A 47,622-nucleotide genomic window follows, 5' to 3' on the forward strand; every position below is an offset into this window, starting at 1 on the left:
GCCCTGGACGGGGCGGCCGCTCCGGCCGGTTCCGGTGCGTTCGCGGGCCGTTAACGGCCCGTTACGGGCCGCTGCGGGCCGCCGTAGGCCCCGGCAGGCCTTTGCGGGGCCGCGTCCCCCGTGTGAGGTCGGCCGTCGCGCCCCTCGCCGGTAGGGTCGGCCGATGGTCCGACTGATCGACGACAGTGAGCTCACCGCCTCCCCGGTGGTGGCCAACAGCACGATGAACCGCGAGCGCGGGCTCACCGGGGTGAACAGCTACGCCCGCGAGCTCGGCTTCGACCCGCTCGCCTGGCTGGCGGAGCACGGGGGCGCGACGCCGGGGTGGCTGGACCTGTGCAGCGGCGAGGGCCGGGCGCTGCTGGCGGCGGCCCGGAGCCGGACCCCGGGGGCGGTCGTGGAGCTGACCGGTGTGGACCTGGTCGGCCCGCCGGCCCCGCCGCCGGACCTGGCGGAGCTGCCGCACCTGCGCCTGGTCACGGCGGCGGTGGCGGACTGGGAGCCGGAGCGGTCCTACGACCTGATCACCTGTGTGCACGGGCTGCACTACCTCGGCGACCAGCTCGGCGCGATCGCCCGCGCCGCCTCCTGGCTGACCCCGGACGGCCGGTTCGCCGCGCACTTCGACCCGGAGTCGGTGCGCCGCCCGGACGGCTCCGGCGCGGCCCGCGCGGTGGTGGCGGCGCTGCGGTCGGCCGGCTTCGATTACCGGGCGCGCCGGCACCTGCTGGTCCTGGACGGCGGGCGGAAGGTCGCGCTGCCCTTCGCCTACGCCGGAGCCGACCCGGCGGCCGGACCCAACTGGACGGGTCAGCCGGCGGTCGGGTCGTACTACCACTAGTGGGTGTGCGCCGGGGTGCGGGGGCGCCGCACGGCATTGTTGAACGTTGAACGCAACGTCCGAATACCGCCGGAGGTTTGAAGCCCGCCGGACCAGGATCGAGTCATGTCCGAGATCGGAACGAGGAGTTCTGGAGATATGACGATGAACGGTGCGATGGTGCTCGACGGCAAGGTGGCCCTGGTGACCGGCGGCAGCCGGGGGATCGGGGCGGCGGTCGCCCTGCGGCTGGCCGAGGACGGCGCCGACGTGGTGGTGACCTACCAGGGCGGTGCGGAGCGGGCCGAGGAGATCGCCGCGAAGATCACCGCGATGGGGCGGACCGGATGGGCCGTACGGGCGGACAGCGCCGACCCGCAGGCGGTGGAGGGCGTGGTCGAGGCCGTCGTCGAGCGGTTCGGGAAGCTGGACGTCCTGGTGAACAACGCTGGGGTCGGCGTCCTCGGCCCGATCGGCGACCTCACCCTGGCGGACGTCGACCGGGTGCTGGAGGTGAACGTCCGGGCACCCTTCCTCTACGCCCGGGCGGCCTCCGCGCACCTGGCCGAGGGCGGACGGATCGTCACCGTCGGCAGCTGCATCGCCCAGCGCGTCGCCTTCCCCGGCGCCACGCTGTACGCGACCAGCAAGGCCGCGCTGATCGGCCTGACCAAGGCGCTGGCCCGGGAGCTCGGGCCGCGCGGGATCACCGCCAACCTGGTCCACCCGGGGCCGATCGACACCGACATGAACCCGGTCGACGGCCCGTCGGCGGAGTTCCAGAGCGGGCTCACCGCGCTCGGCCGCTTCGGCACCGGCGCGGACGTCGCCGCCGCCGTCGCCTACCTGGTGGGCGAGGACGGCCGGTACGTCACCGGCGCCGAGCTGGCCGTGGACGGCGGCTTCGCCGCCTGACGCGCGGGGCCCGGCGGGCACGGTGTCGTGCCGGGCGGTTGTCGGCGCCCGCGCTTACGATCGCCCGGCACGACCCGTGCTCCCGTACCGGGACCCCGTACCGAGAGGTGTGCCATGACCGCAGCGGAAGACCCGATCGGGCTGCTCGCCCGGGCCCTCGCGCAGACCGCCGGGCTGATCGACGGCACCGGCGTCGAGCTGGCCGGCCACCCGACGCCCTGCCGCTCCTGGGACGTCGGCGACCTGATCAGCCACCTCCTGCACGACCTGCGGCAGTTCACCGTACGGGCGAAGGGCGGGCAGCCGGACTGGTCGCAGCCCTTCAAACGGGTCGAGGAGGACTGGCTGCACGCCTTCGAGGCCGGGGCGGAGGAACTGGTCGACGCCTGGCGCGCGGCCGGCGACCTCGGCGGCACCCTGGAGATCCCCGGCTTCGGCGTCCTGCCGGCCCGCTTCCCGGTCGACCAGCAGACCGCCGAATTCGCCGTCCACGGCTGGGACCTGGCCCACGCCACCGGCCAGTCCACCGAGGGCCTGGACCACGAGGTCGCGCTCGCCGCGCTCGCCTGGGCCGGTGGTGCGCTCAAGCCCGAGTACCGCGGCGCGGAGGAGGAGCGGCACGCCTTCGGCCCCGCCGTCGCCGTCCCCGACGACGCCCCGGCGTACGACCGGCTCGCCGCCTTCTTCGGCCGCGACCCGGCGGCGGGCCTGACGAGTTAGGCAGGGCCTGCCTCCGGACCCCCGGCCGCGGGGAGGCGCGCACCCCGGCGCCGCTCCCCGGCGCCGCACCCCGGCGCCGCTCCCCGGGGCCGGCGGTTCCTACGGGTGGCTCCAGCGGAACTCGATCTCCGGGTGGCGCGGCGACGGGCCGTCGAGGAGCGGGGAGGGGCGGTCGCGCAGGAAGCGGTCGGCGAAGGCCCGGACGTAGGTGCGGGTGAGCGCGGTGGCGCGGGCCGGGGGCAGGGTGCCGAGCAGGGCGGTGACGACCTCGGCGGGGAGGTGGTCCGGGAGGTTGCCCGGGGCGGCGGCGTGCGGCAGGTCGGTGAAGCCGAGGTGGCCTGCGCCCAGGGTGCGCAGCTGGCGGCCCCAGGCACGGTGGTGCTCGCGCCAGCGCTGCCAGGTGTCGTGGTCGTCGAGCGAGGTGAGCAGCAGGAACGGGCGGTCCAGCCCGAGCTCCGGGACGGGCGAGCCGAACAGGCCGCCGTCGAGGTCGAGGCCGATCCGCAGGCGCCGGTCCTGACGGAGCGCCTCGGCGGCCGCGGCTCCGCCCATGGAGTGGCCGAGCACGCCGATCCGCTCCTCGTCGATCCGGAACGGCAGCCGGCGGCCGGTCAGTTCACCGATGACGAAGCGCAGGTCGCCGACCCGCGCGGCGATCTCCTTGCGCTCGGCGGCGTCCCAGTCCGGCGGGTCCTCCGGCAGGACGCTGAGCACCAGTCGGCCGTCCGGGAACTCGACGGCGGCCGCGTCGTAGGTGTGGTCGACAGCCGCGACGAGGTAGCCGTGCGCGGCCAACTCCTCGGCCAGCGCGGTGCAGTTGCTGCGCCCGCCCTTGCGGCCGTGGCCGAGCAGCAGCAGGGGGAGCGGGCCGGGGTGGGCGGGTGCGCCGGCGCGGGCGGTGGGGCGGACCAGGGCGAGGGTGCCCGGGTCCAGCGGCAGGCTCCGCTCGATCACGGCCGCGACCCGGGGGGTGGTGTAGGGCGCGCGGTGCCGGCCGGCGGTGCCGCGCGCCGGGTACCAGAACTGCACCATCAGCTCGCGCGGGCCGGGGGCGGGTGCGAACGGGTCGGGTCGGTCGTGGTCCACCAGGTGCAGGCTCGTGGTGCCGACCGGCCGGCCGACGGTGGGCGCGGGCAGGTCGATGGTGCGGCGCGGTGCGGGCAGGTCGACGGTGCGCGGCGGGGCGGCCAGGGCGGGTCCGGCGGGCAGCAGGGCGGTGGACCCGCCCAGGCCCGCGAGGGCGAGCAAGGAACGGCGCCTGATCATGCGTCATCCTTGCCGGCTCGGCGACTGGGTCCGGCAAGCCTAGGTGGTCCGGACCGGCCGGGCCAGGGGCCGCGGAGTGCCGATCCGCCCAGGGCGGCCCAGGTCGTTCAGCGAGGGCGGCTCAGGGCTTGGCGGCCTGCCGCGCGGCGGCCTGCTTGATCGCCTCGCGGATGCGCGGGTAGGTGCCGCAGCGGCAGACGTTCTGGATCCGGTCGATGTCCGCGTCCGTCGGGTTCGGGGTGCGGCGCAGCAGGGCGACGGCGGTCATGATCTGGCCGGGCTGGCAGAAGCCGCACTGGGCGACGTCGCAGGCGAGCCAGGCCTCCTGGACGGGGTGGAGGACCTCGCCGTCGGCCAGGCCCTCGATGGTGGTGACGGTGTGGCCCCCGCAGTCCTTGACGGACCGGGTGCAGGGCTGGAACTCCTCGCCGTCCAGGTGGCTGGTGCAGGCGCGGCAGACGCCCACCCCGCAGCCGTACTTGGGGCCGGTGACGCCGAGCTTGTCGCGCAGGACCCAGAGCAGCGGCATGTCGTCCGGGGCCTCGACGCTGACGGGCCGCCCGTTGAGGACGAAGGTGTGGGTGGGCATGGGGAGTCGGGATTCCTCAGCAGGTGGTCGGATGGTGCCGGTGGTCAGAAGGCGATCGGGAAGGAGCGGGGGCTGGTGCCGGTCGCGCGGGCGTAGGCGTTGGCGACGGCGGCGGAGGCGGCCGGGACGCCCAGCTCGCCCGCGCCGCCGGGCGGTCCGCTCGGCGGCATCAGGTGGACCTCGACCACCGGCGGGGTGTGCCGCTGCCGGGCGTAGTGGAAGTCGCTATAACTGCCTTCCCGGAAGGCCCCGTTGTCCAGGTGGTTGCCGGCCTGGAGGATCACCGAGATGCCGTCGACCAGCGCGCCGGTCAGCTGGGCCTCCAGGCCCCTGGGGTTGATCACCCGGCCGACGTCGGCGACGACGACGGCCTTGGTCACCCGGGGGTTGGCGCGGTCGGTGGCGTCCAGCTCGACCAGGTACCCGGCGCTGGCGCTGTGCTCGTCGTGGTAGCCGATGCCCTGGGCCTGGCCGGGAGGCATCGGGCGGCCCCAGTTGCCGCGCTTGGCGAGCTCGTCCAGCACCGCCCGCCCGGCGGCGCTGCGCATCCGGTCGCGGCGGAAGCCCAGCTCGTCCTGGCCCATCCGGCGGGCGAGTTCGTCCATCATGATCTCGTCGGTGACCCGGACGGTGCCCGAGTAGACCGAGCGCCAGCTTCCGGTGTTCAGCTCCAGCGGCACCTCGGCGAGCAGCTGGGTGGGCACTCCGACGTCGTACGGGATCTTCTCGGTGAGCAGGAAGAACAGTTCGGAGGCGGTGAGCCCGGCCAGCGGGAGGTTGTAGCCGGCGGCGGTGAGCATGTCGCCGAGGCCGTGCCCGAGGTCGGTCCGGACGCCGGCCACGTGGTGCTCCCAGCTGAACACCTGGCCGAGGCCGTAGGTGGCCCGGATGACGTGGTGGCTGGCCGGGCGCACCCGGCCGTGGCGCATGTCGTCGTTGCGCGTCCACATCAGCTTGACCGGGCGGCCGGCGGCCTTGGAGACCTGGGCGGCCTCCAGGGCGGCGTCGAAGAACAGCCGGCGGCCGAACGAGCCGCCGCCGCGCACCACGTGGACGGTGACGGCGTTCTCCGGCAGGCCGAGTTCGGCGGCGATGGTGCCCTGGGCGAGGATCGGGCTCTGCGAGGCGAACCAGAGCTCGGCGCGGTTCGGCCGGACGTCGGCGACGGCGGTGAGCACCTCCATCGGGGCGTGGTTGACGAAGGCGAAGTCGAACTCCGCCTGCACCCGGTGGGAGAGCAGCGGCGGCGGGAGCGAGGGCAGGTGGGCGGCGCGCAGCCGGGACCGGACGTCGGCGTCGGACAGGCCCGCGACCGGGCCCGGGTTCCAGGTGGTGCGCAGCGCGTCGCGGGCCTTGAGCGCCTGGTCGAAGGTCTCGGCGAGGACTGCGACGCCGGTCGGGATCCGCACCACGCCGAGCACCCCGGGCATGGCGCGGGCGGCGGAGGCGTCCAGGGACTTGAGGGTGCCGTTGACGGTGGTCGGCCGGGCGACCACGGTGGGCACGGCGCCCGGGATCTGGAGGTCCCCGGCGTACTTGGCGCGGCCGGTGACGATGTCGCGGGCGTCGATCCGGCCGGTCGGCCTGCCCACCAGGCGCAGCTGGTCGGCGGTCTTGGGGACGGCCGGGACGGCGGGTACGGCGACTTTGGCCGCCTCGGCGGCGAGGTCGCCGTAGCCGAGGCGGCGGCCGTCGGGGGCGAGGACGGCGGAGTCGGCGGTGCGCAGGGTGGTCGCCGGAACGTTCCAGCGCTTGGCGGCGGCGGTCACCAGCCGGGCGCGGGCGGCGGCGGCCGCGGCGCGCACCGGGTCGTAGAGCGAGCGGATCGAGTTGGAGCCGCCGGTCAGCTGGTTGAAGAGCAGCTCGGGGCGGGAGTCGCTGAGCGGGACGTCGACGTCGGAGAGGCGGGCGTCGAGCTCCTCGGCGACGATCATGGCGATCGAGGTGGTGAGGCCCTGGCCGACCTCCAGTCGGGGCAGGTGCAGCGCGGCCCGGCCGGCGGGGGTGACTTCGAGGACCAGCAGGTGCGCGGTCGGCAGACCGGCGATGATCATCGCGTCGCCGAGGTCGACGATGTCGGGGATGCCGGGCAGGCCGATCAGCTGATGGGGGAGGGCGGTCTCCCGGACGGGTACGGCGGCCGAGGCGGGCCGCGGGACGGGGGTCGGGGCGGCGGCCCGTGCGGGGGCGGGCGCGGCGGCGTCGAGGCCGGGACCGGCGGCGATGGTGAGGGTGGGCGCGGCCAGCAGGTAGGTGAGGAAGCGCCGGCGGCGGGTGGCCCCGTTCGGTGCCGCGGTGTCAGAGGCTGTAGGGGTGTCCGGGGCGGTCGGGGCGGCGGCGGTGTCCGGGCCGCCGGGGAGGGCGCGGGTGTGCGGGTGGTCGGTGCCGCCGGGTCGGCTGGGGGAGTCCGAGGGGGCGGTGGAGGTGCTGATGGGGGGGCCACCCTTCGAGCCGGGGACGGCGACGGGAACGGGGCGGGCGGCGTGGCCCCGGCCCGGTGCCGGATCGCGAACGCCGTTGAGCATAAAAGGGCGCTACTGACGGGTCAACACGGTCAAAGTTGGCCCCTGGTCTGCCCGATCGCGGTTTCGCGGCGGGCGGCCGGAGTGGATTCGGAGCGGGTACGGACGGCGCTTCGGAGGCGCGGGCGAGGCCGGGGCGAGCTCGCCCGGAAGGGCTCGGAGGCGCCAACTGGCGCCTCTCGCACGCGGGTTCAGGGGTCGGTCGGCGGTGCGGCGGCGCGAGGGATTGGCCCAGGGAATTCCTTGATCACTGGACCGTTCCACTGGGCCGGTTTTTCCCTAGAGTGGGGGGCGTGCCGGCACCGGCGGTCGCGGAGATCGGCTCCGCGCGCCGCCCGTCCGGCGGTCGCGGACGGGGGTGACGGTCCGTGAAGACGTTTACGCAGGTGGACGCGTGTGGGTGACCGCCCGGATGCGTTCGGCGGGTGACACCCGCACACCAGAGAAGGAGGAGCATGCCGACCGACCGAGCCGCCCGTTGGGACGCCCTGCCGCCCGCCGGGCCCCAGCGGACCCTCGCGGCCGCCCAGTTGGCCGCCGCCGTGGGCGACGGCGCCTACTACACCTGCTCCGCGCTCTACTTCACCCGGGTCGTCGGGATGTCGCCGACCGCCCTCGGGCTCGGCCTCACCCTCGCCTGGGCACTCGGCTCCGTCGCTGGCGTCCCGCTCGGCCACCTCGCCGACCGGCGCGGCCCGCGCCGCACCTCGGTGGTGCTCGCACTCGGCACGGCGGCCGTGGTCGCCGCCTTCCTGGTGATCCGCTCCTACCCGCTGTTCCTGCTCGCGGTCTGCCTCTACGCCACCGCGCAGTCCGGCCTGACCGCCGCCCGCCAGGCGCTGGTCGCCGCCCTGGTGCCGCCCGCGCAGCGCACCGCCCTGCTCGCCCACATCCAGTCGACCCTCAACGGCGGACTGGCCGTTGGCGCGGCGATCGGCGGCATCGCGCTCAGCGTCGGCACCCGCGCCGCCTACCTTTCGGCCTTCGCCGTCACCGCGTTCGGCTTCCTGCTCAGCGCGCTGGTCCTGCGGCGGCTGCCCGAGGCCCCGGCCCCGGCGGGGCCGTCGGACGCCGGGCCGCGGCTCGCCGTGCTGCGCGACCGCCGGTACGCCGCCGTCACCGCGGTCAACGCCGTCCTGCTGCTGCGGATGCCACTGCTCAGCCTGATCATCCCGCTCTGGATCGCCGCGCGCGCCCCCGGGATCGGCTGGCTCGGCTCGGCGCTGTTCGTACTCAACACCCTCGCGGTGCTGGCCTTCCAGGTCCGGGCGGCACGCGGCATCACCGGACTGGACCCGGCCGCCCGGGCGGTCCGCTCCGCCGGGCTGCTGCTGCTCGGCTCCTGCGCCGTCTTCGGGCTGTCCGCGCTGGACGTGCCGGTCTGGGCGGTCGGCGCGCTGCTGGTCGCCGCCTCCGTCCTGCAGGTGGCCGGGGAGATGAAGCAGTCGGCCGGCAGCTGGCAGATCGCGTTCGACCTCGCCCCGGCCGGGCGGATCGGCCAGTACCAGGGCTTCTTCGGCACCGGCGTCGCCGTCGCCCGCACCCTCGGGCCGCTGCTGCTCACCACGCTGCTGCTGGACGGGGGCCTGGCCGGCTGGCTGGTCCTCGGCGGGGTGTTCCTCGCGGCGGGGTACGCGATGGGGCCGGTCGCCCGCTGGGCGGCGCGGGACCGCGGCCCCGCGGTGCCACCGCCGTCGCCGGTGGCCGCGGGTGCGTCGCCGGGGGCCTGAGCGCGAACGCCGCGGTGGCGGGCCACGACGGCGGGCCCGGGGGAGCGGGCCGGAAACCCGGTGGCCCCGGCCCGCCGCCCGCTGGCATGCTGGCCGCGTGGACCGACCTCAGATCCGGCTCGACTTCGCCCCCGAGCTGCACCTCTTCGTCTCCGCGCCCCGGCGGGCCGGCCGCACCTCGCTGCGCACCGACGGCAGCTCCACCCTCGGCCACGTCGTCGAGTCGCTGGGCGTCCCGCTCACCGAGGTCGGCGGCCTGCGGGTGGACGGCCGGGCCGTGCCCGACACCCACGTGCCGGCCGACGGCGAGGAGATCGCCGTCCTGGCCGTGGCCAGGCCGCAGCCCGTGCCCGGCCCGGCGCGCTTCCTGCTGGACGTCCACCTCGGCACCCTCGCCCGGCGGCTGCGCCTGCTCGGCGTCGACGCCGCGTACGAGAACCCCGACATCGGCGACGCCGCCCTGGCCGCCCGCTCGGCCGCCGAACAGCGAATCATGCTCTCCCGCGACCGCGGACTGCTGCGCCGGCGCGAACTGTGGGCCGGCGCCTACGTCTACAGCCACCGCCCCGCCGAGCAACTGCGCGACGTGCTCTCCCGCTTCGCGCCGCCGCTCGCCCCCTGGAGCCGCTGCACCACCTGCAACGGCACCCTGCACCCGGCCACCAAGACCTCGGTGCGCGAGCAGCTGCGGGACGGCACCGAGCGCTCCTACGACGCCTTCGCCCAGTGCGCCGACTGCGGCCAGGCCTACTGGCGCGGCGCCCACCACGCCCGGCTGGAGGCGATCGTCACCGAGGCGGTGCGCGACTTCGGCGACGGCCGGGCCGGCGGACACGTCCAGGGCTCCGGACAGGCCCAGGACTCCGGACACGTCCAGGACTCCGGGGAGGGTCAGGGCCGCATCGGGGTCGTCTCAGGGTAGGGCGCTCTGGTGGACGACCGGGCGCGCGTGGTCCCATCGACGGTGGGGGACGGGACCACGCTACTCGCTCGTACGAGAGAGGCCAGGTCGTCGCAATGAGCAATCAGGCAGGTCGGCAGCCCTTCCACAGCGCGGACGTCGGGGACGCCGCCGTGGTGACGGTCCCGGACGGCGCCGAGGTACGCCCGGAGGAAGGCCCCCGGAAGGCGACCGTCCGATGAGGCGGGGGATACCGCGCCGCCCGCTGGCGGCGCTGGTCGCGGCTGCCGCCGCACTCGGACTCTCGGTCGTCCCGGCGGCCGCCGCCGGGCCCGATACGGGGGCCGGCGGGCCCGCCGAGCCCCATCTGCGGTCGCGCTACGTGACCATGCCGGACGGGGTCCGCCTCGCCGTCGACGTCTACCTGCCCGAGGGCACCCGGGCCGGCGCCCACCTGCCCACCGTCCTGGTCACCCAGCGCTACTGGCGGGCCCGGGTCCGGGCCGGCCAACCCGGCGGTGCCGGCGGCGAGGCCGACCGGTGGACCGCCCGCGGCTACGCCTTCGTGACCGCCGACCTGCGCGGCACCGGAGCCTCCTTCGGCACCCTCACCTCCGAACTCGGCGCCGACGTGACCGCCGACAGCGGCCCGCTCAGCGACTGGATCGCCGCCCAGCCCTGGTCCAACGGCCGGGTCGGCACCACCGGCATCTCCTACGGCGGCGACACCGCGATGCTCGCCACCTCCCTCGGCAACCACCACATCACCGCCGCCGCCCCCATCTCCTACGACTTCGACCCGTACGAGGACCTGGTGCGCCCCGGCGGCGTGCTCATCGAACCGCGGATCGCCCAGTACGCGCTGCTGCTGCGCATCCTCGACGGGGCCGGCGGCACCACCTGCGAGACCGACGAGCAGACCCGCAGGCTCTGCGCGGACGTCGGCCTCACCGGCTTCCAGCCCCGGCCGGTCGACGGGCCCGACGGCCCGGCCCTGCTCGCCGCCGCGCGCGCCGAGCACACGGACAACGCCAACCTCGTCGAGATGGCGCACGCCGGCGTCCACCGCGACTACCGGGACGGCCCGAAGAGCTGGACGGTCGGCAGCGTCGGCGAGCGGACCGACGCCGTCGAGGCCGGCCGGGTGCCCGTCCTCACCCGCGCCGGCTGGCTCGACGCGGGCACCGCCAACGGGGTGCTCTCCCAGTTCACCGGCCTGTCCAACACCCAGGACGACTGGATCGGCCCGTGGAACCACGGCGCCGGCTGGCTCGCCGACCCGTTCCAGCCCGCCCGCCCGCTCACCGCGCGGGAACACGAGGAGAACGACCGGCGCGTGGTCGACTTCTTCGACCGCTACGTCCGGGGGAACGCCCGCCCCGACGGCCGCCGGCAGGTGCACTACTACACCTTCAACGAGGGCGTCTGGCGCACCACCACCCGCTGGCCGGTGCCCGGCACCCGCACCCAGCGGTTCCCCCTCGGCGCGGGCGGCACCCTCGGCACCCTCGGCGGCCTGGCGGACGACCGCCGCGGCGGCTCCGACCTGCTGCGGCTCGACCCGACCGCGGGCACCGGCCCGCTGGACCGCTGGAACACCAACCTCAGCGGAGACGAGGTCAGTTACCCCGACCGCGCCGCCGTCGACGCCAAACTGCTCAGCTACACCACCGCACCGCTGACCGCCGACACCCGGGTCACCGGCAACGGCAAGGTCGCCCTCGACGTCACCGGACTGGCCGGCTCGGCGCGCGGCGCCCTGCACGTCTACCTGGAGGACGTCGCCCCGGACGGCCGGGTCACCTATCTGACGGAGGGGCAACTGGCCCTGACCGAGCGGGCGGTGGCCGACCGCGACGACAACCCGGACTGGCGCCGGCTGCGCACCCCGCGCAGCTACGCGGCCGAGGACGCCGAGGACTTCCCGCAGGGCCGCGCCCAACGCGTCACCATCGACCTCCAGCCCGTCTCGGTGCTGTTCCGGCCCGGAGACCGGATCAGGCTCACCGTCGCCGCCGCCAACCCCGACTCCTTCCAGCTCCTCCCCGCCGACGGGCAGGCGGGCTACCGGATCGGCTGGGGCGGCGACCGCGGGTCGGTGCTGGAACTGCCCCTCGTGCACTGAGAGTTGCGCCGATAGTTGCGCCGAGAGTCGAACTGCGGGGCACCCGGTGGCGGCCGGGTGCCCCGCCCCGTCACGCGTCCACGACCTCCAGCCCGTACGCGGTCACGGCCTGGCGCAGCCCACCCGGGTACCCGGCGAGCGCCGGGGTGAACTCCCAGTCCCCGGAGGGATCGCGGTCGAACCGGCCGAGCCGCATCGCGGTGTTGGTCTCCGCGCCGTCCGCCAGGTGCACCACGGCCGCGTCCTGCCCGGAGCCGGCCTCCAGGATCAGCGCCGGCCCGGCGAATCCGCCCATGGTGGCCCCGGGGTGGTTCTCGGTGTCGGCGGCGGCGATGACGACCAGCCGGTCGACCTCGGCGGGCAGCGCGTCGAAGTCGACCATCAGGCAGGCGTTCGCGTCGCCGTAGCCGGTCACCAGCCGCACCGAACCGTCGGGCGTCGAGCCGTTGTTGTAGAAGACCAGGTGGTCGTCGGAGAGCGCCGCGTTGCCCGTGCAGACCAGCGCGGCGATGTCGTACTCCTCCTCCCCGGTCCAGTGCAGGAGCAGCCGGGAGGGCTCGGTGGCCACCTCGATCGCGGGCAGGTCGTCCAGGGCGCCGGCCGTGGCGGAGGCCTCGTCCTGGGCGTCCGCGAACACCTCGTCGAAGCCGTGGTGCCTGAGCAGCCCGACCAGTTCGGAGCCGTTGATCAGGCTGATCGGCTTGCCCGCGACGAACTGGTGCGAGCTGGGGCCGAACTTGCTGGTGGTGACCAGGACGGCCTTGGTCGCGTCCCGGTCGTGCCGCAGCGTCCCGTACAGGTCCCGCACCGCGGAGGGCGTCACCGTGTCCCGGTACCGCTTCACCTGCACGATGACGTTGCCGCCCCGGAACGGGTCCGGGTCGATGCCGCGGACGTCCACGCCGCCGTCCCGCGACCGGGCGGTGAGCTCGACCTTCATGCCCATCGCCTCCATCAGCCGGCCGATGAGGCCCTCGAACTCGACCGGGTCCATCGCCAGCAGGAGTTGGAGTTCGCGGACGCGCCTGGCCATCCGGCCGCGGTTGGCGTTGGTGTCGTCGCGGAGGTGACGGAACAGCGCGCGCTGGGCGCGGCGTTCGTCGGCGTCGGGGTTGCTGAGGCGGTGGAGCTTCCGGCTCCGGGACATGGGCGTGCCCCCTCTTGCGTGGTGACGGTTGTTGCAGGCGTCACCGTAGGGGAATCGTGGACGAAGAACTGTCGGGCCGTCGGTTCCGCCGCACAATCGAGACCTGGGCCGATACGGGCCGCCGCCGCGGCGGGTGCGGGTGCGGGTCGAGGGCCCCGGGCGCGGGCGGCGCGGGTGCCCGTCCGGGTCGGGGGGCGTTCGCGCCGGAGGGTGGCGGCGCCGGTCGAACGGCGGGGGTGCTTTCGATGGCCGTCCGGACGGCGGACAATTCCCCCAGGAGCCGAGGAGGAGGCCGCGGTGGAGTTCGAGGTGATGATCGAGATCCCGCAGGGGTCGCGGAACAAGTACGTGATGGACTTCGCGGCGGGCCGGATCCGCCTGGACCGCACCCTCTTCACGGCCACCCGCTACCCGGCCGACTACGGCTTCGTCGAGGGCACCCTCGGCGGCGACGGCGAACCGCTGGACGCCCTGGTGCTCGGCGGCGAGCCGGCCGTCCCCGGCTGCGTGCGGACCTGCCGGGCGGTGGCCATGTGGGTGATGCGCGACGAGCGCGGCCCGGACCAGAAGGTGCTCTGCGTCCCGGCCCACGACCCGCGCTACGCGGACCTGCGGGACATCGACGACCTGCGAGGGTTCGACCTGCTGGAGATCACCCACTTCTTCCTGGTCTACAAGGACCTGGAGCGCGGCAAGTCCGTCGAGGGCTCGCACTGGGCGGGGCGCGACGCCGCCTACGCCGAGATCGCCGAGTCGCGCGCCCGCGCGGTGGGCACCCGCTTCGCCGACCCGGTCTGAACGGGCGCCCGGGGGCGGGCCGGTGCGCCGGTGCCCGCCCCCGGACGGTCCGTCAGAGCCGGGCGGTGCTCAGGATCGCCCGCACCTCGTCGCCGATCGCGGCCTCGTTCCGCTCGAACTCCGGTGCGGTGAGCAGGTTCGGGTCGGCCGGCAGGCCGGTCAGGACCGGGGTGTGCAGATGGCCGCCGGGCAGGCCCGGGGCGAGGATCGTGCGCAGCCGGTTGGAGCGGTAGGCGACTTCGTTGGAGAGGTACCCGCCGCCGCCACCGGAGACCGCGCGGGAACCGGGGGTGGGGCCGTCCGGCCGGAACACGGGGGCGGTGGCGCCCGCCGGGATCTCGGTGACGAAGGTGTTGAGCAGCACCGGGTAGGGCTGCTGGACGGCCCTCATGGCGTCGGTCGGCAGGGTGGTGCGGACGAACTGCGGCCCGGGGGCCAGCCCCGGGGCGTCCACCGGGTGCTGGGTGGTGCCGCCGGAGAGCGCGGCGACGTTGTCGGTCGCCGGGTCGGCGGAGCGGGCGCGCCCGGCCCACTCCTCCAGGGTGAACTTGCCCGGGTAGCCCTGGCTGATGCTGGTGACCAGGTCGGCGGACTGCCGGCCCGGCCGCAGGTGCGGGGCGAAGGCGCGCTCCACGATGCCCCCGTCGAAGTCCCCGTAGCGCACCGGCAGCACGACCGCCCGGACCTCCGCGGTGCTGCCGTCGGCGAGCGTGATCCGCTGCCCGTGCAACTGCAGGACGGCCGAGCCGGAGGGGTTGGCGCGGCGCGGCTCGGTGTCCAGGCCGAACGGGTCGAAGCCGCTGACGAAGATCCGCCGGACGCCGCGGGCGGAGTCGAAGCCGTCGTCCAGACCGCGCGAGGCGTCCTCGAAACGGGACCGCAGCGCGGCGTGGTCGACGCCGAACCGGGGCTGCCAGCGGGCGAGCTGGACGGTCATGGCGAGCCTGGTCCAGTACAGCGGGCGGTCGTCCCGGGCGGGCAGTTCGCCGCTCGGCCGCCGGCCCTGGGCGCGGTCCAGGCCGGCCTGCCAGAGGGTCCGGCCCCAGGCGGTCACCACCCGCTCGGCCTGCCGGGCGTTGCGGGCCCCGCACAGGGCGGCGGGGAAGCCCCCGGGCAGCTCGCCCAGGCCGGAGCGCTCGGTGAAGCCGGTCGTGCGGGCGTCCTGGAGGCGGGTCTGCTCGGCGTCCAGTGGCACCGTGGCGGAGGTGCGGCAGCCGGCCGGGGCGGCCTGGGCGGCGGCCGGGGCCAGTAGGGCGGCGAGCGTTCCGGTGAGCGCGGCGGCCAGTCCGGCGGCGCGGCGTAGATATGTCATGTCCGCTGACAATAGGTCCGGACCTGACGGCCCGCCAGAGTGCCGACCCGGCGCCCCCTGCTGCCGGGCGCTCCGCCCGTCCGAGGGAGAGGCCGCGCCCGCGCCCACCGCGCCCACCGCGGTGCTTCTCCGGCCGCCGCCGGGGCGCCCGGACGGTGTTCCGCCGCTGGTGGGGCGGTGTTCCGGCCTTGACGGAAAACTGATGGTTCGACCGGGAACCGAGGCAACTTCTACAGCGTTGTCGTGGTCGAACAGCGGTACTCGTACGGTGGTGGAGGAGTTCCATGAGCGTGGCCCTGACGAAGGGCGGCAACGTCTCCCTGGGCAAGCAGGCCCCCGGGCTGAGGGTGGTCCGGGTGGGCCTCGGCTGGACGGCCGGAGCCGGGTACGACCTGGACGCCAGCGCGCTGCTCTGCGGGGCGGACGGGAAGGTCGCCTCGGACCAGCACTTCGTCTTCTTCAACAACCTGCAGAGCCCGGACGGCTCGGTCCGGCACCGGGGCGGGTCCGGCGGCGGCCCCGACCGCGAGCAGATCGAGGTCCGGCTCGCGGAGGTCTCCGCCGGGGTGGAGAAGATCGTCTTCGCGGTGGCGATCTACGACGCGGCGCAGCGGCGGCAGTCCTTCGGGCAGGTCCGCGGCGCCCACATCCGGGTCGCCGACCCGGACACCGGCGCCGAGGTGGCCCGGTACGACGTGGCGCCGGAGGCCGGCAGCGAGACGGCGATGGTGTTCGGCGAGCTGTACCGGCACGGCGCGGACTGGAAGTTCCGCGCGGTCGGGCAGGGGTATGCCGCGGGGCTCGCGGGCATCGCCGCCGACTTCGGCGTGGACGTCCTGCAGCCGGCGCCCGCCGCCGCGCCCGCCCCGGTGAAGCCGCCGGTCGCCCCGCCCGTGCCGCCCGTAGCGCCGCCCGCGCCGCCGGTCGCGCCGCCCGTTCCGGTCGCGGCCGCGGTGCCGGCCGTGCTGCCCGCGGCCGTACCCGCCGTTCCGACGACCCCGCCAGGACCAGGGAGTTCCCCCGTGACGTGTTTCTTCGACCCCTCGCACGGCGCCGGCACCACGGCGGTGTACTGGTCGCCGCAGTGGGGCGTGCCGCGCCGGATCGAGGCCTGCGTGGCCTGCGCCCAGCGGGTGCAGACCAACGTGCCGCCGTTCTACACCCCGCAGCCGGCCGGCTACCCGCAGCCGGTCCAGCAGCCGGTCCAGCAGGGCCAGCCGCAGGTGCCCGGCCAGCAGGCCCAGGGCGGGCGGCGCTTCGGCACCGGTGCGCTGATCGGTGCCGGCGCGGCCGGCCTGGTCGGCGGCGCGCTGCTGAACGAGGCCTTCGACGACGACCCGCAGGTCGTCGTCAACAACTACTACGAGGACGACGGCTTCTTCTAGGCCGTCGGGCCGGAGCCCCGGAAGGGCCGTCGGGGCGCCCCCCGGCGGCCCTCGTTGTCGGAGCGGTGCGTTTGAATGGCGCCGGAGTACCGTTCCGACCGGGGGAGACGCACCGATGACCACGACCGACGCCGAGCTGACGGCCGCCGTCCGGAACCCCGACGCGGCCTGGCTGGAGTCCTGCTTCGGCCCCGGCACGCTGTGGCGGCCCGAGCCCGCGGCGCTGCCCGAGCGGCTGACGTCGAAGGAGGCCCGGGCGTTCCTGACCGAGGTCGGCGTGCCGGCCGTCGAACTGGACTTCCTCGGCTTCGACGCCACGAAGCTGCCCGAGCGCGGGATGTGGGAGGCGGACCTGGACGAGCTGTTCGGCGAGCGCACCCCGGACGACGACACCCCGCCGAGCAACTGGGGGTACTGCGTCGGCACGTTCGACGACCAGCACCTGATGGTGGCCGGCGACACCGGCGCCGTACGGGTCTACGACCCGAACGGCTGGGACCACGGGAGCGGCTACGGCGGCCGGGCGGCCGACTCGCTGCCCGAGGTGATCGGCGCGCTGGGGCTGCTGGCCCGTCTGGAGGGCCGGATCCGCGGTGGGGACGCCAGGGCCGCGCTGGACGAGTTCGCCGCGCTGGTGGCCGCGGCGGGGCAGGGACCGGACGAGTCGGACCTCTGGGTGGGCCTGCTGGAGAACCTGCGCGAGGAGTACGAGGACCTGGACGAGGGCTGACGCCCCGGGCCCTTCCCGGCCCTTCCCGTGCCCTCCCGGCCATTTCCGGGCCCACCTCGGCCCACCCGGGCCCGACGGCCGCACAACGCTTCGGCGCTGTGCGGCCGTTCGCGTCCCTGGGGGCCGGCCCTACCCGTCCCGGCGCCGGTACGCCCCGGCCCGGGCCGCCGCCTCGGCGGCCTCCGCCGCACGGTCGGCGGACGCCTCGTCCAGCGGCTCCGCGGTGGTGAGCATCCGGTAGTAGAGCGGCGCCGAGACCGCCCGGACGACCTCGGACCCGTCGGTGTCCGGCGGGAGTTCGCCGCGTTCGACGGCCGCGGTGACGCACGGCGCCCACTCCTCGACCCGGCGCCGGTAGAAGTGCCGCAGGGCCTCGGCCGCGTCGGGGTCGCAGGTCGCCGCCACGATGACGGCGCGGAAGAGCGCGCCCTGCCGCGGGTCGGCCAGGGTGCGCTGGACGAGCCGGGCGTTGGCCCGCAGGTCCCCGGCGAGGGAGCCGCTGTCGGTGCGCGGCAGCGACTGCTCGGCCATGTCCGCGAGCAGGTCCGCGACCAGGGCGGTGGTGCTGCCCCAGCGGCGGTAGACGGTGGTGCGGCCGACCTCGGCCCGCTGGGCGATGTCGCCGAGGTCGAGGCCGCTGAAGCCGCGCTCGACCAGGGCGTCCTCGGCGGCGCGCAGGACGGCGGCGCGGACCCGGGCGGTCCGGCCGCCGGGGCGGACCGTGCCGGGCGTGGAGGGCTCGGGCGTGGAGGGCTCGACGGCCATTAACGGGATTCCTGTTCCATTAGAAGCGTGAGGTCTGCTAGGTTCAGGGCATCCTAACGGAACGGGAGTCCCATTAGGGGCTCCGAGGGGAGAACCGTCATGACCATCGCCACCGACATGGAGTACCGCAGGCTCGGCGCGTCCGGGCTCAAGGTGCCCGCGCTCAGTCTCGGCACCGGCACCTTCGGCGGCCGCGGCCCGCTGTTCGGCGCCTGGGGCACCACCGACGTCCAGGAGGCCCGTCGGCTGCTCGACATCGCCATCGACGCCGGTGTCACCCTCTTCGACACCGCCGACGTCTACTCCGACGGCGCCTCCGAGGAGGTGCTCGGCCAGGCGATCCGAGGCCGCCGCGACCAGGTGCTGATCTCCACCAAGGCCGGACTGCCCACCGGCGACGGCCCGCAGGACGCCGGAACCTCCCGCGCCCGGCTGGTGCGGAGCGTGGACGACGCGCTGCGCCGCCTCGGCACCGACCACCTGGACCTCTTCCAGCTGCACGCCTACGACGCCGGCACCCCGATCGAGGAGGTGCTCGCGACCCTGGAGGACCTGGTCCGGGCCGGCAAGATCCGCTACACCGGCGTCTCCAACTTCTCCGGCTGGCAGCTGATGAAGTCCCTCGCCCTCGCCGACCGGCACGGCCGCCCCCGGTACGCCGCCCACCAGGTCTACTACTCGCTCGTCGGCCGCGACTACGAGTGGGAGCTGATGCCGCTCGCCCGGGAGGAGGGCGTCGGGGCCCTGGTCTGGAGCCCGCTCGGCTGGGGTCGGCTCACCGGGAGGATCCGCCGCGGGCAGCCGCTCCCGGACGGCAGCCGGCTGCACGACACCGCGGACTACGGCCCGCCGGTGGAGGACGAGCTGCTGTACCGGGTGGTCGACGCGCTGGACGAGGTCGCCGCCGAGGCCGGCCGCACCGTCCCCCAGGTGGCGATCAACTGGCTGCTGCGCCGTCCGACCGTCTCCTCGGTCATCATCGGCGCCCGCAACGAGGAGCAGCTGCGCCAGAACCTCGGCGCGGTCGGCTGGGCGCTGACGGAGGACCAGGTGGCCCGGCTGGACGCGGCGAGCGCGCGCACCGCGCCGTACCCGTACTTCCCGTACCGCCGGCAGGAGGCCTTCGCCCGGCTCAACCCGCCCGTCGCGGGCTGAGCGGCCTCGCGGGCCGAGCGGCGCGGGGGCGAAGCGGTGCGCGAGCGGCGTGTGGGCCCCGGCCCGGGAGATGTCCGGGCCGGGGCCGGACCGGCTTCTGCGGGGCGGCGGTCGGCCCCACGCCGGTGGCTGCGGTGGTGGCTGCGGCGGCTGTGGCCGCGGCCCTCAGGCCTGCCGCCGGTGCCAGGCGCCGAGGAGTTCGGCCTCCCGCTCCGGGGTCAGGGCGTCCGGCAGGGGCTCGAACGGCCGGATGTCGCGGGCGGTCTCGGCCACCGGGCGGAGGGTCAGGCCGGTGGCGAGGGCGGCGGCCGGATCGGCGGTGCTGGTGGCGCGGATCTCCGGGGCGGCGGGCCACAGCGGCAGGGCGCGCTCCGGGACGCCGGCGGCGCGCAGGAAGTCCTCGGACACCCAGGTGAGCGTGGTGCCGGGCGGGGCGACCGCGGCGGCGACGGCGTCCAGCAGGTCGCCCATGCCGAACGGCGGGGGCGTGGCGGCGTGGTAGGCGCCGCGGGCGCCCTGTGCGAGGAGGCCGAGCATCCAGGCGGTGAGGTCGCGGACGTCGACCACCTGGAGCGGCGCGTCCGGCCGGCCGGGGGCGAGCACCTCGCCGCCCCGGGCGAGGCGCTGCACCCAGTGGTCGAAGCGGTGGGTGTAGTCGCGGGGGCCGATCACGTACGTCGGGCGGATCAGCAGCGTCTGCGGGCCGAAGGCCTCCCGGGCGGCGCGCTCGCACTGGACCTTGAGGACGCCGTAGCTCTCGGCGGTGACCTCCGCGGCCTCCGGGCCGTCGGCGGGGAGCAGCGGGGAGTCCTCGGCGAAGCCCGGGGCGGCCGGGGCGTCGTACACCGAGAGCGAGGAGACCAGCAGGTAGCGCCCGGCCGCGCCGGGATCGAGGGCGGCGGCCAACTCCCTGACCTGGCGCGGGAAGTAGGCGCAGAGGTCGACGGTGGCGTCCCAGCTGCGGCCGCGCAGCGCGGACAGGTCGGCGTCGCGGTCGGCGATCAGGTGGGTGGCGTCCGGGAGCAGCCCGGCGCCGGAGCGGCCGCGGTGCAGCACCGTGACCTCGTGCCCGGCGGCCAGGGCCGCCTCGGCGAAGTGGAAGCCGATGAAGCGGGTGCCGCCGATGACCAGAATGCGCATTCGGACATCGTGCCAGCCCGCCCCGCACCGGGGCCAATCGGTGCTCAAGTTGTGCGTGGGGTGGGTGAGTCGGGGCGGATGTGCGGGGTTCCGGCGGGAAGCGTGTTCGACGGTCAACGGCGTGGGAGGGCGACGAACGGCGGCGGCGGGGCGTGGCCGGACGGTCCCCGCTGGTCAGCCGGGTGCGGGCGGGGCCGGCCGAACGGCCGAGACGGTCTCGTAACGCCTGATGGCGGGTCAAAGTTCCTTGTTCCCCGGCGAACTTGTGTGAAGTCCCTTTAAGCTCCCGTTAACAATGGCGGCTTTCCGCCACTCTCGAACTCGCTCATGAGGTCGGGCGGCAGGCCCAACTTGACGATGAGAGCAGGGATGACGACGACAAGTGAACGAACCGCCGGTGCCGCGCGCGGCCCCGGCGGACGGCGGACGGGCCCGCCCGGCCGCCGCGCCGCGGGCCTTCGCACCGCGGGCGGCGCGGTGACGCTGGCCGTGCTGGCCGGATCCTGGTCCCTGGCGGCGGCCCCTCCGGCCTTCCCCCAGACCGGTGACGGTACGGTGGCGGTCCACGTGATCCGGGCCGTGGACACCGACGGCGTGTGGACGCCCGGGCTGGAATCGGGCATGGCGGGCGTGAAGGTGACGCTCACCGACGAGGCCGGGGCCTCCGTCGAGGGCACCACGGCGGCGGACGGCACGGTGACGCTGGCACCGGCCGCGAGCAAGCTGACCGGCGGCAAGTACCGGGTCCAGGTGGTGAATCCGAAGCCGGGCGTGCTCTACCCGGCCTTCGCCTCCCGCGAGGGCCTGGACGGCGGGGCGAACAAGCTGAGCTCCAACGAGGAGTTCGTCGACCTCTCCGGCGGCAAGAAGGTGGAGATCACCACCGGGCTCTGGAGCCCGGGTGACTACTGCCAGAAGAACGCGCCGCTGGTGTCGACCTGTCAGAACCCGCCCCGGGAGGGCGACGCCCAGCACACGCTGGTGTCCTTCCCGTACGACGCCCGCGGAACGGCCGGTACCGACTTCACCCTGACCGACGTGGCCACGGCCGGGCAGACCGGGAACCTCTACGGCATCGCCTGGAACAAGGCCGACCGGCGGGTGTTCTCCTCGGCCCAGGCCAAGCGGACCACCGGCTACGGCCCCGGCGGCCCGGGCGGGATCTACGTCACCGACTGGGCGACGAAGAAGACCACGCTGTTCGCCACCGTCCCGGACGCGGGCACCACCCCGCACAGCCCGGGCAACGACGACGGCTTCCTGGCCGCGCCGGGCAAGGAGAGCCTCGGCGGCATCAAGATCACCGATGACGGCAAGGACCTCTTCGTCGTCAACCTGCACGACCGCAAGCTCTACCGCTACGACGCCACCGCGGCGACGGCGGCCGCGCCCAAGGCCGCCTACGCCATCCCGGACCCGGGCTGCCCGGCGCCGGGGGACTGGCGCCCGTACGGCCTCGGCATCCAGGACGGCGCCGGCTTCCTCGGCGGCGTCTGCTCGGGCGAGTCCACCGGCAAGGCCTCGGACCTGCGGGCCGTGGTGCTGCCGTTCGACCTGGCCACCGGCGCGTTCAAGTCGGCGGTGCTGAACCAGCCGCTCGACTACCCGCGCGGCAACACGGTCGGCACCCAGTGCCCCGGCTCCAGCTGGTTCCCGTGGCAGGACAGCTTCCCGACCACCCAGAACGGCCATGCCTGCGGGGCCAACTACCTGGCCAACCCCGAGCCGGCGGTGGCCGAGATCGCCTTCGAGACCGACGGCTCGATGCTGCTCGCCTTCCGGGACCGCTTCGGCGACCAGTCGGCGGCCGGCCCGACGGCCGGCCAGGGCTCCATGGTCCTGCCCGGCGGTGACCTCATCAAGGCCTGCCCGGTGAACGGCACCTACGTGCTGGACACCAACCTGGGCTGCGGGTCCACCACCCGGGGCCAGCGGTTCTTCGACAACAGCCGGATCGGCCACAACAACCCCGCCAACGCCGGGATGGCGTTCTCGAAGGCCGAGGACTCCATCGTGATCTCGGGCTACGACAGCGACAGCAAGGCCTTCGGCTACGGCAGCGCCTTCCAGAAGCGCGACGGCAAGGCGGACGGCGGCGTGCGGCTCAACACGGCCCCGGGCGTCCCGCCGTTCGGCAAGGGCGCCGCGATGGGCGACCTGGAGGTGCTCTGCGACCAGGCTCCGCTCCAGATCGGCAACCGGGTCTGGTACGACCCCGAGCGCAGCGGCCTCCAACTGCCGGGCCAGAAGCCGGTTCCGGGTGCCACCGTCCACCTGTACGACGAGACGGGGAAGCTCGTCGGTACGACGAAGACGACCAAGCGCGGCGAGTACTACTTCGACGACAGCAACGTCGAGGGCGGCCTCAAGCCGAGGACCAAGTACACGATCAAGCTGGACAACCCGGCGGACTACGCCAAGGACGGCCCCCTCTTCCAGTGGGTGCCGACCGACCACGACGTCGGTGACAACCACTTCATCGACTCCAAGGGCATCGTTCCGAAGGACGGCAGGTTCCCGGAGCGGGCGCTGACCACCGGCGGCCCCGGCGAGAACGACCACACCTACGACTTCGGCTTCCGGCTGCAGGAGGGTGCGCTGCGCCTGGTCAAGCACGACCAGGACGGCAAGCCGCTGGCCGGCGCCAAGTTCCAGCTGTGGCACGAGACCAACGGGACCGACGGGCTCCAGCCGACCGGCGACAAGCCCGACACCAAGGTCGGTGAGCCCTGCACGACCGGCGCCGACGGCATCTGCCAGGGCACCGGCGTGCCGGGGACGTACTACTGGCAGGAGCTGAGCCCGCCGGACGGCTACGCGGCGCCGGAGGTCACCGTCCTCGGCCCGCTCAAGCTGACCTCGGCGAACCTCGACGCCGGTGTGGAGGTGACGGCCGTCAACAAGCTGATCCCCACCCCGACGCCGACCCCGACACCCACCCCGACCGAGACGCCGACCCCGGCGCCGACGTCGGCGGCTCCGGTGCCCCCGGCCCCGGTGCCCCCGGCGTCCGGGCACCTGCCCAACACCGGTGCGGGTGAAGGGATGCCGATCGTGTTGACCAGCGCGGCGGCGCTGATCGCCCTCGGCACCGCCACGGTGCTGATGGCCCGCAGGCGCAAGGCCGCCCGGCGCGGCTAGCCCCGCGCGGGGTACGTGAAGGGGGCCCGGCAGCGGGCCCGATCGGGCGGGTTCGTGGGACCGTTGGTCCCCGGGCCCGCCCGACTGTTATGTCCGACCGAGGAAAGGGAGCGGCTGCATGCCCCGCAGGACGAAGGCCGAAGGCCGCGGGCCACGGCGGTCCCACTGGCTCAAGGCCCTGATCGCGATCGTGGTGTGCGGCGCCGCGGCGGGCGGCGTGGCCGTCTACCGGACGGTCTCCGACGAGGCCGTCGAACGCCCGGTGACCACCGACGAGGCCGGCCGGCTCGCCCTGTCGCGCCTGAACCTCTACCAGGCGAGCCCGGTGGCGGTGACGCTCACGGCCGAGGAGGGCGGGGGCGTCACCATCCGGGTCGACGGGGTCGTCGACTACCGCAACCACCGGGGGGTCGGCCGCTACCGGACCACCGGCGCGAGCGGACCGCTGGACCACGGCCTGATCGTCTGGGACACCGGCGGCCTCGGGCTGGCCCCCGACCGGGCCGGCACCGACACCGCCACCGCCCCCGCCACCGATGCCCCGGCCTGGCAGCAGGCCGAGCGCATCCCGCGCCAGGGCTGGTCACCGCGGACCTACACGGCGGACCCGCTGGATGCCGGACTGAACCTGCTGGTCCAGCTCGGCGCGGACCGCCCCGACAACCCGCTGCTGCTCGCCCAGTCCGGGGCCCGCTGGCTGGGCCGGGACCGGATCGACGGCAAGGGCTACGACCGCTTCGCCGGTCCGCGCGCCCAGGGCTCCGCGCCCGACGGCGCCCGCTCGCCGCTGACCTACTGGGTCGACGGCGACGGCGGGCTGCGCCGGGTGACGATGCGGATGCCGGGGCTGGGCACCCCCACCACCGTCGAGCTCACCGGACGCCAGGCGGACGCCAAGCTGCCGGAGGCCCCGTGGCTCACCGGCTGACCCGGCTGACCGGCTGACGGCTGACCGGTTGACCCGGCCGGTCGGGCACGGTCGGGCACGGCCGGAAGCCCGCAGGACAGGGCGGTCAGCCGTACCAAAATCGTTGGTGAGGCAGCAATGGCTTCATCATCTTCCGTTCACCCGGACCCGGCTGCCAGCATCGGCGCACCGTCACCGCCCGAGGGAGTAGCCGATGAACCGCCCCCGTTCCCTGCGCTGTCTGGCCGCACTGTCCCTGGTCGTCCTGGCCGCCACCGCCTGCGGGCGCTCCGACCAGGGCGGCTCCCCGGCCGCCGGCGCGGCGCAGGCCGGACAGAACTCCGGGAAGAGCGCCGCCGAGCTGCTCCCGGCGAAGAACAAGCAGAGCGGCGTGCTCAGAGTGGCCACCTCCGTCGGCTACCCGCCGATGGAGATGTACAAGACCGGCACCACCGAGCTGACCGGGGTCGACCCGGACCTCGCCGCCGCCGTCGCCGGGAGGCTCGGGCTGAAGCTGGAGCTCGCCAACTCCTCCTTCGACGGCCTGATCCCCGGCCTCCAGGCCGGCCGCTACGACCTGGTGATGTCCTCCATGACGGACAGCGCGCAGCGCCGCCAGGCCGTCGACTTCGTCGACTACTTCCGCACCGGCGGCGTGATCATGACGAAGAAGGGCAACCCCGAGGGCATCAAGTCCATCGAGGACCTCTGCGGCAAGAAGGTGGTCCTCGCCAAGGGCAGCTCCAACCTGGAGATCGGCGAGCAGCAGAACGCCAAGTGCGCCACCAGGATGGCGATCTCGCAGAGCGAGGACGCCCCGACCGGGCTGCTCCAGCTGGACAGCGAGCGGGCCGTCGCCACGATCGTGGACTACCCGGTGGCGCAGATGTTCGTGCAGAACAGCGGCTCCTACGAGGTGCTGCCGGACCAGTACGGCACGGCGCCGTGGGGCATCGCGGTCGCGAAGAAGGACGCCGGGCTGCGCGACGCGGTGCAGAAGGCGCTCCAGGAGCTGATCGAGAGCGGCGAGTACCGCAAGGTGCTGGACACCTACCAGGTCGGCGGCAGCGCGGTGGAGCGCGCCACCGTCAACGCGGCGCAGTGAGAACGGCGGCACCGACGAGATGAGCACCGACATGAGAGACCCCGGGATCCCCGCCGACCCCGCGACGCCCGCGCCCGCGCCCGCGCCCGCGCCCGCGACGCCCGCCTACCCCGCGACGCCCGCCCCGGCACCCCGAACGGCCGCCGCCGGCCACGTCGACGACGACCTGGCCTTCGAGGTGACCGGCCGGCCCCGCCCGGCACGCTGGTTCGCCGTGCTGGCGGCCGCCTTCGTCGCCGTCTGGCTCGCCTGGACCGTCATCGTCAACCCCAACCTGCACTGGGACATCGTCGCCAAGTACCAGTTCGACGGCGTGATCCTGGAAGGGCTCTGGGTGACGGTCCAACTCACCCTGATCTCCCAGGTGGTGGGCATCGTCATCGGCGTGGTGGCCGCGGTGATGCAGCTGTCCGACAGCCCGGTGCTGCGGACCACCGCCGGCGCGTACACCTGGTTCTTCCGCGGCACCCCGCTGCTGGTCCAGCTGATCTTCTGGTTCAACCTGGCGCTGCTCTTCCCGGAGATCAGCATCGGCATCCCGTTCGACGGGCCCAAGCTGGTCAGCTGGCAGTCCAACACCCTGATCACCGGCTTCGTGGCGGCGCTGCTCGGCCTGTCGATCAACGAGGGCGCCTACATGTCCGAGATCGTCCGGGCCGGCATCCAGAGCGTCGACCCCGGGCAGCGCGAGGCGGGCGCCTCGCTGGGCATGTCCAACCGGCAGATCCTCACCCGGGTGGTGCTGCCGCAGGCGATGCGGGTGATCATCCCGCCGTTCGGCAACCAGTTCATCTCGATGCTGAAGACCACCTCGCTGGTCTCCGTCATCGCCGGCGCCGACCTGATGACCGTCTCTCAGCACCTCTACCTCGCCAACTTCGAGGTGATCGCGCTGCTGATCGTCGCGTCCATCTGGTACCTGGTGCTCACCACCATCGCGAGCGTCGCCCAGCACGCGGTGGAGCGGAGGTTCAACCCGGCCGGCGCCCCGCCGGCGCTGCACCGCCGAGTGCTGGCCAACCTGCGCCCGGGGCGCGGCGGAGCGGGAAAGCGCGTGAAGAAGGGGGAGGTCAAGTGACGACCACGGACCTGGGGAAGCCGGCCGCCGAGGTGGTCCTGTCGGCCCGGAAGGTGCGCAAGCGGTTCGGGGACCTGGAGGTGCTGCGCGGCATCGACCTGGAGGTCCGGGCGGGGGAGGTGCTCTGCGTGATCGGCCCCTCCGGCTCCGGCAAGTCCACCCTGCTGCGCTGCTTCAACCACCTGGAGAAGATCGACGCCGGGCGGATCGAGGTGGACGGCGAACCGGTCGGCTACGAGCCGTACGGCGCCTCCGGCAACAGACTGCGCGAGCGCCGGCCGCGCGACATCCGCCACCAGCGCGAGCGGATCGGCATGGTCTTCCAGCGCTTCCACCTCTTCCCGCACCGCACCGCGCTCCAGAACGTCATGGAGGGCCCGATCGCGGTCAAGGGCCGCCCCCGCGGGGAGGCCGAGCGCCGGGCCCGCGAACTGCTCGCCCGGGTCGGCCTGGCCGACCGCGCCGACCACTACCCGGCCCAGCTCTCCGGCGGCCAGCAGCAGCGGGTGGCGATCGCCCGGGCGCTGGCCATGGAGCCGACCCTGATGCTCTTCGACGAGCCCACCTCCGCGCTCGACCCGGAGCTGGTCGGCGAGGTGCTCGGGGTGATGCGCGACCTCGCCCGCAGCGGCATGACGATGATCGTCGTCACCCACGAGATGGGCTTCGCCCGCGAGGTCGCCGACCGGGTCGTCTTCATGGACGAGGGTGCCGTCGTGGAGGCCGGCAGCCCGGCCGAGGTGTTCACCGCCCCGCGGCACGACCGCACCCGGGCCTTCCTCTCGACGGTGCTCTGATGGGAGCGATGGGACTGATGGGAGCGGACGTGACCACGACCCCGGTCGACCTGCTGCTGCGCGGCGCCACCCTGGTGGACGGCACCGGGGCGCCCGCCCGCCCGGCCGACCTCGCCGTCGCCGACGGCCGGGTCACCGTACTGCCGCCCGGCACCGCCGTGACCGCGGCCGAGACCCTGGACGTCACCGGGCGGGTCGTCACCCCCGGCTTCATCGACGTCCACACCCACTCGGACGCGCTCGCCGCCCCCTTCGGCGGCGGCACCCACACCGACGGCGACGCCCTGGACGAGCTGCGGCTGGCCCCGCTGCTCCAGGGCGTCACCACCGAGATCAGCGGCAACTGCGGGATCAGCCTGTTCCCGGCGCTGCCCGGGCGGCTGCCCGAACTGGCCGAGCACCTGCGGGTCTCCTTCGGCCTCGGACCGGTGCTGCCCGCCGAGGACTTCGACGCCTTCGCCGCCGGCCAGCGGCCCGAACTGCGCCGCAACCACATCACCTCGCTGGTCGGCCACGGCACGCTGCGCGCCGGAGTGATGGGCTTCGAGGACCGCCCGCCCACCGACCAGGAGCTGGCCGCCATGTGCGGGCTGCTCGACCGGGCGCTGACCCAGGGCGCGGCCGGACTCTCCACCGGGCTGATCTACCCGCCCGGCGTCTACGCGGACACCGAGGAGATCGTGGCCCTGGCGAAGGTCGCCGCGCGGCACGGCAAGCCGTACGTGACGCACCTGCGCGACGAGATGTCCCAGGTGGAGAAGGCGCTGGAGGAGGCGCTGGAGATCGCGGTGCGCTCCGGCGCCCCGCTCCAGGTCTCCCACCACAAGACCGCCGGGCGGCACGCCTGGGGCGCCACCCTGCGGACCCTGCCGCGCCTGGAACAGGCCCGCGCCGAGGGCGTGGACGTGCTCTGCGACGTCTACCCGTACACCGCCGGCAGCACCGTGCTGCACGCGATGCTGCCGCCGTGGACCAGCGAGGGCGGGCCGGCCGCGCTGCTGGAGCGGCTGCGCAGCAAGGAGGTGCGGGACCGGATCCGGGCGGACATCGCGCACGGCGTCGAGGGCTGGGAGAACACCGTCGGCAACGGCGGCTGGGACCTGATCTCGGTGGCCGCCGCGCCCGCCCGCCGTACGGCCGAGGGCCGCCGGATCGCCGACCTGGCCGCCGAGCGCGGCGCCGACCCGGTGGACCTCGTCTGCGACCTGCTGCTGGAGGCGCAGGGCGAGGTGACCATCATCAGCCACTCGATGCGCGAGGACGACGTCCGCCGGGTGCTGGCCAGCCCGCTGTCGATGATCGGCTCGGACGGGGTGCCCAAACCCGGCCGCCCGCACCCCCGCTGGGCGGGCAGCTTCGCCCGGGTGCTCGGTCACTACGGGCGCGAACAGGGGCTGCTGCCGCTGGAGCTCGCGGTGCACAAGATGACCGGCCTGCCCGCCGAACGGTTCCGGCTGGCCGGGCGCGGCGTGGTCCGGGACGGCGCCGTCGCGGACCTGGTGGTCCTCGACCCGGCGGCCGTCCTGGACGGCGCGACCTTCGAGCGGCCGCTGCTGCCGCCGGTGGGCGTGGAGACCGTCGTGGTGGCCGGGCGGGTCGCGGTGCGCGGCGGCCGGCCGACCGCGATCCGGGCCGGAGAGGTGGTGCGGGTCCGATGAGCCTCGCCCAGGTGGCCGCCGCCGCGCGCAGCTCCGCGGCCCTGCCGCTGACCCTCGCGGTGGCCGCCGTCGACGTGGACGCCGCCGAGGCGGACCGCGGAGTCGACGCCGGCGCGGTCGGGGTGGACGACACCGTCGTCCTGCCCGTCGCCAGCGCCTCCAAGCTGCTGCTGCTCGCCGAGGTCGCCCGGCGGCTGGAATCCGGGGAACTGACGGCCCGACAGCCGGTGGAGATCCTCCCCGAGGACGTCACCGGCGGCACCGGCCTGCTCGGCCGGCTGAGCCGCCCCGACTGGACGGTGGAGGACCTGGCCTGGCTGACCGCCGCGGTCAGCGACAACACCGCCACCAACGCCCTGCTGCGGCTGGTCGGTCTGCCGGCCACCGCCCGGCTGGCGCGCGAGCTCGGACTGGAACGGCTCACCCTGCACGACCGGGTGCGCGACGAGCGCGGGCCGGACGTCCCGCCGGTCTTCGCCACCGGCACCGCCCGCGACCTGGCCCGGCTGGTGGCCCTCGCGGTCCGGGGCACCATGGCCGGCCCGGCCGCCTCGGCCCGGCTGCTCGGCTGGATGCGCGCCAACACCGACCACGGCCTGGTGCCCGCGCTGATCGACCACGACCCGTTCGCCCCCGGCTTCCCCGCGCCGCTGCCCGGCCGCCTGCTGGTCGCCAACAAGACCGGCACGGACACCGGGGTACGGGCCGACGCGGGCGTCATCGTGGGCGCCCGCCGGGTGGCCTACGCGGTCGTCGCGCACTGGGACGTGGCGCTCGGGCCCAGCACCGAACGGGCCGCCGTGCACGCCATCCGGGACGTCGGCCGAGCCCTCGCGGCCTGGGCCCAGCGACCCGCCTGAGCCGAACCGCCCGAGCCGGCCGGCCGGTGGGCTCAACGGCCGGCCGGCTCAGGCCGTGGGGGCGCTCAGGCGCCCCACCGCATGTCCAGCAGCGACCTGATCTCCCCGGCGGCGGAGCCGAGTTCGGCGAGGAAGGCGCGCAGCACCGGATTGCGGTTGGTGGGCCGGGTGGCCACCCCGATCCGGCGGTACAGCTGCGGATGGTCCAGCCGGCACACGTGCACCCCGGCGCTGTCGGCCAGGCCGAGTGCCGGGATCAGCGCGACGCCCATGCCGGCCCGCGCGAGGTTGATGGTCACCTGGTAGTGGTCGCTGCGGCAGCGCACCCGGGGACGGAACCCCTCGGCGGCGCAGGCGCGTTCGAGCACCGGCTCGCCGGTGCTGCCGCCGTGGGTGCCGATCCAGCTCTCGCCCTCCAGCTCGGCCAGCCGCACCACCGAGCGCCGCCCGAGCCGGTGCCGCAGCGGCACCACGACCACCTGCGGCTCGTCGAAGTACATCCGCACGTCCACCGCCGCCCGGCGGCACCACGGGTCCAGCGGGTGCTCGAAGACGACGGCCGCGTCCAGCCGGCCGGCCTCCAGGTCCGGGACCAGCTCGTGCGGCTGGCCCATGATGAGTTCCAGCTCCACCTGCGGGTGCCCGGCGGCGAAGGCGGCCAGCGCCCGGGGCAGCAGGTCCAGCCCGGCGGAGGCGAAGAAGCCGATCCGCAGCACGCCGGCCGCGGCCTGGGCGTGCGCCCGCAGGTCGTCCTGGGCGACGGCCATCAGATCGGCGATCGCCTGGGCGTGCTCGGCCAGCCGGACACCCGCGGGCGTCAGGCGCAGGGACTGCGGGGCCCGTTCCGCCAGCGCGACACCCAGCTCCTGCTCCAGACGGGCGAGCTGGTGCGAGATGGCGGACGGGCTCAGGTGCAGGGCCTGTGCCGCGGCCACGATGGTGCCCCGGCGGGCGATCTCCAGGAGGACGTGCAGTCGGGCGCTGTTCAGCATCGGCCCAGGTTAGACGGCATGCGACCGCTGCGCAGCCACCGGTTCCCCGGTCGGTCGCGCCGTCCCGTCGGCGGCGGTGTCCAGCCGGAGCAGGTCGTGCTCGGTCTCCCGGCGCACCACCACGCGGGCCTCGCCGTCGCGGACGAAGACCACGGCGGGCCGCGGCAGCTTGTTGTAGTTGGACGCCATGGCGTAGCCGTAGGCGCCGGTCACCGGGGTGGCCAGCAGGTCGCCGACCCGGAGGTCGACGGGGAGCGCGGCGTCGTCGATGATCACGTCGCCGCTCTCGCAGTGCTTGCCGACCAGCCGGGCGCGCCTCGGGCGGGGCGCCTCGGGGCAGCGCGGCAGGAAGGCCTCGTAGCGGGCGCCGTACAGGGCGGGGCGCAGGTTGTCGCTCATCCCGCCGTCCACGCTGACGTAGGTGCGCACGCCCTCGATCCGCTTGACGGTGCCGACCCGGTACAGGGTCAGCCCGGCCCGGGCGGCTATCGACCGGCCGGGCTCGACGCCCACCGGGCCGCTCCAGCCGGCGCCGCGCACCGCCGCGCGGACCCGCTCGGCCCAGTCCGCGAAGGAGGGGGCGCTCTGCCCGCCCAGGTAGGCCACGCCCAGGCCGCCGCCGACGGTCAGCCGGCGCAGGCCGTGCTCCACCGCGAACCGGGCCACCGCGGCGGCGCCGTCGGCCAGCTCGGCCGGGTCCAGCACCTGGGACCCGACGTGGGCGTGGACGCCCTCCAGCCGTACGGCGGCGGAGGCCCTGGCCCGGCGCACCGCGGCCGCGGCGGCGCCGCCGGCCAGGCCGAAGCCGAACTTGGAGTCGTGGCCGCCGGTCCGGATGGCCTGGTGGGCGCCGGCCGCGACCCCGGGCGCCACCCGCAGCTGGATCCGGGCCGGGGGCAGGCCCTCCTCGTGGTGCAGCCGTTCGATCCGGTCCAGTTCGTCGAAGCTGTCCACCACGATGTGGCGCAGGCCGACGGTGAGCGCGGTGCGCAGCTCGGCCTCGTCCTTGTTGTTGCCGTGCAGCACGATCCGGTCCGGGTCGACCCCGGCGTACAGGGCGGTGCGCAGCTCGCCGCCGGAGGCGACGTCCAGCAGCAGGCCCTCCTCGGCGGCCAGGCGGGCCATCGCGGTGCACAGGAAGGCCTTGGAGGCGTAGGCGACGTTGCCCCGGCCGAAGGCGGCCACCGCCTCGCGGCAGCGGCGGCGCAGGTGCTCCTCGTCGTAGACGAACAGCGGCGTGCCGTACCGGCGGGCCGCCTCGTCCAGGAGCACCCCGCCGACGGACAGGCCCTCGGGGCGGAACTCGGCGGTGAGCGGCAGCAGGCCCGGGTCGACGGGCGACAGGGCTGGCGACACAGGGGACACGGCTTCCTCCCGGGGAGCTGGTTGGCCCCGCCCATCCTCGGTCCTGCGGAGGGGGTGAGAAAGCGCATTCTTCCGGCCCTGAGCAGTACGGAAACCGATGCTCCGTCCCGCGGACGGCCCTGTGCCGGGCCTTGCATCTAAGCTTGCATCTATGGTGCTACGGTGTGGTCCATGGCCGACACCCCGCCTCCCGCCCGCGTCCCGGTCCCCGCCCGCGTCCCGGCCGCGGACCGCGCGTACGAACTGACCAAGGACCTCATCCTCGGCGGCGGCCTCCCCGGCGGGACGCTGATCAGCGAGGGCGAGATCGCCGAGCGCACCTCGCTCAGCCGCACCCCGGTCCGGGAGGCCTTCCTGCGGCTCCAGGCCGAAGGACTGCTCCAGCTCTTCCCCAAGCGCGGAGCCGTCGTGGTGCCGGTCGGCCCCGGCGAGGCCGAGGACGTGCTGGAGCTGCGCGAGGCGCTGGAGAGCACCGCGGTACGCCGGATCACCCGCCGCGCCGAACCGCTCGACGACCTGCTGCGGCAGCTGACCGACCTGATCGACCAGCAGCGCGAACCCGCCCGCCGGGCCGACCTCGGCGCCTTCGCCGACGCCGACGAGGCCTTCCACCGGGGCATCGTGACGGCCTCCGGCAACGCGCTCGCCGAGCGCTTCTACGGGACGCTGCGCGACCGCCAGCGGCGGATGGCCGTGCAACTGCTCCAGGTGCGGCCGGAGCGGCGGCCGCAGCGGCTGGCCGCGCTGGTCGAGGAGCACACCGCGCTGGTCGAGCGCATCGCGGCCCGCGACGCCGCCGGCTTCACCGAGGCGCTGCGCGCCCACCTGGACGCGCACCGCTGAGCCACTGCACCGCTGAGCCACTCCTCCCCTCTCCTCCCGCGCGGCGACGGCCGCGCACCCCGACGGACCGCCGGGACCACCATCCGACAAGGAGCAGCACCACCATGAGCACCACCCGGCCACCGTCCGCCGGTCCCGTCGCGCCCACCGGTCGGGGGAGGCCCTGGCTGGTCGCGGCCCTGGCCATGCTCTGCTGCGGCTGGGGCGGCAACCAGTTCACCCCGCTGCTGCTGATGTACCGCCACCTCGGCGGCTACTCCGAGGTCACCGTCGACGCCTTCCTGGGGGCCTACGTTCTCGGACTGGTCCCCGGACTGCTGGTCGGCGGCGCGGCCTCGGACCGCTACGGGCGCCGTCCGCTGATGATCGGCGCGGTCGTCGCCTCGCTCGCCGCCAGCGGTGTGCTGTGCGGCGGCGTCACGGGTGAACTCCCCATCTACGCCGGGCGGTTCCTCACCGGCACAGCCGTCGGCATCGCGATGGCCGTCGGCACCAGCTGGGTCAAGGAGCTCTCCCAGGCCCCGCACGACCCGGCCGCCGACCAGGGCGCCGGCGCCCGCCGCGCCTCCCTCGCCCTCACCGTCGGCTTCGGCCTCGGCGCCGGCGTGGCCGGCGCCCTCGCCCAGTGGGGCCCCTGGCCGATGGTCACCCCGTACCTCGCCCACCTGCTGGTCACCCTGCCCGCGCTGTTCCTGCTCCCGAAGGCCGTCGAGACCCGGGCCCGCTCGGCCGCCGTCCGCAGCCTCTGGGCCGACCTCAAGGTCCCGGCGGCCGGGCACCGGCGCTTCCTGCGGGTGGTCCTGCCGATGGCCCCGTGGGTGTTCGGCTCGGCCGGCGTCGCGTACGCGGTGACCCCGCAGCTGGTCGGCGACCGGCTCGGCGACTGGTCGCTGGCCTACGCGACCCTGCTGACCGTCCTCACCCTCGGCACCGGCGCCCTGGTCCAGCCCCTCGCCAAGCGCCTGGACTCGCTGAACTCGGCGCGCGGCGTCGTCGTCTCCATGGTGCTGATGGCCTGCGGCATGGCCGTCTGCGCCGGCGACGCGGCGGTGCGCTCCCCGCTGCTCGGCCTCGGCGGGGCGGTCCTCCTCGGCGCCGCCTACGGCATCGGCGTCGTCTCCGGGCTGCTGGAGATCCAGCGCCTCGTCACCCCCGACGACCTGGCCGGCATCACCGGCGTCTACTACGCCCTCTGCTACTCCGGCTTCCTGCTGCCCGCCGTGCTCGCGGCGCTCTCCTCGCTGGCCTCCTACACCGTGATGCTCTCGGCGGTGACCGCCCTCGCCCTCGCCAGCCTCGCCGTGATCGCCTTCTCCTCCCGCCGCACCGCCCCCGCCCCGATCCCGGCGGAAGCCTCCCGCTGACCCCACCACCGCCGCCGCCCCCGCCCGTTCCCGGGCGGGGGCGCAGAACGCTCTGCGAACCGGAAACCCACGGACATGAGCGGTCAGGGCACGTCCAATTCCGGTCGGTCGGCCGGACGGTGGCATGGTCTGAGGGAGAATCACGGAGGAAGGAGACAAGTTGTGAGTACGGCACCCCACGTCCCTGGCGACTACAGCACCGTCAGCGACCCCGAGAAGGCGTTGAAGTATGCGATCCGGCACATCGCGGGCGACCGGACCGAGATCATCGAGGGAGTCATCACCCCTCTGTCGCCGTCATGGGCGCACGAGTCCGCTGCCGAGTTCGTCCGTCGTCAGCTCGGGCCTCGGATGGACGAACTCGACCTGGTGTCCGGTTCCGGCAATCTCGATCTGCCCGGTAGCGAGAACTGGTACATCCCGGATCTGGCCATCGTGCCCGCCGAACTCGCGATGAAGACCGAGGGCGCGCTGCTGCCCGATCAGACCCTCCTGATCGTCGAGGTCAGTTCTCCGTCGAACGCGGAGACCGACCGCGTCGTCAAGCGCCGCCGCTACGGTCAGTACGGCGCCCCGTTCTACCTCCTCATCGACCGGCAGAACCGCAGCTGCACCCTGTACAGCGAGCCGACCCGTCTCGGCTACGCCGCAGAGAGCGGGCCGCACCCCTTCGGCACGCCCGTTCTCCTCCCGGCGCCCTTCGACCTGGAGCTCGACACCTCCCGGCTGTAGGGCTAGACCTTCGCGTCGTCCTTGGGGCGGGCGTGGGCGGGGAGGCCGTTGGCGAGGTCCTCGACCAGGAGGCGCCAGGCGATGGCGTCGGCGGCGGCGCGCAGTTGGGGGCTGCGGGGGCGGCCGGCGTCGGCGTCGAGGCGGGCGTTGAGCCAGTCGGACCAGGCGTGGGCGAGGGTGCGGACCTCGTGGGTGCCTGCCTCGGTGGGGGAGAGGGCGTCGCCCTCGCGCAGGAGGTAGCCCTCGGCGGCCATCCGGTCGAAGACCGGCTCCAGGACCTCGGGCGGCACCCGTTTGCGGGCGGCGATGAGGTCGAGCGAGGCGTGGCCGACGGCCTTGGTGTGGCCGGCCACCTCCATCAGCGCCCAGGCCCCGGCCAGGTCCACCCGGGCGCCGGCGCCGGCGACGATCGTCCGGACGGCGTCGAGGTCCACCTCGCGTACGATCCGGCAGACCGAGTACTCCAGGTGCGGGTCGGAGTCGGCGGTGGTCGGCTGGGCGAAGGCCTCGCCCATGTCGGTGGAGCCCGCCCGGGCGGTGTCGCGCAGCTGCACCTGTTTGAGGAAGAGCGACACCACGAAGCCGATGACGGCCACCGGGATGGTCCACAGGTACACGGTGTGCAGGGCGTCGGAGTAGGCCTGGACGATCGGCGCGGCCTGGTCGGCGGGCAGCTGGTGCAGGCCCTGGGGGCTCTGCGCGGCCTGGCTGAGCACGGCCGGGTCGGCGCCGGTCAGCCGGGCGGCGGTGGCGATCCCGTCGGCGAGTTCGGTCTGCAGGCTGTTGGCGTAGATGGTGCCGAACACCGCGGTGCCGAAGGAGCTGCCGATGGTGCGGAAGAAGGTCACCCCGGAGGTGGCGGTGCCGAGGTCGGCGTAGTCGACGGTGTTCTGCACGGCGATGGTGAGCACCTGCATGCTCAGCCCGATGCCGACGCCGAGCACGAACATGTAGAGCGAGGCCAGCGCGGGTCCGGTGTCGGGCTCCAGCCGGGACAGCAGGTAGAGGCCGAGCGCCATCACCGCCGTGCCGACGATCGGGAACACCCGGTACTTCCCGGTCTTGCTGACCGCGTTGCCGCTGGCGATCGAGGCGATCAGCAGACCGATCACCATCGGCAGCGTCCGCACGCCGGAGACGGTCGCCGAGTCGCCGTCCACGTACTGGAGGAAGGTCGGCAGGAAGGTCAGCGCGCCGAGCATGGCGAAGCCGACGATGAAGCTGAGCACCGAGCAGACCGTGAACACCGGGTTGCGGAACAGCCGCATCGGCAGCATCGGTTCGACGGCCCGGGTCTCCACCCAGCAGAACAGGCCGAGCGCCAGCGCGCCGCCGACGAACAGGCCGATGATCACCCCGGAGCTCCAGGCGTACTGGTTGCCGCCCCAACTGGTCGCCAGGATCAGCGCGCCGGCGCCGGCCGCGACCAGCACGATGCCCAGGTAGTCGACGACCGGGCGGGTCGCCGAGCGGACCGAGGGGATGGTCCGGGCGGCCAGGGCGACCACCACGACCGCGATCGGCACGTTGACGTAGAACGCCCAGCGCCAGGACAGGTGGTCGGTGAACAGCCCGCCCAGCAGCGGCCCGATCACCGTGGCCACGCCGAACACCGCACCGATCGCGCCCTGGTACTTGCCGCGCTCGCGCAGCGGGATGACGTCCGCGATCAGCGCCATGGAGGTGACCATCAGGCCGCCCGCGCCGAAGCCCTGCACGGCGCGCCAGGCGATCAGCAGGGTCATGTCGGTGGCCAGGCCGCACAGGAACGAGCCGCCGACGAAGACGATCGCCGAGACCTGGAACAGCAGCTTGCGCCCGTACAGGTCGCCGAACTTGCCGGCCAGCACGGTGGCCACCGTCTCGGCCAGCAGGTAGGACGTCACCACCCAGGACATGTGCGCGGCCCCGCCGAGGTCCGCGACGATGGTGGGCAGGGCGGTGCCGACGATGGTCTGGTCGAGGGCGGCCAGCAGCATGCCGAGCACGATGGTGGCGAAGACGACGTTCCGCTGCCGGACGTCCAGCACCGGCGGGGCGGAGGGCGGGGTCTCGGTGGCGACGGTCATGCCGTCAGCCTCCGGGGTGAGGGCGGCGGTCGCGATCCGGTTCGGCCGTTCGGGTGAGGACGGGCGGCGGCGGTCCGGACGGCGCCCCGAGTGCCTGCCCGAGCGGTGGCCCGAGTGCCGGCCCGAGTGCAGGCCCGGGCGGTGGCCCGGGTGGCGGCCCCGGGAGGCCCGGGCGACGATGGGCCGAACGAAGCCGACCGAAGTCGACCGAAGCCGACCGACGACGGGCCGAACGAAGCCGACCGGCGATCATCCACCGACCCGGACGCCCCGGCCCCGGGAAGAGGCTCCCCATGAACGCCGACCCCCCGCGCAGCAGCGTGCACCCGTCCCGGCCCGGCGCCACCGCCGTGGGCGCCCGAGCCGCCACCCGGCGCTGGCGGGCGCTCGCCGTCTGCCTGGTCGCCGGCTTCATGACCCTGCTGGACGTCAGCATCGTCAACGTCGCCCTGCCGACGGTACGGGCCGGGCTGCACATGTCCGACAGCGGCCTGCAGTGGGTGCTCAGCGGCTACGCGCTGGCCTTCGGCCTGGTGCTGGTGCCCGCCGGGCGGCTCGGCGACGCGCGCAGCCGACGGGCCGTCTTCCTCGCCGGGCTGGCACTGTTCACCGTGGCCAGCGCGCTCGCCGGGGCGGCGCAGAGCCAGGAGTGGCTGGTGCTGGCCCGGCTGTTCCAGGGCGCGGCCGGCGGGGTGCTGGTGCCGCAGGTGTCCGGCTTCATCCAGGTGCTGTTCCAGGGCGCCGAGCGCGGCCGGGCCTTCGGCGCGCTCGGCGCCACCATCGGACTGTCCACCGCGGTGGGGCCGCTGCTCGGCGGGCTGCTGATCCACCTGGTCGGCCCGCAGGACGGCTGGCGCTGGGTGTTCCTGGTCAACCTGCCGATCGGCGTCGCCGTGCTGCCGATCGCCCGCCGGCTGCTCCCGGCGCCCCCGCCCGCCGACCAGCGGGCCGGGCACCGGGACTTCGACCCGGTCGGCGTGCTGCTGCTCGGCGCCGGGACGGTCGCGCTGCTGCTGCCGTTCGTCCAGGCGCAGCAGTGGCACGGTTCGGCCCGCTGGCTGCTGCTGCCGCTGGCGGCGGTGCTGCTCGCGGCCTTCGTCGGCTGGGAACTGCACTACGGGCGGCGGCGCGAACCGCTGGTGAGCATGGCGCTGTTCGCGGTGCGGCCGTACGCGGCGGGCACGCTGCTGTCGCTGGTGTACTTCGCCGGGTTCACCGCGATCTTCTTCATCTTCACGCTCTACCTCCAGGCGGGCCTGCACTACTCGGCGCTGACGGCGGGCCTGGCGATCACGCCGTTCGCGGTCGGCTCGGGGGTGTCCGCGGCGGTGGGCGGGCGCCTGGTGAGCCGGCTGGGGCGGCGGCTGGTGGTGGCCGGACTGGTGCTGGTGCTGACCGGGCTGCTGGCCTCGGCGCTGGCGGTGCAGCTGTGGTCGGGGCCCCGGGTGGGCTGGACGACGGCTCTGCCGCTGCTGGTCGCCGGGGTGGGCAGCGGGCTGGTGATCGCCCCGAACCAGACGCTGACCCTCCAGCAGGTGCCGGTGGCCCGGGCGGGCAGCGCGGGCGGGGTGATGCAGACCGCGCAGCGGGTCGGCTCGGCGGTGGGCATCGCCGTCGTCGGCTCGGTGTTCTTCGCCCACGCGGCCGGCCCCCGCCCGGACTGGGCAATGGCCTTCCAATTGGGCGTGACGGTGGCGGCCGGGCTGGTGCTGACGGCGCTGCTGGTGGCGGTCGCCGACATGGCCTCGGGCCGGGGCGGCTTCCGGGCCGCCGGGCCGCGGGTGGGGAACGGGCCGTGACGGGCGCCCGGACGGCCTTCCTGGCCGCCGCCGGTACGGCCGAGGAACTCCTGCGCCGCCCGGAGGTGGCCCGGGCCTGGCAGCGGCCGAGCGCGTTGGCGCGGTGGAGCGTCGGCGGGCTGGCCGGGCACCTGGCCTACCAGGTCCTCTGCCTGCCGGAGCTGCTGGCCGCGGCCGTGCCGGCCGAGCCGGTGGTCGGCCTGCTGGAGTACTACGCCCGCTCGGCCTGGGTCGGTGCCGCGCTCGACGCGGACGCCAACGTGCGGATCCGGCAGGGCAGCGAGGCCTTCGCGGCCGACGGTCCGGCCGCGCTGCACCGCCGGCTGGCCGCCGTGCTGCCGGAGCTCGCGGGCACGCTCGCGGCGGCGGCCGGCACCCGGCCGGTCCGGCTGCCGTTCTGGGGCCCGTGGTCGCTCACCCTGGACGACCTGCTGGCCACCCGGACGATGGAACTGGCCGTCCACGGCGACGACCTGGCGGTCAGCGTCGGAGTGCCGGGCCCCGAACTCCCGCCGGAGGCCTTCGAGTCCGTCGTCGTCCTGCTGACCCGGCTGGCCGCCCGGCGACACGGCCGGGCGGCGGTGCTGCGGGCGCTCAGCCGGGCGGAGCGGGCGCCGGGGAGCATCGCGGCGTTCTGAGCGCCCCCGCTCGGGGCCATCCGGTGCTGGGCTCTCCGCTGCGGGGTTCTCCGCCGCGGGCCTTCCGCTCCGGGCGCCCTCCCGGCCGTCAGTGGTCCCGACGGTGGACCGCGAACGCGGCGACCGCCACCGAGGCCAGCGACCACACCGCGAAGGTGACCCAGGCGCCCGTGACGGTGGCCGGGTACTCGGACGGGCGCATTCCCGCCAGGGTGGTCCGGGCCAGCCGCTGCCAGGCGGGCATCGGCAGGGCGTGCAGCAGGTCGGCGCTCCAGCGGTAGCGCTCGGTGACCAGCGAGGGGAGGAAGAACAGCACCACGACGGTGCCCACCACGGCGCCCGCGCTGTGCCGGATCAGGGTGCCGAGGCCGAGCCCGACCAGGGCGCAGACCGGGCCGAACAGCACCGCCGCCGCGACGTACCGCAGCGCGGCCGGGTCGGTGACGGACTGTCCGATGCCGGTCCCGGCCAGGATCGCCTGGCTCCCGCCGAAGGAGATGCCGACGGTGAGCACCCCGTAGCCGAACAGCACGGCGGCCAGCACGCAGGCCTTGGCGAGGATCACCGCCCGGCGGTCGGGCACGGCCGCCAGGGTGGTGCGGATCAGCCCGGTCGCGTACTCGCCCGCGATGACGATCGCGCCGAGGCCGCCCGCGACCAGCATCAGGATGTCGGCGGAGACGAGGTTGAAGGCGTCGTTCAGCGCGATCCGCGCCATGACCGCCGGATCGCCTTCGCCCGGCGTCCAGTGGTCGCGGGTGTACACCGCGGACTTGAGGCTGGCGGCGATGCTCGCCAGGGCGCCGAGGCCGAGCACCCAGGGGATCGAGCGCAGTGACCAGAACTTGATCCACTCGGCGGCCAGCAGGTCGCCGAAGCGGGCGCGCGGCTCGGTGGCGGCGCCGGTGGGCTCGGTGGCGGTGCGGGTGGGCAGGGTGTTCATCGGGGCTCTCCGGCGAGGTATTCGACGCTGTCGGCGGTCAGGTCCATGAACGCCTCCTCCAGGGAGGCGCCGCGGGTGGTCAGGGCGTGCAGCAACAGGCGCTGTTCCAGGGCGAGTTCGCCGATCCGGGTGGCGTCCAGGCCGCTCACCGCGAGGGTGCCGTCCGGGCCGGGCCGCACGGCCGCGCCCGCCGCCGTCAACACGGCCGCCAGCCGGTCGGGTTCGGCGGACCGGACGGTGACGGCGGCCCGGCCGGCCCGGGCGGCGAACCCGGTGAGGCTCTCGTCGGCGAGCAGTCGGCCGCGTCCGATCACCACCAGGTGGTCGGCGGTGTGCTCCATCTCCGCCATCATGTGGCTGGAGACGAACACCGTGCGGCCCTCGTCCGCGAGCCGCCGGAACAGCCCGCGCACCCAGAGCACGCCCTCCGGGTCCAGCCCGTTCAGCGGCTCGTCGAACAGCAGCACCGGCGGGTCGCCGAGCAGCGCACCGGCGATGCCCAGGCGCTGGCGCATCCCCAGCGAGTAGCCGCCGATCCGGCGCCCGGCCGCCGCGGCGAGCCCGACCTCCTCCAGCACCTGATCGACCCGCGCGGCCGGGATCGCGTTGGCGCGGGCCAGCGCCCGCAGGTGGGCCCGGCCGGTGCGCCCGCCGTGCACGTCGCCCGCGTCGAGCAGCGCACCGGCGTGCCGCAGTCCGCGCGGCCGGCCGGCGAAGGGCACGCCGGCCACGGTGGCGGTGCCCGCGGTGGGGGTGTTGAGGCCCAGGATCATCCGCAGCGTGGTGGACTTGCCCGCGCCGTTGGGCCCGAGGAAACCGGTCACGGTGCCCGGCCGGACGGTGAAGGAGAGGCGGTCGACGGCGGTGCGGACGTGCCGGCCGCGGCCGTAGCGCTTCGTCAGTTCGGTAACTTCGATCATGGGGTCCACGGTGCCCGGGGGAACCGGTCGGGCGCATCGGACCGGCGTCGACACCGCAGGTCACCCGCGGTCGTACAACCAGGGTTGGATGACGGCGGGCGGCGGCCGTCGCTACGATCTTGAACCATGCCCTCGACCCCTTCCCCGCCGCTGTTCCGGCGCGTCCCGCCCGAGATCTGGGTCGCTCTCGCCTGGTGCGCGGCCGCCGGTTACCCCGCCGTACGGCTCGGCGGCGCCGCCGCGCAGCACCCCGGCGCCGCCGCGCACGGCGGCTGGGCGTTCACCCTGGCCGACACGGTGCTCGCCTTCGCGGGCGCGGCGCTGGTGCGGCGGCTGCCGGTGCTCTCGGTCGCCCTGCTGCTGGTCGCCGCGTTCACCGAGACCGACGGCTGGGCCGGCGGCGCCCAGGTGCCGCCCGGTGCGCTGCTGGCCGTGGACACCGCGCTCTGCCTGATCACCGCCGACCGGCCCCGGCGCAGCTCCCGGGCCGCGTTCGCGCTGGTCATGGTCTTCCTGGTGCTGCACATCGGCCTGGTGCGCGGCAGCACGGTGGGCATCTTCACCGGCACCCACATCGGCTCGGCCGACGGCGCCGCGCTGCTCGCACTGGTCGCCTGGCTGGTCGGCCGTTCGGTGCGGCAGAACCGGGAGCACGCCGAGGCGCTCAGCGCCCGGGCGGCCGAGGAGGCGGTCACCGCCGAACGGCTGCGGATCGCCCGCGAGATGCACGACACCGTCGCGCACAGCCTCGGCATCGTCGCCCTCCAGGCCGGGGCGGCCCGCCGGGTGATCGACCGTCGGCCGGAGCGGGCCGCGCAGGCGCTGGGCGAGATCGAGGCCGCCGGGCGGGAGACCCTGGCCGCGCTGCGCCGGATGCTGGTCGCGCTGCGGCGGGCCGACGGCGAGGCCTCGGCGACGCTGTCGCAGGGCCTGGCCGACCTCGACCGGCTGGCCGGGGCGACCACGGCGGCGGGGGTGCGGGTGGAGGTCCGGCGGCACGGCGAGCCGGGGCCGCTGCCGCCGGAGGTCGACCTCGCGGCCTTCCGGATCGTCCAGGAATCGGTCACCAACGTGGTGCGGCACGCGGATGTCGACGCCTGCGTGGTGGCGGTGGACCACCGGACGGCGGGGGAGCTGTCCGTCGAGGTCACCGACCGGGGGCGGGGCCGGGGCCGGGTGCCCGGGTCCGGGTTCGGGCTGGCCGGGCTGCGGGAGCGGGTCGTCCTGCTGCGCGGGGAGTTCGAGGCCGGGCCGCTACCCGGCGGCGGCTTCCGGGTGGCCGCCCGGCTGCCGGTGCCGGTCTCCGGGCCGGTGACGGTGTCGGTCTCCGGGTCGGTCCCGGTCGAGGGGGCGGGCGCGTGATCCGGGTGGTGCTGGCGGACGACCAGCCGTTGGTGCGCGCCGCGCTGGAGATGGTGATCGCGGAGACGGACGACGTCGAGGTGGTGGGCGAGGCGGGCACCGGGGCGGAGGCCGTCCGGCTGGCCGCCGAACTGCGGCCGGACGTCGTGGTGATGGACATCCGGATGCCCGGTATGGACGGCATCGAGGCCACCCGGCTGGTGACCGCCGACGGCGGGCCGACCCGGGTGGTGGTGCTCACCACCTTCGACGAGGACGAGCACGTGTACGCGGCGCTGCACGCGGGGGCGTCCGGCTTCCTGGTCAAGGACATGGCGCTGGACGACATCCTCGGCGCGGTGCGGGTGGTCGCCGCCGGGGACGCGCTGATCGCGCCGGGCGTCACCCGGCGGTTGATCGGGGCGTTCATCGCCGGCCGCCCGCAGAGGCCCGGGGGCGGTGGGCACGCCCCGGCCGCCGCCGCGGTGGCGGCCGAGCGGCGGCTGGCGGCGATCACCGGGCGCGAGCGGGAGATCCTCACCCTGGTCGGCCGGGGTCTGTCCAACACCGAGATCGCCGCCGAACTGGTGCTCAGCATCGCGACCGTCAAGACCTACATGACACGGCTGCTGGCCAAGCTCGACGCCCGGGACCGGGTGCAGCTGGTCATCCTGGCCTACGAGGCGGGCCTGGTCTCCGTGTCCGCTTGAACGGGCCTGCCTTTAACGGGCCTGCTTTAACGGGCCCGGCCGGTCGGCCGGGCCCGTCGCAGAAACGATTCGGCACTCGATCACGAGGAGCCGGAGCTCAGCGCTTGACCGCCACGCCCGCGTACATCGCGATGTCCCGGTCGCGGACGGGCGGGGCGTCGGCGTCCGGCCGCCAGTTGTGCACCAGCGTGACGCCCGGGTCGAGCAGCTCGTAGCCCTCGAAGAACGCCTCGGCCTCGGCCTTGTCGCGGATCTGGAGCGGGATGCCGCGCGCGTTGTACTCGCGGCCGACGCCACCCACGCCCACCGGGTCAGTGTCACCCGTGAAGACCGTCAGGGCGAGGAAGCTGCCGGGGGCCAGGGCGTCCATGAATCGGCGCACGATGCCCTGCGGGTCGTCCTCGTCCAGCACGAAGTGGACGATCGCGATCAGCGACAGCGCCACCGGCTGCGAGAAGTCGAGCACCTCGCGCAGCCGGGGGTTGTTGATGATCGACTCCGGGTCGCGGAAGTCGGCGTCCACGTAACAGGTGCGGCCCTCGGGCGTGCTGTCCATCAGGGCCCGCGCGTGGGTCAGCACGATCGGGTCGTTGTCCACGTACCCGACCCGGGCCTCGGGGGCGATCGCCTGGGCGATCTCGTGCAGGTTCGGCGAGGTCGGGATGCCGGTGCCGACGTCCAGGAACTGCCGCACGCCGTACTGCTCGGCGAGTCGGCGCACCGAGCGCTGCATGAAGTCGCGGGTGGTGCGCATCGAGATCGGCAGCGACGGCCAGGCCTGCACCGAGGCGTGCGCCGCGACCCGGTCCGCCTCGAAGTTGGTCTTGCCGCCGATGAGGTAGTCGTAGACCCGGGCGGAGTGCGGAACGTCCATCCGCAGGTCCACCGATGGGTAATCCTCGTGCGGACTGCGCTCCGCCCGGATCTCGTTCGCCATGCTCGTTCTCCCGTTGCTGGGCGTCCGTCAGCGACCGCCGAGGTGGCGGCCCATGGTGCGCATGGTAACGGTCGACCGGTGCGGCGGAATGACGGGCCCTCAGGCCCGCACCTCCGGGTGCTTCGGGCCCGTGCCTCCAGGTGTCTCAGGCCCGCGCCTCCGGGTGCTTCGGGTCGAGCGCGGCGGCGCCCGGCTGACGGGGGACGGCGGCGGACCCGGCGTCGCCCCGGCCGTGCGCCGCCAGTTCGAGTGCGGCGCCTATCCACGCGATGCCGAAGGCCCACGTCGCCAGCCACTCGCACAGGTACAGCGGCCGCACCGACCAGCCCGAGCCGAGGCCCGCCACCCCGGCCAGGACGGAGAGCGCCAGGGCGACCAGGATCACCACCCCGGCCACCAGGTAGGCCGTGCTCACCCGGGCCGGCTGGGTGGAGCGCGGATTGCGGAAGGAGTGGAGGCAGAACATCGCCAGCATGACGAACAGCAGGCCGGCGAAGACCAGGTGGAACACTCCGACGGTGCGCTGGACGCCGGAGGCGCCCGCCGGGGCCGTCGGGCACAGCGCGACCCCGACCGCGAAGAACCCGGCGGCCGTGCTCCAGCGGTCGTCCCGGCGGTCGAAGCGGTAGCAGATCAGGAACACCCCGAGGGCGCACAGTCCGCCGACGAAGAGGTTCCGGGTGTCGGTGTAGTAGGCGGCGCTCATCGAGCCCGGCCAGAAGTCGTCGGTGCCGCGCCCCGTCACCTCGGCGGCCAGCCAGTTGCCGAACGGCAGGGCCGGCGGCAGCAGGACGCCGATCAGGCCGACGCCGAGGCGAAGGATCGCGATGGTTCGAACGTCCTGGATGCTCCGCCGGACACCGGGGGAGTTCTGCGTGCGCGAGTCGTGGGTCACGGACGCCTCCTTGCCTTTCCACGGGCTCCTCGGCCCGCTGTTCCTCCGGTCGCGGGGGACGGGGTGGGGCGGCGTCGGACGGGCGCCGCCGCACACCTGAGCGACCGTCACCTTGTGTACCCGCATCGGCGTTCGAAGCACCACCGATTTGAGCGGTTTACGCCCTCAATGACCGTCCGGAGAACCTCGGGTCACCATCCACCACGGCCGTGACGGCTCCACCGGTTCAACTCCCCCGCGGAGAGCCGGGAAGGCGGCTGCCACCAGCCCAATCGTCACCGACCGAGCGGGAATTGATTCGTGCGATTCCCTTCCGATCGGCGATCGGATCTGACAGCATCGTCCGCTGTCCGGTCGCCGGTGACCCGTGCACCGGTGACCCGTGCGCCGCCGTGCGCCGTGTCCACCCCGGCCGATCGGCGGCCGCCGTCCCGCTGCGCCTCGTGGAGGAACCGTGACCACCAAGGCCGACCCCGCCGGGACCGCCCTCCGTCCGGCCCGCTGGGTCCGCACCCGGCTGCGCGCCGGCCCCTCGGCGGCCCTGCTGACGGCCGCCCTCGCCTTCGTCACCGTCCTGCTGACCGTGGCCGTCCCCCGCGTCACGGACCGGAACGCGGACGCGGCGCTGCGGGACTTCGTGCGCCAGAGGGGCATCCACGCGACCAGCCTGCACTTCGCCTCCAAGGCCCGCCCGACCGACACCGCCGCCGCCCTCGACGCCGTCGACCGGGACATCGTGGCGCGCGTCGGCGCGACGGTGGCGCCGGCACCGGACCGCCTGGCCCACGGCACCAGGACCGAGACGAACCCGGTGTACAACCCGGGCTACCACCGGGTGAGCCAGGACATCCCGCCCAGGATCCTGCTGATCCGGCTGCAGGGCCTCGCCGACCGCGTCACCCTGACCGAGGGCAGCTGGCCCGGCCCCGCCGCGGCCGGCGCCCCGGTGCCGACGGTGGTGAGCCGGGAGGCCGCCGAGGCGATCGGCATCAAGGTCGGAGACGTCCTCGACAACGGCAGCAGCGGCCCCGACCGCCGACGGACCACCGTGGTGACCGGCATCTACCGGCAGAACGACCCGTCGGACCCGTTCTGGGTCGGCATCGGCTGCCCGAACCGCCCCTGCCTGGGGCTCGACGCGGAGCACGGCAACTGGCAGGAGGTCACCGGCTTCGTCGACGACGGCAGCGTGGGCGCGCTGACCGCCTGGAGCCCGTCCGTCCAGAACTTCTGGCGGGTTTCCGTCGACCCCGCCCCGCTGCGCGCCGACCGTCTGGAACGGACCCGCGCCGCCGTCGCGCCCCTGCTGGCCGGGCCGGAGGCCGACGCGCTGGTCACCGCGACCGGGCGCGCCGACCTGCGGGTCGTCTCGACGCTGCCAGTGGTCCTCACCTGGGCGGCCGAGCGCTACCGGGCCGCGATGGCGCTGGGCGCGGTCGGCCCGGCCGGCGTCGCGGGCGTCGCCGCCGTGGTGCTCTGCCTGGCCGCCGCGCTCGGCACCGACCGGCGCGCCGCCGAACTGCGGCTGCTCCGGGCCCGTGGCTGCTCGCGCGGCGGGGTGCTGCTGCGGCTGCTCGGCGAGAGCGCGGTGACGGTCCTGCCCGCCGCGGTACTCGGAGCGGTGCTCGCCCTGGTGCTGGTGCCCACCCCCCGGTGGGGCTTCGCGGTGGCGGCCGGCCTGGTCGCCACCCTGTTCGCCCTGCTCGCCTTCCCGGTGCGCGCCGCCCTGCTCCGGACGCACCCCCGGCGGACCGGGCCCTGGCGCCGGCTGATCGGCGAAGTCGCGCTGCTGGCCGTCACCGCGGTGGCGGTGGCCGAGGTCCGCCGACGCGGCGTCGGCCACCCCGGCCGGGGAGCGGATCCGCTGCTGGTGGCCGCGCCGCTGCTGCTCGCCGTCGCCGGCGGGCTGCTGCTGGCACGGATCGAGCCTGTGGTGATCGGCCGACTGGCCGCCCTGGCCCGCCGGGGCCGCGGCCTGATCGGCTTCCTCGGCCTCTCCCGGGCCTCCCGCGACCACTCCGGCCGGCGCCGGCCCTCCGCGCTGCCGCTGCTCGCCCTGCTGATCGCCGTCACCGCGACCGGCTTCGGCGCCACCCTGCTCGACGCGGTGGACCGCGGCAGGCTGAGCGCCGCGCGCCTCGCGACCGGCGGCGACGTCGCCGTCTCCGTCCCGGGCTACGCGACCCTGCCGGAACCGTTCCTCAAGGCCGCGGGCGACCTTCCGCAGACCCGGGGCGCGACGGCGGTCCGGGTGGACCCCCGGGCGCTGTTCGTCGGCGCCGACGCGAACAACTACACCAAGGTGACCCTGGTGGTCGCCGAGCCGACCGCGTACGCCGAGATCGCCCGCACCCTCGGGGCCGGCGAGTTCGACCCGGCGAAGCTCGCCGGCACCCCCGGCGGCCCGGACACCCCGGTGCCCGCGCTGTTCAGCCGCGACCTGGCCGCGCGGCTGGGCGCCGGCGCACCGACGGTGCACCTGTCCACCGCGAGCGAGCTGCGCACCAC

Annotated in this window: 40 protein-coding genes; 26 read left to right on the plus strand and 14 right to left on the minus strand. The window is 74.9% G+C overall.

The window, feature by feature from the left end:
• Positions 1-163 precede the first annotated feature (163 nt).
• The 3 genes from ACFWJ4_RS24675 to ACFWJ4_RS24685 all read left to right on the plus strand — a co-directional run bounded on the left by ACFWJ4_RS24675 (position 164) and on the right by ACFWJ4_RS24685 (position 2,455).
• Positions 164-841, plus strand: a complete 678-nt coding sequence (locus ACFWJ4_RS24675; RefSeq protein WP_380547028.1) for a class I SAM-dependent methyltransferase — start codon at positions 164-166, stop codon at positions 839-841.
• Between the two features lie 138 nt (positions 842-979).
• Entirely contained in the window at positions 980-1,735 is a 756-nt protein-coding gene (locus tag ACFWJ4_RS24680) for an SDR family NAD(P)-dependent oxidoreductase (protein ID WP_380547030.1), read from the plus strand.
• A 114-nt stretch (positions 1,736-1,849) separates the two neighbouring features.
• The gene (locus ACFWJ4_RS24685; protein WP_380547032.1) at positions 1,850-2,455 is read left to right on the plus strand and encodes a TIGR03086 family metal-binding protein; all 606 of its coding nucleotides are present in this window, start codon (positions 1,850-1,852) and stop codon (positions 2,453-2,455) included.
• A gap of 99 nt (positions 2,456-2,554) precedes the next feature.
• On the opposite strand, the gene ACFWJ4_RS24690 is transcribed toward ACFWJ4_RS24685, so the two are convergent.
• From ACFWJ4_RS24690 to ACFWJ4_RS24700, 3 genes are all read right to left on the minus strand, one after another.
• Complete coding sequence (locus ACFWJ4_RS24690) at positions 2,555-3,721, minus strand: alpha/beta hydrolase (protein ID WP_380547034.1); 1,167 nt, start codon at positions 3,719-3,721, stop codon at positions 2,555-2,557.
• Between the two features lie 121 nt (positions 3,722-3,842).
• Entirely contained in the window at positions 3,843-4,310 is a 468-nt protein-coding gene (locus ACFWJ4_RS24695; RefSeq protein ID WP_380547036.1) for a (2Fe-2S)-binding protein, read from the minus strand.
• Between the two features lie 44 nt (positions 4,311-4,354).
• The gene (locus ACFWJ4_RS24700) at positions 4,355-6,835 is read right to left on the minus strand and encodes a molybdopterin cofactor-binding domain-containing protein (protein ID WP_380547037.1); all 2,481 of its coding nucleotides are present in this window, start codon (positions 6,833-6,835) and stop codon (positions 4,355-4,357) included.
• 452 nt (positions 6,836-7,287) lie between these two features.
• On the opposite strand from ACFWJ4_RS24700, the gene ACFWJ4_RS24705 reads away from it, so the two are divergent.
• The 4 genes from ACFWJ4_RS24705 (at position 7,288) to ACFWJ4_RS24720 (ending at position 11,588) form a co-directional block, all read left to right on the plus strand.
• On the plus strand, positions 7,288-8,562 hold the full coding sequence (locus ACFWJ4_RS24705) for an MFS transporter (RefSeq protein ID WP_380547039.1): 1,275 nt from the start codon (positions 7,288-7,290) through the stop codon (positions 8,560-8,562).
• Between the two features lie 97 nt (positions 8,563-8,659).
• On the plus strand, positions 8,660-9,484 hold the full coding sequence (locus tag ACFWJ4_RS24710) for a Mut7-C RNAse domain-containing protein (RefSeq protein ID WP_380547041.1): 825 nt from the start codon (positions 8,660-8,662) through the stop codon (positions 9,482-9,484).
• Between the two features lie 95 nt (positions 9,485-9,579).
• Positions 9,580-9,705, plus strand: a complete 126-nt coding sequence (locus ACFWJ4_RS24715; RefSeq protein WP_380547043.1) for a hypothetical protein — start codon at positions 9,580-9,582, stop codon at positions 9,703-9,705.
• Positions 9,702-11,588, plus strand: coding sequence for a CocE/NonD family hydrolase (locus ACFWJ4_RS24720; RefSeq protein WP_380547045.1), 1,887 nt, complete (start codon positions 9,702-9,704; stop codon positions 11,586-11,588). Before ACFWJ4_RS24715 ends, ACFWJ4_RS24720 begins: the two co-directional genes overlap by 4 nt.
• A gap of 70 nt (positions 11,589-11,658) precedes the next feature.
• On the opposite strand, the gene ACFWJ4_RS24725 is transcribed toward ACFWJ4_RS24720, so the two are convergent.
• Positions 11,659-12,735 (minus strand): restriction endonuclease, encoded by a 1,077-nt coding sequence (locus ACFWJ4_RS24725; RefSeq protein WP_380547047.1) that lies wholly within the window; start codon positions 12,733-12,735, stop codon positions 11,659-11,661.
• 297 nt (positions 12,736-13,032) lie between these two features.
• Here ACFWJ4_RS24725 and ACFWJ4_RS24730 point away from each other — a divergent pair, with 297 nt between their 5' ends.
• Positions 13,033-13,533 carry an inorganic diphosphatase gene (locus ACFWJ4_RS24730; protein WP_380547049.1) on the plus strand — a complete coding sequence of 167 codons (501 nt, stop codon included), beginning with the start codon at positions 13,033-13,035 and terminating at the stop codon, positions 13,531-13,533.
• A 52-nt stretch (positions 13,534-13,585) separates the two neighbouring features.
• Here ACFWJ4_RS24730 and ACFWJ4_RS24735 read toward each other — a convergent pair whose 3' ends face one another.
• Complete coding sequence (locus ACFWJ4_RS24735) at positions 13,586-14,845, minus strand: pyroglutamyl peptidase (RefSeq protein ID WP_380547051.1); 1,260 nt, start codon at positions 14,843-14,845, stop codon at positions 13,586-13,588.
• Positions 14,846-15,129: 284 nt separating this feature from the next.
• Between ACFWJ4_RS24735 and ACFWJ4_RS24740 the strand changes: the two genes are divergently transcribed.
• Both ACFWJ4_RS24740 and ACFWJ4_RS24745 read left to right on the plus strand, forming a co-directional pair.
• A complete protein-coding gene (locus tag ACFWJ4_RS24740) occupies positions 15,130-16,230 on the plus strand; it encodes a TerD family protein (RefSeq protein ID WP_380547053.1) in 1,101 nt (366 codons plus the stop codon).
• Positions 16,231-16,345: 115 nt separating this feature from the next.
• A complete protein-coding gene (locus ACFWJ4_RS24745) occupies positions 16,346-16,960 on the plus strand; it encodes an SUKH-4 family immunity protein (RefSeq protein WP_380547055.1) in 615 nt (204 codons plus the stop codon).
• Positions 16,961-17,089: 129 nt separating this feature from the next.
• Here the strand turns inward: ACFWJ4_RS24745 and ACFWJ4_RS24750 are convergent, their stop codons facing one another.
• On the minus strand, positions 17,090-17,725 hold the full coding sequence (locus ACFWJ4_RS24750) for a TetR/AcrR family transcriptional regulator (RefSeq protein WP_380547057.1): 636 nt from the start codon (positions 17,723-17,725) through the stop codon (positions 17,090-17,092).
• Between the two features lie 117 nt (positions 17,726-17,842).
• On the opposite strand from ACFWJ4_RS24750, the gene ACFWJ4_RS24755 reads away from it, so the two are divergent.
• Entirely contained in the window at positions 17,843-18,880 is a 1,038-nt protein-coding gene (locus ACFWJ4_RS24755) for an aldo/keto reductase (protein WP_380547098.1), read from the plus strand.
• 165 nt (positions 18,881-19,045) lie between these two features.
• Here the strand turns inward: ACFWJ4_RS24755 and ACFWJ4_RS24760 are convergent, their stop codons facing one another.
• Positions 19,046-20,020, minus strand: coding sequence for an NAD-dependent epimerase/dehydratase family protein (locus tag ACFWJ4_RS24760; protein WP_380547059.1), 975 nt, complete (start codon positions 20,018-20,020; stop codon positions 19,046-19,048).
• A 369-nt stretch (positions 20,021-20,389) separates the two neighbouring features.
• On the opposite strand from ACFWJ4_RS24760, the gene ACFWJ4_RS24765 reads away from it, so the two are divergent.
• From ACFWJ4_RS24765 to ACFWJ4_RS24795, 7 genes are all read left to right on the plus strand, one after another.
• A complete protein-coding gene (locus ACFWJ4_RS24765) occupies positions 20,390-23,161 on the plus strand; it encodes an SdrD B-like domain-containing protein (RefSeq protein WP_380547061.1) in 2,772 nt (923 codons plus the stop codon).
• Positions 23,162-23,279: 118 nt separating this feature from the next.
• Positions 23,280-24,089 carry a hypothetical protein gene (locus tag ACFWJ4_RS24770; protein ID WP_359900257.1) on the plus strand — a complete coding sequence of 270 codons (810 nt, stop codon included), beginning with the start codon at positions 23,280-23,282 and terminating at the stop codon, positions 24,087-24,089.
• Between the two features lie 193 nt (positions 24,090-24,282).
• Entirely contained in the window at positions 24,283-25,173 is an 891-nt protein-coding gene (locus tag ACFWJ4_RS24775) for an ABC transporter substrate-binding protein (protein WP_380547062.1), read from the plus strand.
• 31 nt (positions 25,174-25,204) lie between these two features.
• The gene (locus tag ACFWJ4_RS24780) at positions 25,205-26,251 is read left to right on the plus strand and encodes an amino acid ABC transporter permease (protein WP_380547064.1); all 1,047 of its coding nucleotides are present in this window, start codon (positions 25,205-25,207) and stop codon (positions 26,249-26,251) included.
• Positions 26,248-27,048 carry an amino acid ABC transporter ATP-binding protein gene (locus ACFWJ4_RS24785; RefSeq protein WP_380547066.1) on the plus strand — a complete coding sequence of 267 codons (801 nt, stop codon included), beginning with the start codon at positions 26,248-26,250 and terminating at the stop codon, positions 27,046-27,048. Before ACFWJ4_RS24780 ends, ACFWJ4_RS24785 begins: the two co-directional genes overlap by 4 nt.
• Positions 27,049-27,077: 29 nt before the next feature.
• Entirely contained in the window at positions 27,078-28,706 is a 1,629-nt protein-coding gene (locus ACFWJ4_RS24790) for a D-aminoacylase (protein ID WP_359900263.1), read from the plus strand.
• On the plus strand, positions 28,703-29,566 hold the full coding sequence (locus tag ACFWJ4_RS24795) for a serine hydrolase (protein WP_380547068.1): 864 nt from the start codon (positions 28,703-28,705) through the stop codon (positions 29,564-29,566). The genes ACFWJ4_RS24790 and ACFWJ4_RS24795 overlap by 4 nt, the downstream gene beginning before the upstream one ends.
• Positions 29,567-29,631: 65 nt before the next feature.
• On the opposite strand, the gene ACFWJ4_RS24800 is transcribed toward ACFWJ4_RS24795, so the two are convergent.
• Positions 29,632-30,558 carry a LysR family transcriptional regulator gene (locus ACFWJ4_RS24800; RefSeq protein ID WP_380547070.1) on the minus strand — a complete coding sequence of 309 codons (927 nt, stop codon included), beginning with the start codon at positions 30,556-30,558 and terminating at the stop codon, positions 29,632-29,634.
• Positions 30,559-30,567: 9 nt separating this feature from the next.
• Positions 30,568-31,914 carry a diaminopimelate decarboxylase gene (gene lysA, locus ACFWJ4_RS24805; protein ID WP_380547072.1) on the minus strand — a complete coding sequence of 449 codons (1,347 nt, stop codon included), beginning with the start codon at positions 31,912-31,914 and terminating at the stop codon, positions 30,568-30,570.
• A gap of 180 nt (positions 31,915-32,094) precedes the next feature.
• Between lysA and ACFWJ4_RS24810 the strand changes: the two genes are divergently transcribed.
• The 3 genes from ACFWJ4_RS24810 (at position 32,095) to ACFWJ4_RS24820 (ending at position 34,862) form a co-directional block, all read left to right on the plus strand.
• Complete coding sequence (locus tag ACFWJ4_RS24810) at positions 32,095-32,766, plus strand: GntR family transcriptional regulator (protein WP_380547074.1); 672 nt, start codon at positions 32,095-32,097, stop codon at positions 32,764-32,766.
• Positions 32,767-32,870: 104 nt separating this feature from the next.
• Positions 32,871-34,130, plus strand: a complete 1,260-nt coding sequence (locus ACFWJ4_RS24815) for an MFS transporter (RefSeq protein WP_380547076.1) — start codon at positions 32,871-32,873, stop codon at positions 34,128-34,130.
• Between the two features lie 162 nt (positions 34,131-34,292).
• Positions 34,293-34,862 carry a Uma2 family endonuclease gene (locus tag ACFWJ4_RS24820; RefSeq protein ID WP_380547078.1) on the plus strand — a complete coding sequence of 190 codons (570 nt, stop codon included), beginning with the start codon at positions 34,293-34,295 and terminating at the stop codon, positions 34,860-34,862.
• Between the two features lie 2 nt (positions 34,863-34,864).
• Here ACFWJ4_RS24820 and ACFWJ4_RS24825 read toward each other — a convergent pair whose 3' ends face one another.
• The gene (locus ACFWJ4_RS24825; RefSeq protein ID WP_380547080.1) at positions 34,865-36,931 is read right to left on the minus strand and encodes an MDR family MFS transporter; all 2,067 of its coding nucleotides are present in this window, start codon (positions 36,929-36,931) and stop codon (positions 34,865-34,867) included.
• 293 nt (positions 36,932-37,224) lie between these two features.
• Between ACFWJ4_RS24825 and ACFWJ4_RS24830 the strand changes: the two genes are divergently transcribed.
• Together ACFWJ4_RS24830 and ACFWJ4_RS24835 are read left to right on the plus strand one after the other, a co-directional pair.
• Positions 37,225-38,730, plus strand: a complete 1,506-nt coding sequence (locus tag ACFWJ4_RS24830; protein ID WP_380547082.1) for an MFS transporter — start codon at positions 37,225-37,227, stop codon at positions 38,728-38,730.
• Positions 38,727-39,368, plus strand: coding sequence for a maleylpyruvate isomerase N-terminal domain-containing protein (locus ACFWJ4_RS24835; protein ID WP_380547084.1), 642 nt, complete (start codon positions 38,727-38,729; stop codon positions 39,366-39,368). Before ACFWJ4_RS24830 ends, ACFWJ4_RS24835 begins: the two co-directional genes overlap by 4 nt.
• 88 nt (positions 39,369-39,456) lie before the next feature.
• Here ACFWJ4_RS24835 and ACFWJ4_RS24840 read toward each other — a convergent pair whose 3' ends face one another.
• Entirely contained in the window at positions 39,457-40,311 is an 855-nt protein-coding gene (locus ACFWJ4_RS24840) for an ABC transporter permease subunit (RefSeq protein ID WP_380547086.1), read from the minus strand.
• Positions 40,308-41,231: an ATP-binding cassette domain-containing protein gene (locus tag ACFWJ4_RS24845; RefSeq protein WP_380547088.1), complete on the minus strand. Its 924-nt coding sequence runs from the start codon at positions 41,229-41,231 to the stop codon at positions 40,308-40,310. Before ACFWJ4_RS24845 ends, ACFWJ4_RS24840 begins: the two co-directional genes overlap by 4 nt.
• A 126-nt stretch (positions 41,232-41,357) precedes the next feature.
• Between ACFWJ4_RS24845 and ACFWJ4_RS24850 the strand changes: the two genes are divergently transcribed.
• Both ACFWJ4_RS24850 and ACFWJ4_RS24855 read left to right on the plus strand, forming a co-directional pair.
• Positions 41,358-42,593, plus strand: coding sequence for a sensor histidine kinase (locus ACFWJ4_RS24850; RefSeq protein ID WP_380547090.1), 1,236 nt, complete (start codon positions 41,358-41,360; stop codon positions 42,591-42,593).
• Between the two features lie 50 nt (positions 42,594-42,643).
• Positions 42,644-43,282: a response regulator gene (locus ACFWJ4_RS24855; protein WP_380547100.1), complete on the plus strand. Its 639-nt coding sequence runs from the start codon at positions 42,644-42,646 to the stop codon at positions 43,280-43,282.
• Positions 43,283-43,379: 97 nt separating this feature from the next.
• On the opposite strand, the gene ACFWJ4_RS24860 is transcribed toward ACFWJ4_RS24855, so the two are convergent.
• On the minus strand, positions 43,380-44,219 hold the full coding sequence (locus ACFWJ4_RS24860) for an SAM-dependent methyltransferase (protein WP_380547092.1): 840 nt from the start codon (positions 44,217-44,219) through the stop codon (positions 43,380-43,382).
• 145 nt (positions 44,220-44,364) lie between these two features.
• Positions 44,365-45,114, minus strand: coding sequence for a hypothetical protein (locus ACFWJ4_RS24865; RefSeq protein ID WP_380547094.1), 750 nt, complete (start codon positions 45,112-45,114; stop codon positions 44,365-44,367).
• Positions 45,115-45,568: 454 nt separating this feature from the next.
• On the opposite strand from ACFWJ4_RS24865, the gene ACFWJ4_RS24870 reads away from it, so the two are divergent.
• Positions 45,569-47,622, plus strand: a 2,054-nt coding sequence (locus ACFWJ4_RS24870; RefSeq protein ID WP_380547096.1) for a hypothetical protein, incomplete at its 3' end; no start/stop codon positions are given.

The organism is Kitasatospora sp. NPDC127067 (genome assembly GCF_042724755.1).
In the GTDB taxonomy this organism is placed as follows: Bacteria; Actinomycetota; Actinomycetes; order Streptomycetales; family Streptomycetaceae; genus Kitasatospora; species Kitasatospora lactacystinica.

Coding starts and splice junctions, on each gene's coding strand:
- ACFWJ4_RS24680 (WP_380547030.1), top strand. CDS start 980: ATGACGATGAACGGTGCGATGGTGCTCGACGGCAAGGTGGCCCTGGTG.
- ACFWJ4_RS24725 (WP_380547047.1), bottom strand. CDS start 12,735: ATGTCCCGGAGCCGGAAGCTCCACCGCCTCAGCAACCCCGACGCCGAC.
- ACFWJ4_RS24740 (WP_380547053.1), top strand. CDS start 15,130: ATGAGCGTGGCCCTGACGAAGGGCGGCAACGTCTCCCTGGGCAAGCAG.
- ACFWJ4_RS24775 (WP_380547062.1), top strand. CDS start 24,283: ATGAACCGCCCCCGTTCCCTGCGCTGTCTGGCCGCACTGTCCCTGGTC.
- ACFWJ4_RS24750 (WP_380547057.1), bottom strand. CDS start 17,725: ATGGCCGTCGAGCCCTCCACGCCCGAGCCCTCCACGCCCGGCACGGTC.
- ACFWJ4_RS24845 (WP_380547088.1), bottom strand. CDS start 41,231: ATGATCGAAGTTACCGAACTGACGAAGCGCTACGGCCGCGGCCGGCAC.
- ACFWJ4_RS24795 (WP_380547068.1), top strand. CDS start 28,703: ATGAGCCTCGCCCAGGTGGCCGCCGCCGCGCGCAGCTCCGCGGCCCTG.
- ACFWJ4_RS24780 (WP_380547064.1), top strand. CDS start 25,205: ATGAGAGACCCCGGGATCCCCGCCGACCCCGCGACGCCCGCGCCCGCG.
- ACFWJ4_RS24700 (WP_380547037.1), bottom strand. CDS start 6,835: ATGCTCAACGGCGTTCGCGATCCGGCACCGGGCCGGGGCCACGCCGCC.
- ACFWJ4_RS24800 (WP_380547070.1), bottom strand. CDS start 30,558: ATGCTGAACAGCGCCCGACTGCACGTCCTCCTGGAGATCGCCCGCCGG.
- ACFWJ4_RS24735 (WP_380547051.1), bottom strand. CDS start 14,845: ATGACATATCTACGCCGCGCCGCCGGACTGGCCGCCGCGCTCACCGGA.
- ACFWJ4_RS24855 (WP_380547100.1), top strand. CDS start 42,644: ATGGTGATCGCGGAGACGGACGACGTCGAGGTGGTGGGCGAGGCGGGC.
- ACFWJ4_RS24690 (WP_380547034.1), bottom strand. CDS start 3,721: ATGATCAGGCGCCGTTCCTTGCTCGCCCTCGCGGGCCTGGGCGGGTCC.
- ACFWJ4_RS24675 (WP_380547028.1), top strand. CDS start 164: ATGGTCCGACTGATCGACGACAGTGAGCTCACCGCCTCCCCGGTGGTG.
- ACFWJ4_RS24760 (WP_380547059.1), bottom strand. CDS start 20,020: ATGCGCATTCTGGTCATCGGCGGCACCCGCTTCATCGGCTTCCACTTC.
- ACFWJ4_RS24840 (WP_380547086.1), bottom strand. CDS start 40,311: ATGAACACCCTGCCCACCCGCACCGCCACCGAGCCCACCGGCGCCGCC.
- ACFWJ4_RS24720 (WP_380547045.1), top strand. CDS start 9,702: ATGAGGCGGGGGATACCGCGCCGCCCGCTGGCGGCGCTGGTCGCGGCT.
- ACFWJ4_RS24815 (WP_380547076.1), top strand. CDS start 32,871: ATGAGCACCACCCGGCCACCGTCCGCCGGTCCCGTCGCGCCCACCGGT.
- ACFWJ4_RS24715 (WP_380547043.1), top strand. CDS start 9,580: ATGAGCAATCAGGCAGGTCGGCAGCCCTTCCACAGCGCGGACGTCGGG.
- ACFWJ4_RS24765 (WP_380547061.1), top strand. CDS start 20,390: ATGACGACGACAAGTGAACGAACCGCCGGTGCCGCGCGCGGCCCCGGC.
- ACFWJ4_RS24825 (WP_380547080.1), bottom strand. CDS start 36,931: ATGACCGTCGCCACCGAGACCCCGCCCTCCGCCCCGCCGGTGCTGGAC.
- ACFWJ4_RS24860 (WP_380547092.1), bottom strand. CDS start 44,219: ATGGCGAACGAGATCCGGGCGGAGCGCAGTCCGCACGAGGATTACCCA.
- ACFWJ4_RS24685 (WP_380547032.1), top strand. CDS start 1,850: ATGACCGCAGCGGAAGACCCGATCGGGCTGCTCGCCCGGGCCCTCGCG.
- ACFWJ4_RS24850 (WP_380547090.1), top strand. CDS start 41,358: ATGCCCTCGACCCCTTCCCCGCCGCTGTTCCGGCGCGTCCCGCCCGAG.
- ACFWJ4_RS24695 (WP_380547036.1), bottom strand. CDS start 4,310: ATGCCCACCCACACCTTCGTCCTCAACGGGCGGCCCGTCAGCGTCGAG.
- ACFWJ4_RS24810 (WP_380547074.1), top strand. CDS start 32,095: ATGGCCGACACCCCGCCTCCCGCCCGCGTCCCGGTCCCCGCCCGCGTC.
- ACFWJ4_RS24830 (WP_380547082.1), top strand. CDS start 37,225: ATGAACGCCGACCCCCCGCGCAGCAGCGTGCACCCGTCCCGGCCCGGC.
- ACFWJ4_RS24745 (WP_380547055.1), top strand. CDS start 16,346: ATGACCACGACCGACGCCGAGCTGACGGCCGCCGTCCGGAACCCCGAC.
- ACFWJ4_RS24770 (WP_359900257.1), top strand. CDS start 23,280: ATGCCCCGCAGGACGAAGGCCGAAGGCCGCGGGCCACGGCGGTCCCAC.
- ACFWJ4_RS24755 (WP_380547098.1), top strand. CDS start 17,843: ATGGAGTACCGCAGGCTCGGCGCGTCCGGGCTCAAGGTGCCCGCGCTC.
- ACFWJ4_RS24705 (WP_380547039.1), top strand. CDS start 7,288: ATGCCGACCGACCGAGCCGCCCGTTGGGACGCCCTGCCGCCCGCCGGG.